47 protein-coding genes are annotated in these 50,738 nt (G+C 70.3%); 18 read left to right on the forward strand and 29 right to left on the reverse strand.

The features are described 5' to 3' along the window. Positions 1 to 160 precede the first annotated feature (160 nt). The 3 genes from ABT158_RS39025 (at position 161) to ABT158_RS39035 (ending at position 1,820) form a co-directional block, all read left to right on the forward strand. Entirely contained in the window at positions 161 to 313 is a 153-nt protein-coding gene (locus tag ABT158_RS39025) for a hypothetical protein (protein ID WP_352362377.1), read from the forward strand. A 176-nt stretch (positions 314 to 489) separates the two neighbouring features. Continuing rightward, the gene (locus ABT158_RS39030) at positions 490 to 1,092 is read left to right on the forward strand and encodes a hypothetical protein (protein ID WP_352362379.1); all 603 of its coding nucleotides are present in this window, start codon (positions 490 to 492) and stop codon (positions 1,090 to 1,092) included. A 521-nt stretch (positions 1,093 to 1,613) separates the two neighbouring features. Next, entirely contained in the window at positions 1,614 to 1,820 is a 207-nt protein-coding gene (locus ABT158_RS39035) for a hypothetical protein (RefSeq protein ID WP_502911605.1), read from the forward strand. Positions 1,821 to 1,850: 30 nt separating this feature from the next. Here ABT158_RS39035 and ABT158_RS39040 read toward each other — a convergent pair whose 3' ends face one another. Together ABT158_RS39040 and ABT158_RS39045 are read right to left on the reverse strand one after the other, a co-directional pair. Next, positions 1,851 to 3,173: an FtsX-like permease family protein gene (locus ABT158_RS39040; RefSeq protein ID WP_352362381.1), complete on the reverse strand. Its 1,323-nt coding sequence runs from the start codon at positions 3,171 to 3,173 to the stop codon at positions 1,851 to 1,853. Next, on the reverse strand, positions 3,170 to 3,913 hold the full coding sequence (locus ABT158_RS39045) for an ABC transporter ATP-binding protein (protein WP_352362383.1): 744 nt from the start codon (positions 3,911 to 3,913) through the stop codon (positions 3,170 to 3,172). Before ABT158_RS39045 ends, ABT158_RS39040 begins: the two co-directional genes overlap by 4 nt. A 135-nt stretch (positions 3,914 to 4,048) precedes the next feature. On the opposite strand from ABT158_RS39045, the gene ABT158_RS39050 reads away from it, so the two are divergent. After that, the gene (locus ABT158_RS39050; protein ID WP_352362385.1) at positions 4,049 to 4,900 is read left to right on the forward strand and encodes a TetR/AcrR family transcriptional regulator; all 852 of its coding nucleotides are present in this window, start codon (positions 4,049 to 4,051) and stop codon (positions 4,898 to 4,900) included. Positions 4,901 to 5,293: 393 nt separating this feature from the next. Here the strand turns inward: ABT158_RS39050 and ABT158_RS39055 are convergent, their stop codons facing one another. Both ABT158_RS39055 and ABT158_RS39060 read right to left on the reverse strand, forming a co-directional pair. Beyond that, positions 5,294 to 5,557, reverse strand: coding sequence for a hypothetical protein (locus ABT158_RS39055; RefSeq protein ID WP_352362387.1), 264 nt, complete (start codon positions 5,555 to 5,557; stop codon positions 5,294 to 5,296). A gap of 854 nt (positions 5,558 to 6,411) precedes the next feature. Then, entirely contained in the window at positions 6,412 to 8,340 is a 1,929-nt protein-coding gene (locus tag ABT158_RS39060) for a TerD family protein (protein ID WP_352362389.1), read from the reverse strand. Here ABT158_RS39060 and ABT158_RS39065 point away from each other — a divergent pair. Further along, positions 8,308 to 8,634 (forward strand): hypothetical protein, encoded by a 327-nt coding sequence (locus tag ABT158_RS39065; RefSeq protein WP_352362391.1) that lies wholly within the window; start codon positions 8,308 to 8,310, stop codon positions 8,632 to 8,634. The two genes, ABT158_RS39060 and ABT158_RS39065, sit on opposite strands and share 33 nt — an antisense overlap. Positions 8,635 to 8,904: 270 nt before the next feature. On the opposite strand, the gene ABT158_RS39070 is transcribed toward ABT158_RS39065, so the two are convergent. The 12 genes from ABT158_RS39070 to ABT158_RS39125 all read right to left on the reverse strand — a co-directional run bounded on the left by ABT158_RS39070 (position 8,905) and on the right by ABT158_RS39125 (position 19,844). Then, positions 8,905 to 9,555, reverse strand: a complete 651-nt coding sequence (locus tag ABT158_RS39070; RefSeq protein WP_352362393.1) for a response regulator — start codon at positions 9,553 to 9,555, stop codon at positions 8,905 to 8,907. Then, a complete protein-coding gene (locus ABT158_RS39075; RefSeq protein ID WP_352362395.1) occupies positions 9,552 to 10,817 on the reverse strand; it encodes a sensor histidine kinase in 1,266 nt (421 codons plus the stop codon). Before ABT158_RS39075 ends, ABT158_RS39070 begins: the two co-directional genes overlap by 4 nt. Positions 10,818 to 10,906: 89 nt before the next feature. After that, entirely contained in the window at positions 10,907 to 11,266 is a 360-nt protein-coding gene (locus ABT158_RS39080) for a hypothetical protein (RefSeq protein WP_352362397.1), read from the reverse strand. A gap of 701 nt (positions 11,267 to 11,967) precedes the next feature. Then, positions 11,968 to 12,189: a hypothetical protein gene (locus tag ABT158_RS39085; RefSeq protein ID WP_352362399.1), complete on the reverse strand. Its 222-nt coding sequence runs from the start codon at positions 12,187 to 12,189 to the stop codon at positions 11,968 to 11,970. A gap of 106 nt (positions 12,190 to 12,295) precedes the next feature. Next, positions 12,296 to 12,913: a maleylpyruvate isomerase family mycothiol-dependent enzyme gene (locus ABT158_RS39090; protein ID WP_352362401.1), complete on the reverse strand. Its 618-nt coding sequence runs from the start codon at positions 12,911 to 12,913 to the stop codon at positions 12,296 to 12,298. Positions 12,914 to 12,991: 78 nt separating this feature from the next. Then, complete coding sequence (locus ABT158_RS39095; RefSeq protein WP_352362403.1) at positions 12,992 to 13,942, reverse strand: RNA polymerase subunit sigma-70; 951 nt, start codon at positions 13,940 to 13,942, stop codon at positions 12,992 to 12,994. 300 nt (positions 13,943 to 14,242) lie between these two features. Then, entirely contained in the window at positions 14,243 to 14,884 is a 642-nt protein-coding gene (locus ABT158_RS39100; protein WP_352362405.1) for a fasciclin domain-containing protein, read from the reverse strand. A gap of 134 nt (positions 14,885 to 15,018) precedes the next feature. Next, positions 15,019 to 15,654: a fasciclin domain-containing protein gene (locus ABT158_RS39105; protein WP_352362407.1), complete on the reverse strand. Its 636-nt coding sequence runs from the start codon at positions 15,652 to 15,654 to the stop codon at positions 15,019 to 15,021. 40 nt (positions 15,655 to 15,694) lie between these two features. Then, positions 15,695 to 17,242, reverse strand: a complete 1,548-nt coding sequence (locus ABT158_RS39110; protein ID WP_352362409.1) for a molybdopterin-dependent oxidoreductase — start codon at positions 17,240 to 17,242, stop codon at positions 15,695 to 15,697. A 165-nt stretch (positions 17,243 to 17,407) separates the two neighbouring features. Further along, positions 17,408 to 18,187: an anti-sigma factor gene (locus tag ABT158_RS39115; protein WP_352362411.1), complete on the reverse strand. Its 780-nt coding sequence runs from the start codon at positions 18,185 to 18,187 to the stop codon at positions 17,408 to 17,410. Then, positions 18,184 to 18,780 (reverse strand): ECF RNA polymerase sigma factor SigK, encoded by a 597-nt coding sequence (gene sigK, locus ABT158_RS39120; RefSeq protein WP_352362413.1) that lies wholly within the window; start codon positions 18,778 to 18,780, stop codon positions 18,184 to 18,186. Before sigK ends, ABT158_RS39115 begins: the two co-directional genes overlap by 4 nt. A gap of 377 nt (positions 18,781 to 19,157) precedes the next feature. Beyond that, positions 19,158 to 19,844 carry a TetR/AcrR family transcriptional regulator gene (locus ABT158_RS39125; protein ID WP_352362415.1) on the reverse strand — a complete coding sequence of 229 codons (687 nt, stop codon included), beginning with the start codon at positions 19,842 to 19,844 and terminating at the stop codon, positions 19,158 to 19,160. An 87-nt stretch (positions 19,845 to 19,931) separates the two neighbouring features. Between ABT158_RS39125 and ABT158_RS39130 the strand changes: the two genes are divergently transcribed. Beyond that, entirely contained in the window at positions 19,932 to 21,389 is a 1,458-nt protein-coding gene (locus tag ABT158_RS39130; RefSeq protein ID WP_352362417.1) for an MFS transporter, read from the forward strand. A gap of 21 nt (positions 21,390 to 21,410) precedes the next feature. Next, positions 21,411 to 22,067: an SGNH/GDSL hydrolase family protein gene (locus tag ABT158_RS39135; RefSeq protein ID WP_352362419.1), complete on the forward strand. Its 657-nt coding sequence runs from the start codon at positions 21,411 to 21,413 to the stop codon at positions 22,065 to 22,067. A gap of 46 nt (positions 22,068 to 22,113) precedes the next feature. On the opposite strand, the gene ABT158_RS39140 is transcribed toward ABT158_RS39135, so the two are convergent. Beyond that, positions 22,114 to 22,959, reverse strand: a complete 846-nt coding sequence (locus ABT158_RS39140) for an NAD(P)H-binding protein (protein WP_352362421.1) — start codon at positions 22,957 to 22,959, stop codon at positions 22,114 to 22,116. A gap of 105 nt (positions 22,960 to 23,064) precedes the next feature. Here ABT158_RS39140 and ABT158_RS39145 point away from each other — a divergent pair, with 105 nt between their 5' ends. Continuing rightward, positions 23,065 to 24,072, forward strand: a complete 1,008-nt coding sequence (locus ABT158_RS39145; RefSeq protein ID WP_352362423.1) for a helix-turn-helix transcriptional regulator — start codon at positions 23,065 to 23,067, stop codon at positions 24,070 to 24,072. Between the two features lie 140 nt (positions 24,073 to 24,212). Here ABT158_RS39145 and ABT158_RS39150 read toward each other — a convergent pair whose 3' ends face one another. Further along, positions 24,213 to 24,776, reverse strand: coding sequence for a TetR family transcriptional regulator (locus ABT158_RS39150; RefSeq protein ID WP_352362425.1), 564 nt, complete (start codon positions 24,774 to 24,776; stop codon positions 24,213 to 24,215). A gap of 124 nt (positions 24,777 to 24,900) precedes the next feature. Here ABT158_RS39150 and ABT158_RS39155 point away from each other — a divergent pair, with 124 nt between their 5' ends. Then, positions 24,901 to 25,812, forward strand: coding sequence for an SDR family oxidoreductase (locus tag ABT158_RS39155; RefSeq protein ID WP_352362427.1), 912 nt, complete (start codon positions 24,901 to 24,903; stop codon positions 25,810 to 25,812). Positions 25,813 to 26,151: 339 nt separating this feature from the next. Continuing rightward, the gene (locus tag ABT158_RS39160; RefSeq protein ID WP_352362429.1) at positions 26,152 to 27,150 is read left to right on the forward strand and encodes an ArsR/SmtB family transcription factor; all 999 of its coding nucleotides are present in this window, start codon (positions 26,152 to 26,154) and stop codon (positions 27,148 to 27,150) included. A gap of 113 nt (positions 27,151 to 27,263) precedes the next feature. Here the strand turns inward: ABT158_RS39160 and ABT158_RS39165 are convergent, their stop codons facing one another. After that, entirely contained in the window at positions 27,264 to 31,121 is a 3,858-nt protein-coding gene (locus ABT158_RS39165) for a DNRLRE domain-containing protein (protein WP_352362431.1), read from the reverse strand. 550 nt (positions 31,122 to 31,671) lie between these two features. On the opposite strand from ABT158_RS39165, the gene ABT158_RS39170 reads away from it, so the two are divergent. Continuing rightward, positions 31,672 to 32,118 (forward strand): DMT family transporter, encoded by a 447-nt coding sequence (locus ABT158_RS39170; protein ID WP_352362433.1) that lies wholly within the window; start codon positions 31,672 to 31,674, stop codon positions 32,116 to 32,118. Positions 32,119 to 32,222: 104 nt separating this feature from the next. Next, positions 32,223 to 32,549, forward strand: coding sequence for a hypothetical protein (locus ABT158_RS39175; protein ID WP_352362435.1), 327 nt, complete (start codon positions 32,223 to 32,225; stop codon positions 32,547 to 32,549). Positions 32,550 to 33,202: 653 nt separating this feature from the next. Here ABT158_RS39175 and ABT158_RS39180 read toward each other — a convergent pair. The 6 genes from ABT158_RS39180 to ABT158_RS39205 are packed head-to-tail and all read right to left on the reverse strand — an operon-like array spanning position 33,203 to position 39,416. Further along, a complete protein-coding gene (locus ABT158_RS39180; protein ID WP_352362437.1) occupies positions 33,203 to 34,390 on the reverse strand; it encodes an SGNH/GDSL hydrolase family protein in 1,188 nt (395 codons plus the stop codon). 11 nt (positions 34,391 to 34,401) lie between these two features. Continuing rightward, positions 34,402 to 35,229, reverse strand: a complete 828-nt coding sequence (locus ABT158_RS39185; RefSeq protein ID WP_352362439.1) for an endonuclease/exonuclease/phosphatase family protein — start codon at positions 35,227 to 35,229, stop codon at positions 34,402 to 34,404. 23 nt (positions 35,230 to 35,252) lie between these two features. Next, positions 35,253 to 36,059 carry a carbohydrate ABC transporter permease gene (locus ABT158_RS39190; RefSeq protein ID WP_352362441.1) on the reverse strand — a complete coding sequence of 269 codons (807 nt, stop codon included), beginning with the start codon at positions 36,057 to 36,059 and terminating at the stop codon, positions 35,253 to 35,255. Next, the gene (locus ABT158_RS39195) at positions 36,056 to 36,916 is read right to left on the reverse strand and encodes a carbohydrate ABC transporter permease (RefSeq protein ID WP_352362443.1); all 861 of its coding nucleotides are present in this window, start codon (positions 36,914 to 36,916) and stop codon (positions 36,056 to 36,058) included. Before ABT158_RS39195 ends, ABT158_RS39190 begins: the two co-directional genes overlap by 4 nt. Positions 36,917 to 36,945: 29 nt before the next feature. Further along, complete coding sequence (locus tag ABT158_RS39200; protein WP_352362445.1) at positions 36,946 to 38,187, reverse strand: ABC transporter substrate-binding protein; 1,242 nt, start codon at positions 38,185 to 38,187, stop codon at positions 36,946 to 36,948. Beyond that, positions 38,184 to 39,416, reverse strand: a complete 1,233-nt coding sequence (locus tag ABT158_RS39205) for a Gfo/Idh/MocA family protein (RefSeq protein ID WP_352362447.1) — start codon at positions 39,414 to 39,416, stop codon at positions 38,184 to 38,186. The genes ABT158_RS39200 and ABT158_RS39205 overlap by 4 nt, the downstream gene beginning before the upstream one ends. 72 nt (positions 39,417 to 39,488) lie before the next feature. Between ABT158_RS39205 and ABT158_RS39210 the strand changes: the two genes are divergently transcribed. Genes ABT158_RS39210 through ABT158_RS39220 form a run of 3 tightly spaced genes read left to right on the forward strand, consistent with a single transcriptional unit; the run spans position 39,489 to position 42,170 of the window. Next, positions 39,489 to 40,592, forward strand: coding sequence for an ROK family transcriptional regulator (locus ABT158_RS39210; RefSeq protein WP_352362449.1), 1,104 nt, complete (start codon positions 39,489 to 39,491; stop codon positions 40,590 to 40,592). A 19-nt stretch (positions 40,593 to 40,611) separates the two neighbouring features. Next, complete coding sequence (locus ABT158_RS39215) at positions 40,612 to 41,541, forward strand: inorganic phosphate transporter (protein ID WP_352362451.1); 930 nt, start codon at positions 40,612 to 40,614, stop codon at positions 41,539 to 41,541. Further along, on the forward strand, positions 41,538 to 42,170 hold the full coding sequence (locus ABT158_RS39220) for a DUF47 domain-containing protein (protein WP_352362453.1): 633 nt from the start codon (positions 41,538 to 41,540) through the stop codon (positions 42,168 to 42,170). The genes ABT158_RS39215 and ABT158_RS39220 overlap by 4 nt, the downstream gene beginning before the upstream one ends. Before the next feature lie 235 nt (positions 42,171 to 42,405). Here ABT158_RS39220 and ABT158_RS39225 read toward each other — a convergent pair whose 3' ends face one another. Next, positions 42,406 to 42,597 (reverse strand): hypothetical protein, encoded by a 192-nt coding sequence (locus ABT158_RS39225; protein WP_352362455.1) that lies wholly within the window; start codon positions 42,595 to 42,597, stop codon positions 42,406 to 42,408. Positions 42,598 to 42,660: 63 nt separating this feature from the next. After that, on the reverse strand, positions 42,661 to 42,870 hold the full coding sequence (locus ABT158_RS39230; RefSeq protein ID WP_352362457.1) for a hypothetical protein: 210 nt from the start codon (positions 42,868 to 42,870) through the stop codon (positions 42,661 to 42,663). A 379-nt stretch (positions 42,871 to 43,249) separates the two neighbouring features. On the opposite strand from ABT158_RS39230, the gene ABT158_RS39235 reads away from it, so the two are divergent. Then, positions 43,250 to 45,085: a CocE/NonD family hydrolase gene (locus ABT158_RS39235; protein WP_352362459.1), complete on the forward strand. Its 1,836-nt coding sequence runs from the start codon at positions 43,250 to 43,252 to the stop codon at positions 45,083 to 45,085. Positions 45,086 to 45,394: 309 nt separating this feature from the next. After that, entirely contained in the window at positions 45,395 to 46,636 is a 1,242-nt protein-coding gene (locus ABT158_RS39240; protein ID WP_352362461.1) for a serine hydrolase domain-containing protein, read from the forward strand. Positions 46,637 to 46,866: 230 nt separating this feature from the next. Here the strand turns inward: ABT158_RS39240 and ABT158_RS39245 are convergent, their stop codons facing one another. Beyond that, on the reverse strand, positions 46,867 to 47,601 hold the full coding sequence (locus ABT158_RS39245) for a TetR/AcrR family transcriptional regulator (protein ID WP_352362463.1): 735 nt from the start codon (positions 47,599 to 47,601) through the stop codon (positions 46,867 to 46,869). 128 nt (positions 47,602 to 47,729) lie between these two features. On the opposite strand from ABT158_RS39245, the gene ABT158_RS39250 reads away from it, so the two are divergent. Next, a complete protein-coding gene (locus tag ABT158_RS39250; protein ID WP_352362465.1) occupies positions 47,730 to 48,293 on the forward strand; it encodes a dihydrofolate reductase family protein in 564 nt (187 codons plus the stop codon). 47 nt (positions 48,294 to 48,340) lie between these two features. Here ABT158_RS39250 and ABT158_RS39255 read toward each other — a convergent pair whose 3' ends face one another. Next, a complete protein-coding gene (locus tag ABT158_RS39255) occupies positions 48,341 to 50,422 on the reverse strand; it encodes a WD40 repeat domain-containing protein (protein WP_352362686.1) in 2,082 nt (693 codons plus the stop codon). Between the last annotated feature and the right edge of the window lie 316 nt (positions 50,423 to 50,738).

Below are 50,738 nucleotides of genomic sequence, written 5' to 3' on the forward strand. Positions count from 1 at the left end.
CGCTGAACGCCTTCGCCATCACCTTCGAAGGCCGCCTGACCCCGACCACTCGATAACTAATCAAGATCGAGATACACCGTTATCTAGACAGACCCCCAGCAACTAGACTCGCTGATTACGTCGGTGAAGGGCAGCAGCGTTGTCGGCCAGCGTGCCTCGAATGACGACGATCAAGCTGAACGCGGCCATCGCCGCGATTCTCGGGCTGGCATGGCCCATTGAGCACTCCAGCGGCAAGTTGGGATGTCGGGAGTGCGGCGTCGTGACACCACGCCTGAACCGCGCGCCGAAGGTGATCGTCTTAGGGGTATGAGATGGAGTTGGGTCGTCGCTCTGGTGTTGGTGCTCACGGCGTGTAGCGGCACAGGTGTTCAAAAGACCGGCGAGACCATACCGAGTCTGAAGCAGACTGGTCGGCCGGTCCCTGAGCCGGCCTCAGCCGGACCTGCGCGACACCCTGTCGCCGAATGGCTGCGTGTGGGTGGTTTGGTGGCCCCCGGCCTCGCCGCCGCCCGCCCTCCGATGCTGGTGGTCTACGCCGACGGGCTGGTCGTGGCCGGCGCCGCGCACGAGCTGCGCCTGCCGCCCGCCGAGGTCGGAGCCCTGGTCAAGGCGCTGGAGCGTGACCTTGCGGGGCAACCGGCCACCGCCACGCCCCGGCCGGGCACGCCGACGGTGTACGACGCGCCGGCCACGGTCCTCGGCGTCGACAGCGGTGCCGGGATGCGCGAGGTGTACGTCCCGTTCCTGGACCTCGCAACCGACGACTACGCCGCCGGGCTCGTCGAGGCCCGCGACCGCCTCAGCCGCCTGGCCGACCGCGCCACCGCACAGGGCCGGAACTACTCCACCGACCGCGTACGGCTGTCCGCCGACCAGGTCACGGCCCCTGCGACGACCGCCAGGCCCTTGCCGGAGGGCGTCCCCCTACCACCCGAGACGCAGGCGCACTCGGGGCGCAAGGACTACAAAGGCAACAAGGCGCACACGATCGCCCGGCTGATACCACGAGACGGATCCTGGCACGTCTATCGCACCTCAACCGGCGAGCACATCGCGCTCTCGTGGCGTTACCTGCTCCCTCACGAGTAAGACTCCGGCTACGGACGAGCAGGTGGGCCCGCGGAAGCCGTTCGGACGCGGCGCGCTGCTGCGGGAGTCGGGCCACCTCGACGAATCGCTCTCCCAAGCCCAGCCTGGCAAGGGTGATGGCAGGCCGCTGGAACCCCATGGGCACCTCACAGACCAGGCCTGACGGTTAACCGCTCGCGATCCCAAGGCCTGGATCTCTCTGCCAAACAGCGAAAACGCTTGGCTGGGGTGTCCAGCCAAGCGTCTCGCTATGCTTGTCGCCGCCAGTACTTGATCACTGTGTTGCGACGACCCCTGCAATTCGCCAACTACGCCACCCGAGGGCTCTCGGCGGTGCTGGTGATCGCATGCCGGAGGGGTATCCGGGGCCGGTTGGGACGGTCCTGGCCCCCCTTACCTCTGGATCAGCACCCGGGGCAGGTGCGCATGCCGATGATCGACATCGCGTACGCCACCAGGTTGTCGACCAGTTCGGCGGCGCCGCCTTCTTCGCCGCCCACGGCAGCACCCGCATCCATCGGGTGCTGACCGACAACGCCAGGAACTACCGCATCAGCCACGCCTTCCAGCAAGCCTGCGCCGATCTGGGAGCCTGCCAGAAGTTCACCAGGCCGCACCGCCCATGGACCAACGGCAAGGCCGAACGCCTCAACCGCACCCTGCTCAACCCGCGGCGGCCGGCCACCCTTCAGCCGACTGACACCAAGTCCATGACCAAATACACCTAACTCGGCACCCCACCGACCCGGTGCCGGCGATCAGGGGACGGACAGCGCCTCGACCGGCCTGACCCGCAGCGCCCCCGCGGCGGTGGGCACCGTGGCCGCCAGGACGAGCAACAGCGCGCCCCCGGCGATGGCCGCGTAGACCCAGCCGGGCCCGGCGGCCATCGGCGACCCGGTCTTGACCAGGCTGTAGGGCACGGTGGTCGCGGCGGCGGCGACCGTACCGAGCACAACGGCCAGGACCGCGGTCAGCACACCCTCGGCCACGACTGTTGCCATGACCTGGGCACGAGTGGCGGCCGACAGGCGCAGCAGCCCGAACTCGGGGCCCCTGCGGCGGGTCGCGGCGATCAGCGTGTTGACCACGACGATCGCCGTGAACGTAATGATCATGGCGACGACCAGGTAGTTCACCGGGGCGAGCCGGGCGCTGACGTCGGCGGCGCCCCGATGGAGGCTGTCCTCGGTGCTCTGCATGTAGAGCGTGCCGCCGGCAATGCCGACCATGAGGATCAGCGGCCCGGCGACGCTGCCGGTCTGCGGGGCGCGGGCGTGCAGGTTGCGGACGGCCAGCCGCCCGGACGCCCCGAGCCGGGCCCCGGCCAGCCGTCCCACCGGCCGGACGGCGACCGGGCTGAGCAGGGCCAGGCCGACCGCGACGGCGACGCCCGCCGGGCCCGCCGTGCTGGACAGCAGCGGGCCGTCCGCCATGAACAGGGTCGTCACCGACAGGCTCAGCCCCAGCGCCAGCAGCAGCCCTCCGGCCACCAGGCGGCCCCGGCCGAGCGCGCGGGCGGGCCCGGCGGCGGCCAGCGCCCGCACCGGCGGGATCGACGCGGCGCGCCTGCTGGAGATCAGCGCGGCGGCCAGCGCGGCGACCAGGGACGTGCCCGCCCCGAGCGCGGCGCTCGGCCACCCCGCGACCAGCTCGACGCCCGCTCCGACGAGCCCGGCGTCCGCCAGGCGGGCGAGCACGACCGTGCCGAGCCCGGCGCCCGGCAGCAGCCCGGCGGCGATCGCGGGGACGGCCACGACCAGCGTCTCCAGCACGACGTTCTGCCGGATCTGGCGCGGGGTGGCCGCGATGGAGCGCAGCAGGGCCAGCTCCCGCTCGCGGTGGCCGATGGTCAGCGACACGGTGGACACCACGCCGAAGGCGACGACGGCCAGCGTCCAGCCGCCCAGGATGGCCGGCAGCATGACGAGGAACCCGGGGTCGCGGCCGGTGGCCAGGCCGGTCTCCAGCAGAGTCGCGAACGCCGTGAGCAGCGCGGTCCCGGCCGCCATGACGGCGGCCGAGGCCAGGTAGGACGCCCGGTGGGCGCCGATCGTGCCGAGGGCCAGCCGCCACCTCATCGCGCACCCCCGGCGTGGGCGGGCGCGGACAGGCGGGCCATGCGGGCCGCGACCGTGGCGGCGTCGGGGCGCGGCAGGTGGTCCACGACGTGGCCGTCGGCGAAGAACACCACGACGTCGGCGTAGGAGGCGGCCACGGGGTCGTGGGTCACCATGACGATCGTCCGTCCGTCCTGGGCGGCGGCCTGGCGCAGGATGGCCAGCACCTCGTGGGCGGCCTGCGTGTCGAGGGCGCCGGTCGGTTCGTCGGCGAACACGACGGCGAGCTCGCCGAGCATCGCGCGGGCGATGGCCACCCGCTGCTGCTGGCCGCCGGACAGCTCGCCGGGCCGGTGCCCGGTGCGCTCGCCCAGGCCGAGCCGGGTGAGCAGGGCCCGCACCCGGCGCGCGTCCACGCGGCGGCCGGCGAACTCCAGGGGCAGGGTCACGTTCTGCGCGACCGTCAAGGTGGGCACCAAATTGAAGGACTGGAAGACGAAGCCCATCCGCTCGCGGCGCAACCGGGTCAGCGCGGCCTCGTCCAGGCCGTCCAGGCGGCGGCCGTCGAGGACGACCGAGCCGGAGTCGGGCCGGTCCAGGCCGGCCGCGCAATGGAGCAGGGTGCTCTTGCCCGAGCCCGAGGGGCCCATCACCGCGGCGAAGGTGCCGGTGGGAATCGCCAGGGAGACGTCGTCGAGGGCGGTGACGGCGGTGGCGCCCTCGCCGTGGCGTTTCGTCACATGGTGGAGTTCCAGAGCCATTTTCGTCACAGAATTTGTGTACGCTGCACGAGTCATAAATACACCGTACATCAATTGCATATGAGCACGACGTTGTGGGGGTGAGATATGATTTCGTCACGGAATTCAGCGGTGACGAAAAGGGGACGGGCTGCGGTGGCGTGCGAGGTGTGCGGGCGGGAGCTGCGGACGGCGGAGCGGGGGCGGCCCCGGCGCTACTGCTCGCGCGCCTGCCGCACGAGGGCCTACCGGGCGCGGCTCGCCGAGCCGCCCGCGCCCGAGGAGCCCGCGGCCCAGCCGGGGCGTCCGGCCGAGGCGGCGCTCGACCAGGGCCGGGTGGTCCGGGCCGCCGTCGCGCTCGCCGACCGGGAGGGGGTCGCCGCGCTGTCGATGCGGCGCGTCGCGACCGACCTGGGAGTGGGGGTGATGTCCCTCTACCGGTACGTCCCGAGCCGGGAGGAGCTCAACGACCTCATGGTCGACGCCGTCTTCGCCGCCCGTCCGCTGCCCGAGCCGGGGCCCGACGGCTGGCGGGCCAGGCTGGAGCTCTCGGCCCGGCAGGAGTGGGAGCTCTACCGGCGGCATCCGTGGATGTCCCACCTCGTCGCGGTCACCACCCGGCCGCCGGTGGCGCCCGCGCTGATGGCCTACACCGACTGGCGCATGCGCGCCCTCGACGGGCACGGGCTCGACTTCGCCACGCTCGTCCAGGTCGCCATCATGATCGGCACGTACGTGCAGAGCGCCGCCGTGCCGCTCGCCCACGAGGCGCAGGCCGCCCGTACCAGCAGGCACACGCGGCGGGAGTGGGCGCAGGCCCGCAAGGAGGCGTTCGCGCGCAGCATCGGGGCGGCGCGGCTGCCGATGGTCGCGGAATTCGGGGACGAGGCGTTCGAGGCGTCGGAACCGGAGAACATCTTCGAGTTCGGGCTCCACCGCATGCTCGACGGCATCGGGCTGCTGCTGCCGCCCGATCAGAGCCCGCCGGGGCCGATGGGCACCCAGTAGCGGCGCTTGCACTCGACGAGGTCGAGGAGCGGGCCGCCGTTGGCCTTCTACACCCCGCTCGATCTGCGGAAGATCAAGGTTCGCGTAGGCGCCCTTGCGATGGGGACGGCAGGCTTGGCAGACGAAGCCGTGCTGTGCATGACGATAGCCGAGGCTCAGCAGGGCGGCGCGGTCGCGGGGAGGGCGGCCAGGCGCCAGGCAGCCAGGCTGGGCTGCATCGCCAGGCGTGGGTCGGGCTGATGCGGCCGAGGCTGGCCAGGTGCTGGTGGCGAGGTACTGAACAGGTACTCGGCGCGGGGATGGGACGGGCGGCCGCGGTCAGGAGAAGACGACGCATGACGATCAGTCTCCCTTGCGAGGGTGGACAGGTCTGCCCGTCGCCGCCCGCCGCGTTCAGGGCGCCTCGACCCAGGCGGGCCGTGCCGGAGCCGGGTGGTGGTCGGCGTCCAGGCGGATCTCCTGGTCCAGGTCGATGGTCCAGCACCACAGTTCGCGCAGCCACAGCTCGTGCAGGTGTGCCTTGGCGGAGGCGGGGTTCATGAAGACGTATGCCACCCGATCGATCGGGCGGTCCGGACCGAGCAGCCCGCGGCCGCGGGTGAAGCAGGCGTCCCGCATCTCGCCCACCGGCACGTGCTCCAGCCAGCGTCTCGACACCAGCGTCCCCCTTCGGGCGGAAGGCGCACGCCCAGCCGTGCGGGGAGTGCCCGCCGCCGAAGGAGCGCGCCCGGTACGGCTCAGCGCGATGCCCCCACTCGCGGTGCACGCCGGCCGGAAGGGTGTGCCGGCGAGATTCGTCCCGATCTGGACGCCTTCGAGCTCATGCGCGGCGTGGGCAACCTGTGCATCGGGGCCGAGGCCGACCCCCGCTACGACGCCCGCCGCCTGCTCGGGCCCCCGCCGCGGGCCTGCGCTCGTGAGCCCGACCGGGAGGGAGGTTCTGTGGCTCGGCGACTCCATGTACCCCGCGGCATGGTCGTAGTTTTCGTGTCGTACGTCGCGACAACGCCATACGTTCCAGGTTGGCCGGTGTTGAGGACGGACATGGCCTCGTTGCCGGCACTGGTGACGAAATCGCCTGGTCTGTCGGCCCGGTTGGGGGCGTTGCGCTGGCTGTAGCTGATGCCGTCATGGCAGCAGGTGGGACGGAAGGCCGAGAAAGTCGCCGCTGGGCGCCTGCTCGGGCGCGGAACGGCATGGGCGCGGCCCGGCAGTTCCCCGTTACCGCGTGTCCAGGCCACGGGCGCGGCAACAGCCAGCGGGCTGACCCGACGTACTCCCGGCCACCCAGGACGGGGACGTTGGCACCGCGGAACTGCCGAGGGCGTCAGGAGCGTGAGGAAGGCCCGAAGGCTAGATCAGCCAGCTGGCCCCAGGGGGCCCACACTGGTCCCAGTGAGAAGGAAGCCCTCGGATGGCCTCACGCCTTGAGTTGCGAGGAAAGCGGAAAGGCTAGAGATCTTTTCGAAGTGAGAAGGAAGCCCTTCCATAGCCTCGCGATCATCACCCTATCAGCCGGGGATCAGCTCGTGCAGAGTCGCCGGTGTGTACACCCGGGCACCGGGCGGCAGATCGGCCGGTGCTTGCAGTCCGATGTAGGTGGTGTGGTCCCCCGTCTGGGGCTTGGCCCGCAGCAGGTCGACCAGGTGGCGTACGCGCAGGTGGTCGCGTTCCATGATGGAGCGCACCAGTAGCGCGGTGGTCACGCGGTTGCCCTCCACCTGGTTGAACCCCGGATGGCCCTTCAGGTAGAGATGCAGCCACTTCACCCGCCAGCCGCCGTCGTCACCACGCAGGAAGGCCAGCGGCAAGGCGACGCGGCCCGCGCCGCGCAGGTCGGACTTCATCCGTACCGTGCGCGGCTCGAACGGCAGGCCCTGCTGGTCGGCGGCCCTGGTCATGTAGCCGAAGAACGCCTCCGCGGCCTTGTCGAAGGCCTCGCCGGCGAAGATGTTGACCTGCGGGATGATGATCGGCTTGGTCGCCTGGGCGAGGCGGATGTCGATGAACTCGCTCGCGCCGCCGGGAGCCTGGGTGAGGTCGCCGGAGTATTGGGCGAAGTCGTTGCCGTGGTTCGTCCACGAGATGTGCTCGGGCGCGCCGTAGGAGGCGTCCAGCATCAACGCGGACAGGTCGTAGTCGGTACGCTGCTCGGCCTGCCGCCAGTAGACGAAGAAGCGCAGCAGTTCGCCGTCCACGCGCGTGAGCGAGCCGCGCGGCAGCATGCCGAGCCCAGGAGTGACGGCCTTGGCGGACAACGGCAGGGCGACGTCGAGCATCTCGGGGTCGACGATCAGCCGGCCGGGGGCGGGAAGCCGGCGGGTGATCTCCTCGTCCAGGATGGCCGCGGCCCGCATCACGACGTCGCCTGCCAGCGGTGGCCGCTGGTCGTCGGTCGCCCAGGCTCGGCCGTTCCGGTTGACGAACACGCGACCGGGCGCGGGGATGAGCCGGTTGGTCAAGTGCTCGCGCAGCGACAGCAGGACTCGCCCCGACGCGCTCGCCGCGGCCTTCTCGGCAGCTTCCAGCACGGGCTCCAGCACCGATCGCGGTGCGGTCGCCGCGGTGCCGGTGCGCAACAGGTGGTCCAGGCGGCGCAGCAGCGCGCCCGGCGCGTTCTGGAGCAGGTCGACGGCCTCGCCGGTACGTCCCTGCGCCAGGGCCGCCTCCACCCGGCTGCCGAGACTGCTCACCCGGCGTGCGCCCCGCGCGGCTTCGAAGACGTGCGCGGCGTGCGGGAACTGCGGATATTCGTGGGGGTGCAGCCGTTCGCCGAGCCGCTTCCACTGCTCCCGGTGGGAAGGCACGTCGCCGAGCTTGGCGGGGGAGGCGACCGCGTCCAGGGCCTGCAGGAGGGCACGGCGCTCGGCCCGGCGGAAGGAGCGGAACCTGGTCGGGGCGGCCAGCGTGACGTCGCCGCCGGAGGCGGCGCAGGCGAGCCTGAGCACGTCGGTGACCGTGTCGACGAGCAACGGACGGCCGCCTGCCAGGCGGGCCTCGTTGATGACGGCACGGTTCTCGCGCACCGGGATGGTGTCAGGTTCGGCGGCGCAGGAGGCGGCCAGGATGCGCAGCGCGGCCAGGTCCTCGGCCGGCAGCGGCACGGTCGAGCCGGCCAGCGACAGGTAGAGCTCGCGCGTCTCCGACTCAAGGCTGCCGCCAAGGTCCAGGACGGTCACCCGGTCGCCGGCCAGCGGGATCAGCTCGGCGTGCGCGACCAGCAGGTCGGCGTAGGTGTGCTGGTAGCGGCCGTAGCCGGGCAGCGCGAGCAGGTTCAGTGCCGACGGTCTCGACGAGCGCCGGAGCCGTTCCACGGCGGCGGGGTCGAGCATGGCCTCGCGCAGCAGGGCGGCCCAGAACTCCAGCGTGTCCGGCACGTTCTTGGGGAAGTCGAGGAAGTAGGCGTTGTGCTCGACGTGGTCGCCGACCAGCGTGCGCACGGCTGCCAGGATCCGGACGCCGAGATCGATGACGGTTTCACCGCGCAGGTTCGACAGGCGTTCCAGCAACGGCGCCGAGCAGGTGAAGCCGACGCTCAACAGCGCGACGTCGAGCTGACGCGCGGCGACCTGTCCCCACTGCTGTGGGGCCTGCCCAGTGTCGGTGCGAACGCTGCCGACGGGAACTCGCAGACGGCGGGAGATGACGAGCTTTTCCAGATCCTCCACATCGGCACCATAGTGGTGGTGCGTGCTGGTCCACCGCTGCTTTTCTCCCGCGGCGATCATGCGTGAAACCCGGCCGGGACAGGACGGCGGCGGGATGCTGCGTGAGCGGATCGGGACTACGGCAAGGCGATCGGTGAGCTCCGCGCCCAGGGCCGCGACGTCCCCGACGAACTGCTGTCGTTCATCGCCCCCGGCCACCGCGAGAACGTCAACTTCTTCGGGTTCATCACCGTCGACATCGAAGTCGCTCTTTCTCCGGCTCACGGCGGCGCCCGTCGGCCGTCCCAGGGCGGGACCCGCCGGTCGGGCTCGCCGGAGCGGGCCGGGCGGCGAGGGCTACGGGCGCTCGGGCGTCCCCAGCAGGCCGCGGTTGTACGCCTCCGCCACCGCGGACGCGCGGTCGTTGACGTCGAGTTTCGCGTAGATGTTGAGCAGGTGCGTCTTGACCGTGGCCTCGGTGATGAACAGCCGGGCGGCGGCCTTGCGGTTGCTGTGGCCGGCCGCGACCAGCCGTAGCACCTCCAGTTCACGCTGGCTCAACGGCCCGGTCGAAGGGGCCGGGGTGCGGAGCCGGCTCACCAGGCGGGCGGCCACCGACGGCGAGAGCGCGACCTCGCCGCGCGCGGCCGAGCGTACGGCACGGACGAGTTCCTCGCGCGGCGCGTCCTTGAGCAGGTAACCGGTGGCGCCCGCCTCGATCGCGGGCAGCACGTGGCTGTCGGTGTCGTACGTCGTCAGCACCAGCACCCGGGCCGGCACGCCGCGCCTGGCCAGCTCGCCGATCGCGGTGACGCCGTCCATGCCCGCCATCCGCAGGTCCATCAGGATCACGTCCGGTGCGAGGGCCTCGGCCAGCCGGACGGCCTCGGCTCCGTCCGACGCCTCGCCCACCACGACGAAGTCGGGATCGCGGGCGAACATGCTGCTCAGCCCGTCACGCACGACGGGGTGGTCGTCGACCACGAGCAGCTTGATGGCGTCACTCATGTGCCTGCCTCCGGCATGTCGGCGGGCAGGCAGGCCGAGATCCCGGTCCCGCCGCCCACCTCTGATTCGATTCGCAACGCGCCCGACAACGCCTCGATCCGCTGCCGCATCGCCACCAGCCCGAAGCCTCCGTCGTGACCGGCGCGCACGTCCGGGTCGAAGCCGGGGCCGTCGTCGCGGACGTCGAGCACCACCTGCCGGTCCGTGTAGGAGAGGGTGAGGCCGACGCGGGTGGCGGTGGACGCGTGCTTGAAGACGTTGGCCAGCGCCTCCTGGGCGACCCGTAACAGGGCGACCTCGGCCTGCGGGGGCATCGTCCGGGTCTCGCCGGTGACGGCGACCTGGACCGGAAGGCTGTGGTGTGCCGACCACTTGGCCGCGACCTCGGTGACGGCGTCGGCCAGACGGCCGGACTCCAGGGGTTCGGGGCGCAGCTCGTCCACCGAGCGCCGCGCCTCGGTGAGGCTCTCCCTGGCCAGCGCGGTCGCCGCCGCGTGGTGTCGCCGCCACGCGGCGGGGTCGTCGGCCGCCTGCTCGGCCGCCTGCAACTGCGTGACGATGCCGGTCAGGCCCTGGGCCAGGACGTCGTGGATCTCCCGCGCCATCCGGGCCCGCTCGTCCAGGACGCCGGTCTCGTGAGCCTGGTCGACCAGCCGTTCCTGGAGTGCCGCGTTCTCGGCCAGGGCCGCGGCCAGCCGGGCATTGGCCTCCCTGCTCTCGCGCAGCGCCGTCTCCCGTGCCGCGTAGTAGCGTGCGCCGACCTCGCTGAGCCAGGCCAGCAGGCACATCGGCACGACGTTGACGGCCAGGACCCCCAGATACTCCAGCAGGCCCATCCAGGTGCCGAAGTCCAGGCCGGCCGACTGCGCCGTGCCCGCCACCACCGCGACGCCCGCGATGAAGTACAGCTCACGCGGCCAGCCGATGATCCGGAAGGCGTAGAAGTACAGCGCGGGCGTGTAGACGCCGAACCACGGATCGCGTACGACCATGACCAGCCCGAACAGGATCAGGCCCGCGATGAACACGCTCATCACGCCGACTCGCCCGCGCCACTGCGGGTGCAGCGTGAAGAGCACGAGCTTCCACACCGCGGCTGCCGCGCAGAGCGCGAGGTCGAGGGCGAGCGAGCCCGGCTGGTCGTGCTTGACGACGATCGTCAGGGCGGCCATGACGGCCAGCAGCACGTAAGGGACCACGGTGATCATGGGGAGGAGCCGTCGCTCCCAGCCCGCCGGCGCGGCCATCCGCCAATTGTCCATCACTCACCTGCTCCCAGAACAATCTAGCCGCCGCCGTCGAGGCTCCCGCACCGCTGGAAGCGCCGTCCGGCGCCCTCGGGTCGACGCGCTCAGCGCCGGTCCGCCGGCCGCCGGTTGAGCTGGACGACCACGGGCAGCAGGAGCAGGCCGCAGACTCCCTGCTCCAGCTTGAACCACAGCGGGAACAGACCGGGCAACGCGATGATCACCACGATCGCGACCAGCATGATCGAGGTGACGATCCGCAGCCGCAGCAGCATCTTCCGCTCGCCCCTGGCCGCCCGTACCGCGAACAACCAGGTGACCAGCGAAGCGACGGCGACGAGCGTGCCGCGGATCCACACCGAGTCGGGGACCATCGCCGCGTCGTTCCGGAACACGACCATCGTGACCAGCGTCAGCACGCTGACCAGGACGTACCCTCTGACCAGCCACACCACATTGCGCATCTCGACCATCTCCGTCCTTGGTGCTCACCGACGTGATCCAGCGTCGCAACGGAGGCGCCCCGCGCGGATCGCCCGATCCGCCGGGTGGGCGGTGGATTCGGGTGACCGTCCATGTGGTGGAGCCGATCAACCGATCGGTGGAGCACGCCCTGGCTGAGCGGGGACGACCGTCCCGGACGCGAGGACGGTGAGCGCTCAGAGGAGACCGCACGCGCGGCAACCCACACCAGGGTGTTTTCCGACGTATGTGCCTCCCGCAGCTACCGTGGAGGAGGCGAAGAGGCCGAGGTCTGACGCCCCGACGCCGGGTGATCTTGAAGTTCGGCGTGGCGGAATCGGTGGACAGGGCCGACCGCGCGCAGAAGGCCGATCCGGTGCGTGTCGTCCAAGAAGGACATCAGGTGAAACGGCAGCAGGCCCCTGCGCGGGTGAAGAACGACTGCCACCAGAAACGCGCCCCATGGAGCAGGACCAGAACCGCGGGGACGGCGAATTCCCCGAGACCACGTACAGCAGAAGTGTCGTATCGAGACGCCCCTCCGGTAAGTGGGCGATCAGCTCTGCAGATGCTCCTTCGGAGCGGCCCCACATGCCTCCAGGCGTCACCGCGGAGACACCGGCTTCAAGCCGCTTCCCTGTCTCTGGTCCACTCGCTCGCGAAAGTGCATCGTCGTGCGTGGTCAGGTGGTCCTGGGGCGCTGTCAGGGCCTCGAAGGGTCCACGCCCTTGACGTGTGACCAGCACATGCGGAGGAGTTCCGCGAGAGTTCCGGCGTCGCATCTGGCGAGTTCGACCCGGACGCCGATCGGCGTGCCGTTCCGCTCGATCAGTTCGACGGATACGGGGTCCCGCGAAGCGACTGTCCTGGCAGCCTCCCCCTGCAGGGCGAACGTGACGTGGGTGTCTCCCTCGATGCCGATCACGTTCCTGCCGTCGATCCGGATCGTGGGTCGCCTGAAGTGAGTCCCCTCGGTCGTGCCCGGCAGGCTGAGCGCCAGGCTGCGCAGGTCATGTACGGTACTCACCCGATCACTCTCCCGTCAGCGAGGTGGACCCGGGCCGCGGCAGCGGCCGTCGGCCGGTGATGGTCAGCAGGATGTCTTCGACGGGCATGTGGACGGGCTCACCCGCTCCCAGGCGGATGTCGGCGTCGGTACCCCGCAACTGCAGGCCCGCCAGATCCACGCCGAAGTAGGACAAGCTCCGTTCGTTCGCGGCCGCCAGCACCAGAGCCACCCGCTCGGCCGGCGGCGACGGCAGCCCCAGCGGCACGGTCATGTCAAGGCCATGAATGGTGTCGTGACTCAGTGCCCCGGCAAGCCCGCCCCCGGGTGGCTGCCAGGCGTTGGTGATGTTGGCGCGCAGACATGCCAGGAGTTCGGCATTCGACATTCGGGTGGCGTCCTTGCGAGCGGCGCGGTCGGCGTACCGGTCGAAGGAGAACCGTGCCGCAGCCAATCCGGCCACCAGCCGGGGCAGGCTCGTGCGGAACGGCGCCGTGAGGTGAGCGACGACCTCCCGGACACGCCACCCCGAGCACAGGGACGGGCTGTCCCAGCCCTGGTCAGGGAGTGCGGCGAGCAGATCGGCCAGTCGTTCTCTCTCGGCGTGGACGTGCTGCTTCAGTTCTGCGTCGGTCGATGACATGAATGCGGCCTTCGGGTCGTGGTGGACGTGTCACCCCTTGTACGACGGGAGGCCGCTGGACTCATCGGTTCCCCGGGATCAGAATTCGAGCCGTTCAGGCAGCCCGAACTCGGTGAATCGGTCGCCGTAGCCCAGAAACGTGACGATCTCGCTGATGCGCCCGTCCCGGAGTTCGAGCACCAGGAGCGCGAAGGGCAGGAACAGCCCATTCCCGTCCGGCCGGTACTGACCCAGCGTCCAGCACCCGTTGGCCGACCCGCCGTGGACAAGACGGTCCTCGGCACAGACGCCCGCCGCCGACATCGCCGCAGCCAGCTGGGCCCGCCCGTCCAGCCACCAGGAGAAGGGCGGCATCCCCGATCGGGCATCGTGGGCCAGCACAGCGACCAGCTCGCGGACGTCGTGCGCCTGGAACGCCTTGACGTAACGCAGCAGGAGATCCTGCTGAAGCACGTCGTCCAGCTTCGGCGTTTCAGCCGGACGCGGCCGGTGCTTCTCCAGCGTGGCCCGCGCTCGCTGCAGTGCGCTGTTCGCCGCCATCACCGAGGTCTGCATGACCTCGGCGGCCTCGGCGGCGGTGAACCCGAGAACGTCCCGCAGCACCAGCACGACACGCTGGCGGGGCGGCAGCCATTGCAGCGCGGAGACGAACGCCAGGCGCAGCGTGTCATGCCGGATCGCGAGCGACGCCGGGTCGGCGGTCCCCAGCAATCGAGAGTCCGCCAGCGGCTCCACCCACCGTGCGGCCGGCAGGGGGACCCCGAGGTCAGCGGTGCTGCTCGACGCAGGGCCCATGTCCCACGGCAACGCCCGTCGCTTCGCACCGCGCAGCATGTCAAGGCAGACATTCGTCGCGATCTTATGCACCCACGTCGAGAACGCCGCTCGATCCGGATCGAAGCCGCCGATGCCCCGCAACGCGCGCACCATCGTCTCCTGCACAGCGTCGTCGACCTCGCCCGAGGAGCCGAGCACGCGATAGCAGTATCCGGTCAACGGACCCCGCAACGATTCCAGTGTGGTCTTCAAAGATTCAGATTCATCATTTACGGCCACCCACCCATGATGACCCACGTCCGCCTCTGGAACGGGCAACGCAGTGACAGGGGGCGGATCAAGTGCGCGAGAAGGGGACGGTCATGCCCCTGACCAGGGCGATCACACAGCCCCGACCTGGCGTGCCGGTCGGCCACGATGGGTGTGCCCCAGAGCCGACGAATGGTCCGACGCGATGTGCCGGGCCATTCGTCGTGGTGGCAGGTCGATGGTGTTTCAGGTGGTGGCGGGCTGGAGGAGTTCGATCTCGATGGCCGGCGCACCGAGGACTTCCTATTTCTTGGGCATGAGGACGGTGTCGATGATGTAGACGGTGGCGTTGCGGGTGTGCACGTTGCCGCACACCACGTCGGCGTCGCCGATCTTGTAGTCCTCACCGGATCCCGTCGTGGTGACCTTGCCGCCCTGCAGCGTGGTGAAGGAGCCGCTCTCCATGTCGCCGGGGGTCTTGCGGCCGGGGACGACGTGGTAGGTGAGGATGTCGGTCAGGGCCTTCTTGTCGGCCAGCACCTTGTCCAGCGTCTTCTTGTCGATCTTGGCGAAGGCGTCGTCGGTCGGGGCGAAGACGGTGATGCCGTCGGCGGAGTTGAGCGTGTCGGCCAGGCCGGCCTTCTGCACCGCGGTGACCAGGGTGGACAGGACCGGGTTGTGGGAGGCGGCGGTGGCGACCGGGTCGTCGGCCATGCCGGTGAAGCTGCCTTCGCCGGAGGTGGGAACGGCGGAGCAGGCGGTGCCGAACGGCGCATCGGCGGCGGGCTCGGTGGCCGAGTCGGTGGACGTCGGGGCGCTGCCGGCTGTGGCCGGGGCGGCGCTGCTGGTGGAGGGGGCCGCGCCGGTGTCGGCGCCGCAGGCGGTCAGGGATACGGCCAGGGCCAGCAGGGGCGCAGCGGCGGTCAGGCGCTTGTTCGTGATCATGTGGCTGGGTTCCTTACCGAGGTGAGGCGGTGACGGTGAGAGAAGAGGGGGAGAGCCGGCAGATGGCCGTGATCATGCTCTGTGCGGGACGGGTAGGGCCTCGGGCCCGCCGGTGCAGCGGGCCCGCTGCACGGCTACCTGGTGGGCATGAGGACGGTGTCGATGATGTAGACGGTGGCGTTGCGGGTGGCCACGTCGCCGCAGACGACCCGGGCGTTGTTGACCGCGTAGGTGGTCCCGGAGCCGCGGGTGGCGACCGTGCTGCCCTGCAGGGTGGTGAAGCGGCCGCGCCGCAGGTCGTCCGGGGTCTTGCGGCCGGCGACGACGTGGTAGGTGAGGATGGACGTCAGCATCTTCTTGTCGGCCAGGACCTTGGCCAGGGTCTGCTTGGGGATTTTGGCGAACGCCTGATTGGTGGGGGCGAAGACGGTGATGCCGTCGGCTCCGTTGAGGGTGTCGACGAGGCCGGCCTTCTTCACCGCGGCGACGAGGGTGGACAGGGCGGGGTTGTGGGAGGCGGCGGTGGCGACGGGATCGGCGGCCATGCCGGTGAAGCTGCCCTTGCCGGTGCGGGGCACGGCCGAGCAGGCGGGCCCGAAGGGGCGCCGGGCGGTCATCGGCTGCGCGGCGGCGGATGTCACGCTGCTGGCAGCGGTGTCGGCGTGCCGGGTGGAGGCCAGCGCGGCCGGGCCGGTACCGGTCAGTGCGACGGCCATTGCGCCGGCCATGGCCAGGATCGGCAGTCCGGCGGCGGCATGACGGATGTTCATGATGCTCCTGTGGTTGGTGAATGGATGTGTTGAGGGGAGTTCAGGTGACGGTCACCAGGACCGTGTGCCAGCCGGTGGCGCCGTCCGGGATCGGCGGCATGCGTTCGGCGGGCTGGGTGTGGCCGCCTGCGTCGGTGGCGCGGATCTGCAGGCGGTGCTGGCCAGGGGTGGCCTGCCAGGTCGTGTGCCATTGCCGCCAGGTGTCGGGCCCGGCGGAGGCGGCCAGGTCGGCCGGGCGCCAGGGGCCGTCGTCGACGCGCACCTCGACGGCGGCGACGCCGCGGTGCTGCGCCCACGCGGTGCCGGCGACGGTGACCGGACCGGCGGGTACCTCGCCGAAGGGCTTGGGCACCTCGATGCGGGAGGCGGTCTTGATCGGCGCGCGTTCGGCCCAGCCGCGCCGGGTCCAGTACGCGCGTTCATCGGCGAAGCGGGTGAGTTTGAGGTCGGTGACCCATTTGGTGGCCGAGACGTAGCCGTACAGGCCGGGCACGATCATCCGGGCAGGGAAGCCGTGCGCGGGTGGCAGCGGGACGCCATTCATCGCGATCGCCAGGAGCGCGTCGCGGCCGTCCAGCACCGACTCCAGGGCGGTGGAGGCGGTCCAGCCGTCTGCGGAGCGGGACAGGACCTGGTCGGCCCCGGCCTGGATGCCGGCCTCGCGCAGCAGCGCGGCCAGGTCGACGCCGAGCCAGCGGGCGTTTCCGGCGTACGGGCCGCCGACCTCGTTGGACACGCACGTCAGGGTGATGTCGCGCTCGGTCAGCGGCCGGGCCAGCACCTCGGCGAAGGACAGTTCGACCGGGCGGTCGACCAGGCCGTGGACGCGCAGCGTCCATTCCTGGTGCGGCACGCGCGGCACGATCAGCGCGGTGTCGACCCGGTAGAAGGCGTCGTTGGAGGTGGTGAACGGACCGAGCCCCGGCACTCTCAACCCCACGCCCGGGGGGAGCGGCCGGGCCGGATCGGCAGGAGGCGGCAGCACCAAGCCGCGGCCATCAGCGGACGCCTGCCGTGCCGAAGTGATCGCCCGACCGGCGCCGCCGCTCAGCACAGCCGCCCCGAGCACGACGGCGCCGCGAGTGAGCACCGCCCGCCGGTCGGCTGCCGGCGGCTGGACGGGATGGCCGTAGCGCGCCAGGCCGCCGAGCGTGACGCGGCCATCACGCCTGCGCAGCGGCTGACGCCGGCAGGTGTAGAGCAGGGCGAACGTGCTGCCCGCCGACCCCACCGCGGCGGGCCGCACGTCGATCGGGCCTGCCCCGGGCCGGGACAGCGCCGCGGCTCCGGCAAGCGCCGCGAGCCCTGCCAGGGCCGCGATGGCCAGGCGCGGTCGCCGGGGCGCGGCCGTTCCGACGGCCGCCGACGCGGCCGCGATCACGGCCGCCAGTGTCAGGAGCAGGACCGGCTTGTCGGCGGTGCCGAAGGTGCGGATGGCGAAGTCCTTCAGCCACGCCGGGCTCAGGTCGATGACCGCCGACCCCACCGCGAGCAGCGGACCGGCCTGCGGCCTACCGGCCAGCGCGGCGGTCAGCTCCGCCAGCCCCAGCGCCAGCGCCGCGGCCAGCATGCCCAAGACTCCTGACACGCCGGCCCCCGGCATCCGGCCCGCCGGCGCAGAGGCTGGTGCCGTGGTCGGCGCGGGGGCCACCATGTGGTCGGCTGGTTTCTCGGCAGTCACAGCAGGGCTTCGGAATCACTGCCGAACCGGATGGGTGCCGTTTTCCCGGGCTGCGGGCGCCGGGCGGGAAGGTCAGGCGGCGGGCATGTCCACCAGCAGCAACGGCGTGCTGGTCGGCTGCCGTGACCCGCCGGCCGGCTCCACCGTCACCCCGACCTGGCCCGCATCGGCGCTGATGGCGGCGAGGACCGGCATCGTGCCGCCGGAGCCGCTGGAGGCCAGCAGCCCGGCCGAGGTGATCCGTCCCGGGGCGAGCTGCCAGAGCTGGTAGACGCGGCCCGCGGGCGGGTCGCCCAGCCCTGCCGCCCAGAACACCAGCGCGCCCTGCGAGCGCGACAGCACCACCGTGCCCCGCCCGCCTCGCCCCGCCCCAGCAGTCGGCGGGCCGGCTGGAGCGGTGACCGTGCGAGCGTCATCCGCGCCGAGCACCGCGGCGATCCGCTGCTCGGCCCGCCGCGCCTGCGCCAGTTCCTGACGCGCCTGCAGCGTGCTCACGCCGAGCCCGGCCACCACGGCCAGCGCCGCGGCGACGCTCACCGCCGCCAGCCACGGCCGCCACGCGACCCGCCACACCCGCCGGGAAGGCGCTGCAGGCGACAGCGCCGGAGGCAGCTGACGCACCTGCTCGATCTCGGCCAGCACCCGCGCCCGGAGGCCGGAAGGCGGCTCGGCCGCCACCGCCACGCCGAGACGAGCGGCCGTCTCGGCGAACCCGATGATCTCCTGCGCACATTCGGCGCACCCGGCCAGATGCCGCTCGAAACGGCGCAGCTCGGCCTCGTCATCGATGGCGTCCAGCGCATAGGCACCCGCCAGGGTGTGTGGGTCGAACCCGTCCTCTGCCGCTTTCATCGCTCCACTCCCAGGCAGTCGCGCAGCCGGATCAGCCCATCGCGCATCCGTGTCTTGACGGTCGGCAGCGGCGCCTTGACCAGTTCGGCGACCTCCCGGTAGGAGTAGCCGCCGTAGTAGGCGAAGGTGACCGACTCGCGCTGCAGCTCGGTGAGATTGTCCAGGCAGCGGCGCAACCGCTCGCCCTCCAGCCGGCCCACCACCAGCTCGGCCACCTCGTCGAAACAGCGGTGCGGCTCCAGCCGCGCGGCCCGCTCCTCCCGGTCGGTGCCGGCCTGCGCCGCGCGCACCCGGTCGACCGCCCGCCGGTGCGCGATGGTCAGCACCCACGCCATCACCGACCCCCTGGCCGGCTCGTAGCGGGCGGCGCTGCGCCACACCTCCACCATGACCTCTTGGGCCACCTCCTCGCTGTGCGCGCGATCTCGCAGCACCCGCAGCACCAGCCCGTACACTCGCGGCGCCAGCACGTCATACAGCCGCTCGAACGCCTCGCGATCACCTCTGCCGACCGCCTGCAGCACCTCCTCCAGTTCGGGCGGACCACCGCCCGGACGGTCCTGGCCCACCGGTGACCGGTCACGCGCTCCCATACAGCCCCTCCTGCTCCGACCGGCACAGCACCGGCCACCCAGGCTTCGGAGCCGCCCCCGCACCGGATGGGTCACCACGGCATCGCCCTGAAGTCCCTCACCGGGGAACTGCAAGGCACCCACGACCCGCCCGGCGTGGTGCTCACCGTGCTGGCGGCGAAGGCCCCGAATCCGCTCGCAGGAACGGCACGGCCATCGGCGGCGCCACCGTCACCAACCCCGCCATGCTGTCCAAGGCCCTGCACCCGCCCGAGGCGCTGCGCACTCCCACCTCCCGGGCCCAACGACCACACCGTGCCACGAATGTGGCTGCCGCTCTGAGGTCAGGGGCCACTGTTCGTGAGAACTGACCGCATGCTTCCGGCCGCCGGGTGCGGTCAGTTCTCACCAACAACATCAGTAGCGGATGGCCGCCGGGCGGTGCGCCGCGAATCGCGCGATGCCGACGCGAGCAAACCCTCGATCACCTGCCGCGCCATCGCTACCCGGTCGTCGTCGCCGAGGCGCACGGCCAGGTTGACGGCGTTGAGCAGGGCGCTCACCTGGAAGGCGGCCGACTCGGGATCGATGTCGGCAATCTCACCATGTGCGACGGCGTGCCGGAACTGCGTCGCCAGCGTCGTGTGCCAGGCACGCTGTTGCCGTTGCAGTACATCCCGGACAGGCCCGGGGCGGCTGTCGAATTCCGGCAGGTTCGCGCCCCAGAAGCAGCCGCCGGGGAACAGCGGCTGCACGGCGTAGTCGATCCACCGGTCGACCAGGGCGCGGATGCGCGCGACACCGGCGGGGGAGCGCAGGGCGGGCCGGATGACCGCGTCGACGAAGGCCTCGCCGGCCGCTTCCGCGGTGGCGAGCTGGAGCGCCTCCTTGGTCCGGAACAGGGTCTGGATGCCTGCCTTGCTGATGCCGAGATCCTCGGCCAGACGCCCGAAGCTGACCCCGTCGAGCCCGTCCAGCGAGGCGATGTCGACCGCTCGCCGGGTAACGGCGCGCCGTGACTGCGCGCCGCGCAGCAAACGCCGGTCGGTGGTTTCCTCAGCTGCTTGCCGCCCAGATGTCACCATACAGTCGATCGTATGTCGTCTGTACGCCTCCGATAATCCCTGGCCCTCCCCTGCGTGGTTGAGATAAACATACGGCCGGACGTATGCTTGCGGCTCGCCGCGCCGAGATCGGCCGGCACGGGCAAGAAGGGGTGCTTGATGCATGACGTAACCAGGGCGCAGACGCCACGGCTGCCGCGGGATCATTCGACCGCGATCGTGTGGGTGCTCTGCGCGGCCGCGTTCATGGCGATGCTCGACGTGTTCGTGGTGAACGTCGCGTTCACCAGGATCGGGGAGTCGTACCGGGGTTCCTCGCTGGCGGACCTCAGCTGGGTCCTCAATGGGTACGCGATCGTCTATGCGGCGCTGTTGATTCCGGCCGGGCGTTTTTCGGATCGATTCGGGCGCAAGGCCGGATTCCTGGGCGGGCTCGGCATGTTCACGCTGGCCAGCCTGGCCTGTGCGGTGGCGCCGTCGTTGTGGGCGCTGGTGGCATTCCGGGTGGTGCAGGCCATCGGCGCCGCCGCCCTCACCCCGGCGAGCCTGGGGCTGTTGATCACGGTGCTGCCGCAGGCGAGGGTGCCGGGCGCGGTGAAGATCTGGGCGACCACGAGCTCCTTCTCCGCCGCCTTCGGTCCCGTGGTCGGCGGCGCGCTGGTCGAGGCGTCGTGGCGCTGGATCTTCCTGATCAATCTGCCGGTCGGGGTGGTGGCCGGAATCTCGGCCCTGCGCCTGGTTCCGGATCTGGGGAAGCGCGTGCGGGCGCGGGCACCCGACCTGTTCGGGGTGGCGCTGCTGGTCGTGGTGATCGGGGCGCTGTCGCTGGGGCTGGTGAAGAGCGGCGAATGGTCGTGGACGGGCGGGGCGACCCTCTCCGTCCTCGCCGTCGCGGTGGTGGGCCTGGTCGTGTTCGTGGTGCGGATGGTTCGGCATCCGGATCCGGTGGTGTCGCCCGCCCTGTTCCGGGTGCCTGCGTTCGTGTGGGCCAACACCACCGTGCTGGCCTTCTGCACCGCCTTCGGCGCGTGGTTCCTCAGTATCGCCATGTGGCTGGAGAACGCGGCCCACTTCACCACCGTCGAGACCGGGCTCGCCATCGTGCCGGGACCGATCATGGTGCCGATCTTCGCCGCCGTCAGCCAACGACTGATCGAGCGGATGCCGGTCGGGGTCGTCGTGGGCGCGGGCAATCTGCTGTTCGCCGGCGGGGTGGCGCTGGTGCTGGCCACCGCTGCAACGCCCGTCCACTACGCCACCGAGGTCCTGCCCGGCTGGATGATCTCCGGCGTCGGAATCGGCCTCGCCCTGCCCAGCATGATCGCCTCCGCGGCCGTCGATCTGCCGCCGGAGCAGTCCGCCACCGGCAGCGCGGTGGTGAACACCGCCCGCCAGCTCGGCTACGTGCTGGGCGTGGCCGTTCTGGTCGCCCTCGTCGGGTCGCTGAGTGTCGCCTCCGATCGGTTGCTGACGGCCTTCCAGCACGGCTGGTGGTTCATCGCCATCGTGGCCGCCGTCAGTGCGGCGACGGCACTCGGCATCACGCCTCGCGCGGGCAGGTCGTGACTGAAGATGCAGACTCCAGCATTGACCGAAGAGTCCGATCCGCTCTGTCTGCCCACGGCAACTGCCGCAGCCTTGCTTGCCGACGCCCCGTGGCGACGGTTCGGCGTGATCGGTGACAGTCTGTCGGCCGGTATCGGCGATCCCACCCCGGGATACGCGAACCAGGGCTGGGCCGATCGGGTGGCGAACGTGCTCAAGCTGGTGCACCCGGACCTGCAGTACCTCAACACCTCAGAGTCCGGGGTCACCACGGCCCGTACGGTGACACACCAGCTCGACCGCATGCTCGACTTCGGCCCGGACCTCATGCATCTTCCGTGCGGCCCGAACGACATCTTGCGGCGTCACCCCGACTTCGGCGAGATCGAAAACACCATGCGGCGCATGTACGATCTCGCGGCCGGAACTCGCGCACAGCTGACGACCTTCACCCTAGGACGGGCCTTCATCGTTCCGGCCTTTGCGGACTGGCACGAACGAATGGTGACCATGAACGGCATAACCCGCCGCCTGGCCGCCGAATACGACGCCGTCGTCATTGACATGTGGAATCATCCGGTCAACGACCGGGACAATCTTCTGAGCGCGGACCGCATTCACTTCTCGACGTCGGGCCAGGCGGTGATGGCAACGGAGGTCGTTCAACACCTGGCGCGCGTTCTCAAGACGGACGAGTGACAGCCGGCCCAGGGCAGACAGCAGCCATCGCGTCTGCCCGATCCCGTCAGGCGGGCTCGAAGTCGGCTCGGTGATCGGCGGCCCACTCCGCCAGCGTGCGGCCCGGCCGTCCCGTCACCACGGTGACGGGACGCGGGACATCGGGGACGGTGAGGGTGTCGTGCCAGTAGTCGAGCAGCATCTTCATCACCGGCTCGGGGATGAACTGCGCGGTCTCGGCGCGGAACTCCGCAGGCGTGATCTCCACCAGCGGGACCTCCCGCTCCAGGGCTTCGCCGATGATCGCCACCTGCTCGGAGCGGGTCAGGGCTTGCGGGCCGGTGAGCGGGATCGCCGCACCCAGATGATCGTCGGAGAGCAGGGTCTCGGCGGCGGCCTCGGCGACGTCGTCCTCGTGGATCGGGGCCTGCGCCGATGCCAGGTACGGCGCCCGGATCGGCGCGCCGGAGCGGATCTGCCAGGCCCAGGAGAGCAGGTTGTTGGCGAAGGTGCCGGGTCGCAGGATCGTCCAGGCGTCGGTGCGGCCGGTCACGGCGGCCTCGACCGCGCTGTGGTGGAGCTGACTGGCCGAGCCGTGGTCGCGCTGGAACTCCTTCGCGGCGGCCAGGGAGGACAACACGGTGAAGCGGTGGACGCCGTGCGCGACGGCCGCGGTGACGAACGCCTCGACGCCCTCGGCGGGGAAGAGGAAGGCGCGATCGACACCGTCGAACACCTGCGACCCGAGCGTGGTGGCGGCGGCCAGGTCGCCGGCGACGACCTCGACCCCGGCCGGCAAATCCGCGTCATCGGGCTTGCGGGTCAGCGCCCGTACGGCGGCGCCGCGGGCGAGCAGGGTCGCGACGAGGCGACGGCCGACGGCGCCGGTCGCTCCGGTGACAAGGATGGTCACGAGGCTTCTCCTCAGGGAAAGCGGTGCCGGTCTGTCCGGCTCGGACTCCAACTTAAAGAGGGTTTAGGGCAATTTCTGTCCGCATTTCTCCTACACTGGCGGATCATGTCGGAACAGAGCACGACCGAGCGGGCACTGCGCCTGCTGGAGCTGCTGCAGGCCCGCCGGTCCTGGAGCGGCGGCGAGCTCGCCGACCGCCTCGGCGTCGACGGCCGCACCCTCCGGCGAGATGTGGAACGGTTGCGCGGCCTCGGCTATCACATCGAGGCACGCCGCGGCCCCGAGGGCGGTTACCGGCTGTCCACGGGCAGCGACCTGCCGCCGCTGGTGTTCACCCCGGACGAGGCGCTCGCCGTGGCCGCCGCGCTCGCCTCGTCGGCTGCCAACGGGGCTGCCGGCGGGGGCGAGGTCGCGCTCACCGCCCTGGCCAAGATGGAGCAGGTGATGCCCCAGGCGGTGCGCCGGCGGGTGCGGGCGCTGCGCTCCTCACTCGCCCTCGGCGACACACCGAACGCGACGGCCGGCGCGTACCCGGCTCCGATGAACGCCGACGTGCTGGCCGTCCTGGCGCTGGCGTGCCGGGACGCGGAGCGGGTCCGGCTGCGGGTGATGCACACCGAGGGCGACGACACCGGACGGGAGTCCTCACGCCACGTCGAGCCCGCCGCCCTGGTGCCTCGGGAGACCCGCTGGTTCCTGGTGTGCCGGGATCTCGATCGTGGGTGGCGGGTGTTGCGCGTCGATCGGATCACGCGAGCATCGGCGACGGGCGTGCGCTTCGAACCGCGAGAGGTCCCCGGAGGCGATCCCGTCGCGTTCGTCACCAGCCGGCTCGGCGCTCCGCCTCGTGAACACACGGCGACGATCCTGATCCACGCCCCGATCGAACAGGTACAGGCGTACATGGGCGGCTTCGCCGCGGACTTCTCCCCGGCGACAACCGTCACCGGTCAGGCGGCGACCCACTGGCGCATCGCCGACGTGCGGCTCGAGGTCCTCGCCGGCGGCCTGCTCTGGGTGCGATGGCCCTTCGAGGTGATCGACTCTCCCGGGCTCGCCGCCCTGCTGCGGGATCGAGCCGCGGCCTTCGCCTTCGCCGCCGACCCGCGCTGAAGCGGCCCCACCCGACCTCGAAGATCGCGACTGGGAGCTGTGCCGGCGGCGACCTGGCACAAAGGCGCGATCGGCGAGCGCCGCGGGCGCGCTTCAGGTGTTGGCCGGCGCCTTGGGAGAGGGTGCCGGTGGCCGGCCGGTCAGGGGGTACGGCAGAGGGCGCGCAGGTCGCTGAAGGCTTGCAGGAGGTGCGCGTCCAGGCTCTGCGAGGGGTCGTCGATCCAGGCCTGGGCCGCTTGGTGGAAGGTGGCCCACCCGATCTGAGCGGCCAGGCGGGCCGACCGGTCGGCGACACCGCGCTGCCGCAGCGCTCCGGCCACGGCTTCGGCGATCGACGCGGCCTTGGCCAGGTCCCGCTCGCGCAGTGCCGGCGTCGCCGCGATGACCTCCAGGCGTGGTTCGGCGAAGGGGCGGTTGTCCTCCAGGAGGTGCTCGACCTTGCGGAAGGCGTGGAGCAGCAGGTCGAGCGGCTGGAGATCGCCGGGTGCCTCCGCCACCGCCTGCACCAGGGACGCGCGCAGGTCGGCTTCGCCGTCGAAGAGCACCTCGCGTTTGTCGGGGAAGTGCCGGAAGAACGTGCGTTCGTTGAGGCCGGCCCGGGCGGCGATCTCGGCCGTGGTGGTCCGGTCGAACCCGCGTTCCCGGTACAGCTCCAGAGCCGCCTGCTGCAGGCGGCGGCGCGCTTCTGCTCCGCTGCGTGGCACGCTCCGCAGGATACCGCATATGTCAGTGACTGACGCTACTTGACGCCAGTTACTGGCGCTACCTAAAGTCAGCGACTGGCGCTACGTAGTGCCAGTAACTGGCGTTAAGTGAGAGGGTCGTCTCATGCATGTCTTCGTCACCGGCGGTTCCGGCCAGACCGGCCCCGCCGTCGTCACCGAACTCATCGCGGCCGGTCACACCGTCACCGCTCTGGCGCGCTCGGACGCCGCGGCCGCCCGGCTGGCGTCGCTCGGGGCCACCCCCCACCGCGGCTCCCTGGACGACCTCGACAGCCTGCGCAGCGGCGCCGAGGCCGCCGACGGCGTCCTGCACATGGCCTACGGCGGCGACTTCTCCGATCTCGACGACATGATGAGGCGCGACCGGACGGCGATCGAGACGCTCGGCCGGCCGCTGGAACACTCGGGCAAGCCGCTCGTCGTCACCTCGGGCACCCTGGTCATGCCCGCCGGCCGGGAGAGCACCGAGCAGGACGAGCCCGACGCCACCGGGATCGCCGCCTTCCGCATCGCCGGGGAGCGCGCGTGCCTGGACTTCGCCACCAGGGAAGTACGCGCCGCCGTGGTACGCCTGGCTCCCACCGTCCACGGTCCCGAAGACCATGGTTTCATCCCCATGCTCATCGCCACCGCGCGGAAGACCGGCGTGTCCGCCTACGTGGGAGACGGCACCAACCGGTGGCCCGCGGTGCACCGGCTCGACGCGGCGGTCCTGTTCCGCCTGGCGCTGGAGCAGGCGCCCGCGGGTAGCGTGCTGCACGGGGTGGCCGAAAGCGGCGTCACCTTGCGGAGCATCGCCGAGGTGATCGCCCGGGGCCTGGGGGTGCCTGCGGTCTCGCTGACGCCCGCCGAGGCCGCCACGCACTTCGTCAGCCCGTTCATGGCCGTCGCGTACGGGTTCGACGGGCCTGTCTCCAGTTTCCGCACGCAGCAGCTGCTCGGCTGGTCACCCGTACACCCGACCCTGCTCGAAGACCTGGAGCACGGCGACTACCTGAGGTCCCCGCAGCACTGAGGAAATCGCTGTGCGGATGCCATCAAGGCGGACGGTGTCGCGGGACATGTGCTCCAGCGGCCCGTACGTGATCTGAAGGTCCTCGTAGGCGTAGTGACCGCCACCTTCCCAGGGCTCCGCGAACATCAGTCAGGGCGGCGTGACGTGAACAACTCCGCGCCCCTCGCATGCGCCGTCCCAGGGGGCGGGCCGGCGGCGGTACCTGCGACGCCGCTCCTGCTGACCGCGCCGAACTCGTACGCCACTTTCGTGGCCGTAACCGCACCGGGCCACGGTCTTGTGAGCGTTCACGTCAAGCATGAAAATGCGAAAGGGGAAAATACGTCGAGCGGGGGACCCATGACGCTACGTATTTATTTTACCGGCGAGGATTTGGCGCGTACTCGAATCGCCGGCGAATGTGATGCGATGTGGGAGGTGATGCTCAGCCTCTACAGATTGCGCCGCCGGGAACGGACCGTAGTCTTTGACAAGTGGAAACAGGACATCGTGGCGAAGGTACCCGCCGCGACTCGCCTGCTGACAACTCTGGCGCCGGAACGCGGTTACGCCGTCGACTTCCTGACCCCGCGCACGGAGGAGGGCACGTTGGCGGCCGGGCTCGAGGCCTTGCGCCGTACGACTCGGAAACGCCTGCGCTCGGACCTGTGGGAGTTGTCCATGAGACATCCGGCCACGCGGCTGCCTGGGTGGGTGAACGGCCTGGCAACGGGCGACCAGCAGGCGATCGGCGCTGTCGCCTCGGCGGTCGAGGCCTACTTCGGGGCATGTCTGTCACCGTATTGGCCGCGCATTCAGTCCCAGGTCGCCCGGGAACGTGCGCGGCGATCGACCATGTTGTCCCAGGGCGGATGGGGGGCGGTGTTCTCCACTCTGCACCCGTCGGCCCGGTGGAGCTTCCCGACGCTCGAACTGTCCTATCCCGCCGATCATGACATCCACCTGAACGGCCGGGGCTTGCTGCTGCAGCCCTCGTGCTTCTGCCGGCAGACGCCGATCACGCTGCGCGATCCGGACCTCCCGCCGGTGCTGGTCTATCCCATCGAGCACGATGCCGGCTGGGCACATGACGAGGCCAACGGTGGCCACCCGGCACTGAGGAGACTCCTCGGCCTGACCCGGACGCACGTCCTCGAGACCATCGCCGACGGCGACTGCACCACGAGCGAACTCGCTCGGCGGCTCGGCATCCCAGGCTCGACCGCCAGCCGCCAGGCCACAGCCCTGCGCGAGGCAGGACTGGTGCGCAGCCAGCGCCTGGGACAGGCGGTCATCCACACCGTCACCGACCTCGGCACCGCACTTCTGGAAGGCCGCCGACCGGCGCTGATGGCCTGAAACCGGCCCCACGGCTCAGCCCGGAAGGGCAGCGATGATGTCTTGACGGAGGGGGCGGGTCGAAGACGGCCCGGCCCCCTCTGACATGTGCGGTGGCCGCCGGGGCGGCCTTGTCACTTCACGACTTTGGCCACGTAGACATGCGCCAGTCTCGGAAGGGCGTCGCTCAGGCTCCGGTAACGGTCCCTGGGGCCATGTTGCGCGTAGAAGACGCCCGCGCGTTGCGAGACCCAGCTGACCACTGCCAGGTGGTCGAGCCATCCTGACACGTTCTTCTGATCAAAGAAGATCACGTCTCCGGGCTGGACGTCCCACCAGCTGTACCGCCAGGCGAGGCGATGCCGTTTGGTCTGGAAGTGGTTGTAGAAATGGTTCACGCTCATCCAGCTGTACGAGCGGAACGCGGCGCCGGTGCGACGGTGCTCGAACCAGTTGTTGTCGCTGGTACGCGAAGCCCAGCCCTTCTCCGGCGCCTTGCCTCCCTTGTTCACGGCGTAGGAAGTGAAGTTGGTGCAGTTGTTGCTCTTGATGGCGTAGGGCCATGAGTAGACGTTGTCCACCGCCCAGCTGGCGATTCCCGATTGTTTGACGCTCCGTGTGGAGACGTGGCCCGATCCGGCGGACAGGTCCGGCCATCCTTGTGCGTCCAGGGGAAGCGCGGCGGGGGCATCGGCCGGGGCCGCCGTCGACTCTCCCGTGATCGCGGCGTTGAGTTCGCCGTCGCCCGAGGTGGGAGAGGCATCCATCGCCGCCCCGTCGAGGTTCTGCGCGATCGCCGCCACCGAGGTCGACTGCCGCTTGAACACGAAGTCCCGCACGGCGAGGTCGTCGTTGGTCTTCGCCTCTTCCGACGTCGTCCCGACGCCGTCGGCGGTGGTCGTGGTGGTCTTGACCGTGGCCCGGACGGTGACGGAGTCGGCGGCGGTCTGGGAGACCAGGACGTCCGACAGTGTCACGGCCGAGTTCCGCTGGGCCACCTCGTGACTCGCGGCCTCGTCGGCCCACTGCCGCAGGGGGCCGGACTGGGTGTCGAGCACGGAGGCGAAACGCGTGCCCTGAGTGCTCTGGCTGATGACCACCGCCGACGAGCTGATCAGCCCCTCGCGCATCTTGTTCTGTGAGGCCAGGTACTGCTTCACCGCATCGAGATAGCTCGCCGGCCCACCGGCGACGGCTTGGGGAGTCACGGCGGCCGGCGCCGTCCAGTCGCTGGTGCCGTACGGTGTCTGGGCCCGGACCCGGACGGTGTAGGCCGACCCGTTGGTCAGCCCGGACACGACGAGGGCGTGGTCGGCGCTGCCGGCGCTCTTGAGCACCTGGTTGTCGCCGGTGAGCACGTCAATATCGTAGTGCACGGTTGCGCTGCTGCCCCCGTCGGCGGGCTCGTCCCAGGTGACGAGAGCGCCTGCGTCACCCGCGCGGACGCGGATGCTCCGGGGGACGGCCGGCGGCCCGGGCGGCAGGTAGGAGATCACCAGTTGGGGGGCGGCGAACGTCGCCGGGACGCTGTCGTCGGCCCCCAGCAGCGCCAGCCCGTGGTTGCCGGCCGGCTCGGCCGACCAGTCGGCGAGCAACGCCGCCAGGTCCAGGTCGGCCGTTCCCACAGGGGCATCGGCGTTGCCTTCCGTACCGATCGCGGCCGTGACGTCGGACGAGACCGGGGTCGCCGGCAGGGCGGTGTCGAGGGCATAGGCGGAAACGGTTCCCGAGCAGACGCCGGTACAGGCGGGAGCGCCCAGTTTAAGATCCGCCGAGAGGATGCGCGCCCCTGCCGGGATCGTGCTCAGGTCTGGCGAGACGACCGTGAGGTCGCGCTCTGCGCCGGTACCGCCGATCTTGACCGTGGGGGAGGGCAGCAGCGGGCAGGCGGAGCCTTGACAGGCGTCCGCGGCGGCCTTCGCCGTCGAGAGGGTCAGCTTGTCGGTGCCGAGGGTGACGGTCTGTCCTTGTGGGGTGGACTGCGGCGCCGGAACCGTGAACGAGACGGGTGCGGTCTTGTCCGTGCACGCGGTGCCGACGCAGCCGCGCATCCGCCACGTGTAGGTCTGGCCCTGCTGGACCATGCCGTCAGGGAGTCTCAGGGAGACGCGCCCGCCTTCGGTGACATCGCCGCTGCCCAGCGGGGTGGGGCCGACAGCGTTCCCCGAGCCGTCGGTGAGGAAGAACTCCGCCGTAGCCGCGTTGCCGGAGGGACGGCTCACCACGCCGGAAAGGATGGGATTGGCGGGTTCGTCCAGCGCGGCGCTTTGTGCCGTCGGCAGATCAGCGGCGTCTGTGGTCAGCAGGACAGGCTCGGCGGCGGTCGCGTCGACTCCGTCGCTGGCCGTCACGGAAAGTTCGTAGCGTGTCGCGTTGGTCAGATATCCGGGCGGAATGGTCCACTGAGCTGCTGTTCCTGAGGGCACGCCGGAGACCGCCTGCGTACGGGTCGGCTGTGAGCAAGTGGCGCCGAACGGCGTGCAGGCGAGGGTGAAGGTGTAGGTCAGGCTGCTGCCCTCGGAGTCGGCGGCCTTGGCGCTGATCGTGGGGGTGAGGCTGGAGGTCGTCATCCCGTCCGTGGAGGAGGCGGCATCAGGGGTGACCGATGTCTGCGGGGCGGTGGGGCGGCTGTTGTAGGTGACGGTCAGCGCCGGATCCGTCGGGCCCTGGCTGCCGGAGGTGTAGTTGGCGGAGTGGTACCGGCGCCAGGTGGTGGAGTCGGACTGGTCGGCGCCGCGGACCTGGACGCCGTGGTTGGCCGAGCCGTCCGCCCATGCCTGCACGATGGCGTCGATGTCCCAGTGCGTGAACGCGGCAGGGCACCCGCTGTCATGGCCGTAGGCGCTGGTGACCGTCTTGGCTCCCGTGGTGGTGGTGGCCGGCTCCGATCCGTAGCTGACCGTGTCAGGGTCCCACCCGCCGGTGATGCGGCGGACCTGCACGCCCGAGCCCGCCGTGGAGCACGTCGATGACCAGTAGGTCCACAACCTCAGGTCGGTGTCCAGGATGTGCTTCCCGCGCAGGCCGGCGATCCCGTTGAACAGGAGGTACGAACGGGCGACGGTGCTGCCGCCGTCGAAGGTGCCCGCCTTCAACTCCGTGGAGCCGCGCTGGGAGTCCGGGAAATTGGTAGCCACCCAGGTGTCGGTGCTCACCGTCAGAGTGCTCGTCGGGTCGATCGTCACCGGGTACCGCAGCTGGGGATCGTTGAGGAACTCGGGGTCCGGCCGCAGCGTGAGCACCGCTCCGCCCGCCTCCGAGCGGATCGACGTCGCGACCTCCGCCTGACGGGCCGACTCACCGGAGGCAGGGTCCTGGGAGGAGTCCCACATGTGCGGGGCCGGCGCCGAGATGACGGTGTTGCCAAGGCTGTCCACGAGGCGAAGGCCGTGATCGGCGTCCTTCCGCAACGTGAGGCCCTTCGTCCTGATCGGCAGAGTGATCGTCAGAGGGCCGGAGGGCGGTCGGTGCAGCACCAGCGAGTGCGTGAAGCCCTGCGGCAGCGACGTGACGATCAGATCCTCGCCCGGCGCCACCTCCGTGTATGTGGCCGTGTTCCCCCGCACCGTCGGTCTTGGGAGCGCGCGGTTCCAGCCGACCGAGAACGAGCGGCTGCCGTTGTCCATGGAGGCGAACGGCTCGGTTCCTCCGTTGGACACCCTCAGATCCACCTGCGCCGCCCTGGGCTGGAATCTTCCGTTGGTGGCGGCCAGGGACGCGTCGATGGCGGTCCACGTCTCGTTGCGCTTCATGCGGATCGGGGCGGTATGTGCTTCCGTGGTCAGGCTGCCGTCCGGGTTCGCCCACGTCGTCGAGTACTCGGTGCGGGCGTCAGCCACCTCTGCGGGGGCCTTCTGAGCGCGAGCTGCCCGCTGCGCCGATGAGAGGGAGGACTGTGGGGGCACGGCCAAGGGTGGTGCAGACGGATCGGGCGTGGCCTGCGCCCAGGACACCGCGCCGCTGAGGGTCAGGCTCGCCATCAGACTGAGCACGACAGCGATCCGAAGCGTCGGCCAGGCGGGCGCTCCTCGGGTTCTGGTGCGGCGTTCACCTGTGCGCCATAAGTGCGGATCAGAGGTCACAGAATCCTCCAGGAAGAAGCGAATGGACATGGGTCACCGCAAGATCGCATCCCGTCCAGGGCAGGCCTGCGTCCCGTCAGCGATCGACCCCAGATCGGTCTTTCCTCACGAACGGTGATGAGGGCTGGGTCAATCTTCGTTCAGTCCGGTGTTCGCCCATAAGCATTTCCATATGGGTGCAAATGCGCTGGCAGCGAGACTGCCGGCACTGCATCGACAGGTCTTCAGGTCGCTCGCCGCGCGGCAACCGACCACCCTCCGGCCTCACTTGAGTACGAGCAGGGCAGGCGGCGGGGCGAGCGGCCCCGCCGCCTTGCGGGTGCCGATCAATCATCCCTTCGTCGGATCCGGTCTAAGCAGCCCACAGTGCGGATGGACGGACCACCGGCGTCTTCCCGATCCCTGACCGCTGCCGCGCGCAGGTCCTCGCCGTGGCCCGCGACCTGCTGAACGAGGACTCATGAACAAGTGGCTGCCGCTGGTGGCGGCCATCGTGCTGGAGGTGACCGCCACCTTGTCGCTGCGCGCCGTCCTGAACCACCCCGCCTGGTTCGCCCTGGCCGCCGTCGGCTACGTGGGCGTGTTCCTGGCCCTGAGCATGGCCCTGAGCATGGGCCTGCGCGGGCCTGGGCATCGGCGTCGCCTACGGCATCTGGGCCTCCTGTTCGGCGAACCTCTCACCAAAGTCATGGGAGCCGGGATCGGCCTCATCACCGCCGGCGTCCTGCTCATCAAACTCGGCGCCGCCCACCAGCCAGGACTGCCTGAGTCTCCCGCTGTTTTCCACCAACCGATTGACTGGACGCATGAAGCCCTCGGCGAATTGAGCACGCACATTCCCGACCGGGAATATGAGGTGAGACTTCCGCGGACCTCGCCGTGCAGCGTCGGGGCCGGAGGAGCGTAGCTTCAGACCGGATGACAGCGACAGTCCGGCCATGGCCGCCCCTCTGGTTGGCTCGATTTCCAATGACTCGTCATCATCAAGATTCACCTCGCAAGGAAATAAGCATGGACGAACTTCTCCGCGACCTTCCTCATCCTTTCCCGGAAGATCGATTCCCTGTCGGTCTAGGCGCCGTCGTGCAACGAACCGTGGCCGGCGGCGAACTCCCCGCCCTCGTCGTGATCCACGATATGGACAACGATTGGCTCGTCGGCGACGGCGTCAACGATCCGAATTCCTACGAGGCCTCTGGCCTTTATCATCTGCGGCATATCGTCGATGCGGATCCGACGCTTGAGGAGACAGCGACTCTGCCACTCGGCCACATCGCCTGGAGAGGTAGCCGTGACGAACCTTGGACAGTGGAGGAATTCCAGTACCCGGAGAACTAGCACTCCAGCCACAGTCATCGATCTTGCAAATGTCGTCGCCGGCAGTGGTTCATCGAACGTGGGCTTGGGAGCGTCCAGGGTGGCCAGCGCAGCAGGTCAGAACCCGCACCACCAGCACCGCCCAGGGGCCCAGTCCCAGGGAACTGCGAGGGCCGGCGCCTGATCATGGTCTGTCAACGCTGAGATATGTGAACCCGGCCGAGCGCATTCCGGCCGGGTTGCCGCGTGCCTGCGTCGCCGGCACGACCGTGGTCCTGGAGCGTCGTGCCGATCGACAGGGTCCTGGAGGTGGGGGTCGCGAGCGCCCCCGAGGGTGCCGTGCTGTGGCCGAACGACGTCGATCCCCGGTAGGTCGTCCAGCATGACGCGGCCAAGGCCCTGGTCGGCAAGCCCAGGGCGCGTGTCGGCACGCCGCGTATATGGCCGCCGGCCTGCTCAGCCCCGGGCTTCACCTGCTGTCCGTCCAGGCGCGCGGCTGGCCGCGCGAGCGCTGGGAGCGATGGGTCCTCCGGACCCAGGCACGCTCAACTCTGCGCGAACCGAGGGCCGCCGGACCGGACGGCACGCGGGGTGCGCGTCCCGCCCGGCCGTGTTCAGCTCGGCCGTGATGAGCCCGGCCGCGTCCTGTCCGGCCGTGTTGAGCCCGGCCGTGTTCAGTGCAGCAGGTTGAGGTCCACGGCGTCGGCCATGGCCGCGAAGCCCGCGGCGTTGGGGTGGATGTGGTCGCCGCGGTCGTAGGCGGGCAGGTAGCGCAGCGGGTCCGCGGGGTCGGCCAGCGCGCTCGCGAAGTCCACGACCCCGTCGAACGCGCCGCCGGTGGTGATCCAGGTGTTGACGGCCTGGCGTTCGGCCTCCAACGCCTCGTCGTACCCGGCGCTGCCCTTCAGTGGCGGGAGCGTCCCGCCGATGATCCGCGCGCCCGCCGCGTGCACCCGGTCGGCGATCTGGCGGTAGGCGGTGACGAGCCGGTCGGCGGTGGCGCGGTTGCGCAGGTCGTTCGTGCCTTCGAGGAGCAGCACGTACCTCAGGCCGTCGCGGGTGAGCACGTCGTGCTCCAGCCGGTTCAGCACGCTCAGGCCGTCCTGTGCGGTGTCGGCCAGCACGCGGTTGCCGCCGATGCCCACGTTGACGACGGCGGGGTCGCGTCCGGGGGCGGCGGCGAGCCGGGCCGCCAGCTGGTCCGGCCAGCGCTCGAAGCCGTCGACGGCCGTGCCGGAGCCGTCGGTGATGGAGTCGCCGAGCGCGACCAGCGTCTCGCGGGTGGGCCCGTGGGTGACGGCGACCGCGTTGAGGAAGATCCAGCTTCTCACCGTGGTGGTGAACGAGCCGCCGTCCTCGTCGGCGGTGTGGTCGCCGGTCGTGAGGTAGTTGGTCTGCACGGCGGACCGGTGCCAGGTGGCCGGCCCGGTGGCGTCCGGGAGGTAGATGCTGACGGCCACGTCCTGGCCGCTCCTGACCTTCAGCTCCACCGGGTCGCTGGAGACGTCCTGACCGGCGGGGACGGTCACCGAGGGCGCGCCGCCGAAGGTGAGCCGCCTCAGTGTGCCCGCGGCCAGCGCCGGGCCGGAGCTGCGCAGTGCCACGGTGGCGCCGCCGAAGGTCACCGGCCGGTCGCCGTGGAGGTTGGAGAGCCGGACGCGCACCTGGTCGCCGTCGCCGCGCATCCGCACGACCATGCGGATGCTCTGGTTCTCGTACGCGGGCGGCGCCGCGGCGGCGGCCGAGGAGTGCAGGGAGGTGGCCCAGGCGTCGGCCCAGTGCCCGGCGGCCCGCGCGGGAAGCGCGATCGGCGTGGTCAGCGCGACGCCGAGCAACGCGGTGAGCAGGCGCCGGGGGGTCATGGAGGCGTCCTTCACGGGAGCAGCAGGTCTGTGACGAGCGGCAGGTGGTCCGAGGCGTCGGTGCTCACCAGCCAGGCCGAGCGCACGTCGGAGCCCTTGGGCACGAAGACGTAGTCGAAGCGCCACGTGTTCGCCGCCGACAGGCCGGGGCCCACGCCGACCCGTGCCCACACGTCGTCGTACCGGTCGGTGAAGGTCTTGATGCCGGGGAAGGTCGGCACGGCGTTGGTGTCGCCGAGCAGGATGACCGGCTGGGCCGACTGGGCGAGCCGGGCCGTGATGGCGTCGGCCTGCTCCTGCCACTCGGCGTCGCTGGTGTGCTGCATGTGCGAGTTGCCCAGCCGTACCTGCTTGCCCTGGATGTTGACGACGACCTCCAGCAGGCCGCGCGGCTCGCTGCCGGTGTACTGCGGGAGGCGGGTGTTGCTCGATTCGAGGATCGGCCAGCGGGACAGGAACGCGGTGCCGTACTGCCTGCGCGGCCGGCCCGGCTCCAGCGGGTCCAGGTCGTAGTTGGCGCCGTACGCCTGGTGCATGCCGAGCATCCCGGCCAGCTCGCCGGCGGTGTCGAGCCACTCGCTGCGCGCGCGGAAGTGCTTGTCGACCTCTTGGAGGCCGATGACGTCCGGGTCGATGGCCTCGATCATCTCGGCGGTGTGCCGGAGGTCGAAGACGTTGTCGGGGCCGGCGCCGTAGTGGATGTTGAAGGAGGCGACGCGGATGACTCCGCGCCGGATCCTGCGCTTCTCCACGGTCGCGGAGGCGGGCATCGCGGCCAGTCCGACGCCGGCCGCCGCCACGGCGCCGGCGCCGAGCAGACCTCTCCTGCTGATGCTCATGATGGGGGGTTCCTTTCCGGGGGTTACTTGAGCGCGCCGGACGTGAGCCCGGCGACGATCCTCTTCTGGAAGACCAGGACGAGGATCACGAGGGGGATCGTGACGACGACCCCCGCGGCCATCTGGGTGCCGAACGGGGTGTCGAAGTCGGAGGCTCCGCCGAACTGGGCCACCCGCACGGTGGCGGTCTGCATGTCCGCCTTGCTGATCATGGTCAGCGCGATCATGAACTCGTTCCAGGTGGCGAAGAAGGCGAGGATGGCCGTGGTGAACACGCCCGGCGCGGCGATCGGCAGGATCACCCGCCGGAACGCGCCCCAGCGGGTGCAGCCGTCGATCGTGGCGGCCTGCTCCAGTTCGTGCGGCATCTGGCGGAAGAACGCGGTGAGCGTCCAGACGGCCAGCGGCAACGCGAACGACATGCTCGGCACGATCATCGCGTGGTAGGTGTTGATCCAGCCCAGCTCGGTGAAGAGCTTGAGCAGCGGCACGATCAGCAGCGCGCCGGGGAACATCGAGGTACCCATGATCAGGCCGAGCACGAGGTTCTTGCCGCGGAAGGTGAGCCGGGCCAGCGCGTAGGCGCAGCAGATGCCGAGGACCAGCGTCAGCGCGGTGGTGCCGGCCGACACGATCAGGCTGTTGAGCAGCGCCCGGCCGAAGTCGCTGTGCCCGGAGAACACCGCGGCGTAGTTCTCCAGCGACGGCGGCGACGGCCAGGGGGTGGTGGAGAAGATGTCGCCGGTGCGCCGCAGGCTGGAGACGACCATCCAGTAGAACGGCGCCAGGCAGTACACCACGACGAGCCCGGCGCCCAAGGCCCTCTTCATGCCGTCCTCTTCCTTGATCGTGCGTCGGCGAGCAGGTCGGCGCCGAGCAGGCGGACGAAGACGAACACCGCCACGGCCACGTACGAGATCAGCACGATCCCGTAGGCGGCGGCCGACCCGTACCTGAGCTGGGTGGCCTCGTCCCAGACCAGGGCCGACAGGGTCTCCACGGAGAGCTTGCCCCGGCCGATCATCACGAACGGCAGGTCGAACATGGCCAGCGCGTCGAGGATGCGGAACAGGACCGCCACCACCAGCGCGGGCCTGACCAGCGGCAACGTGATGCGCCAGAACGTCTGCCAGGCCGAGGCGCCGTCCACCTTCGCGGCCTCGTAGACCATCGTGGGGATGATCTGCAGCCCGGCGAGCACCAGCAGCCCGACGAACGGCGCGGTCTTCCACGTGTCGGCGACGATGACGGCGAGCTTGGCCTGGACGCCTTCGGTGGTCCACAGGATCTTCTCGCCGATGACGGCGTTGGCCACGCCGTCGGCCTGGAACACCCACCGCCACATCAGGCCGGAGATGGCGGTCGGCACCGCCCAGGGGATGAGGATGCTGGCCCGCACCAGGCCGCGGCCGCGCAGGACGTTGTGCATGACCAGCGCCATCGCGACGCCGAGCACGGTCTCCAGCGTGACGGTGACGACGGTGAAGACCGTGGTGTTGGCCAGGGCGTTGAGGAAGCGCTCGCCGACCAGCTCGGCGTAGTGCGCCAGGCCGACGAACCGTTCGCCCTCGACGACGAAACCGTCGGCGTCCAAACCCTCGCCCCGGACGTACATCGACTCCCGCGCGGCCGCGACCAGCGGGTACAGGACCACCAGGGCGAGGGCGAGCAGTGTCGGGGAGATCATCAGTGCGGTGAACCACCGCGAGCCGCGCCTCATTGCTTGAGCAGCCCCGACAGTTGCTGCTGCAGCCCGGACAGCGCCTGGTCGACGGCCACCTCGCCGGACAGCGCCGGGTATACGGCGTTCTGGATCGCCGCGGTCACGTCACCGTACTTGACGGCGACCGGCCGGGGCTTGGCCGCGACGATGCCGTCCTTCAGGGAGGGCAGGTACGGGTACTGCTTGACGAGCTCCGGGTCGTCGTAGAGCGCCGCGCGGGCGACGGGTGTGCTGTTGACCGTGGCCCAGGTCTTCATCTGCTCGGGCGAGGTGAGGAAGGCCAGGAAGTCCTTGGCGGTCTCCTTGTGCTTGGAGAACGCGGAGATCGCCAGGTTCGCCCCGCCGAGGGTGCCGCTGCCCGGCCCGTCGAGGCCGGGGATGGGGGCGACCCCGATCTTGCCCGCCACGGGGCTGTCGGCGGCGTTGGCGGTGCCGTACAGCGAGGCCCAGCTGCGGGCGAAGAGCACCTTGCCGCTCTGCAGGGCGTTCTTGACCTCGTCCTCCTTGAAGGTGATGCCCTCCTTGGGGATCATGCCGCTTTTGAGCCCGTCCACGAGGAAGGCCAGTCCCGCCTTGGCGGCGTCGGTGTCCAGGTGCGGCACGCCGGACTCGTCGGCCACGGTGCCGCCCGCGGACTGCACGGCCTCGGAGAAGGAGACGGTCAGGCCCTCGTACTTGTCGAGCAGGCCCGCGTAGCAGGACATCTCCTTGTGTCCGGGCAGCACCTCGTCGCAGGTCTCCTTCATCCCGGCCCAGGTCGTGGGGGCCTCGTCGACCAGGTCGCTGCGGTAGTAGAGCAGGCCGGTCCCGGTGAGCCAGGGCATCGCGTACAGGGTGCCCCGGTAGGTGGCGGTCTGCAGGGTGGGGGCGAGGAACTCCTCGGCCTTGAACGTGCCGGCGGCGATGGGGTCCACCCAGCGGTTGGCGGCGAACTCCGCCGTCCAGACGGCGTCCAGCATGATGACGTCCATGGCGTCGGACTTGGTCTGCGCGTTGTTGATCAGGCGCTGCCGCTGGCTGTCGGCGTCCTTGGGCTGGATGTCCAGGGTCACCTGCTGGTCGGGGTGGGCCGCGTTCCAGGCGTCGATGACCTTTCTGGTCGCGGCCTCGTGGCTCTGGGTGTCGACGATGGTGATCGGGCCGCGTCCGTCGGCGGGCGATTCCTCCTCGTCGGCGCCGCACGCGGTGGTCGTGGCGAGTGTCAGCGCGCAGGCGAGCAAGAGGGTCTTCTTCATCGTGGTTCCTTCAGGGTGACGACGGTTCCGGTGAGGCGGGCTTCCTCGGCCGCCCACGCGATCTCGTGGCTGTGCAGGCTCTCCCGGGGGTCCGAGAGGATGGGGGAGGGGTCGTTGCGGGTGAGGGCGTCCAGGAACGCCGTGACCAGGCCCTGGTCGCCGCCGCTGTGCCCGTCGGCGGGCGGGTTGGTGTCGATGACCTCGACGGCCCCGGTCACGAAGTCGGTGACGGTGAGCCGGGCGCCGTCCCCTTCGAGGGAGCCGCGGGTGCCGAAGATGCGGGTCTGGCGCGGGGCCTTGGGGGAGAAGGCGGTCATGGTGAACGACGCGGTCGCCCCGCCGTCGAAGTCGAGGTTGACCACCTGGTGGTCGACCACGTCGTTGTCGCAGGCGTACACGCACCTGCCGTAGGGGCCCTCGCGCAGCGCGCGCAGCACGCCCGCCTCGGTGGTGTCCTCACTCAGCACGGCCAGCGGCCAGCGGTCCTGGCTGCCCACGAAGGGCAGGTAGATGCGCTTCGCGTCGTACGGGCAGGTGTCCGCGACGGCGCAGTCCAGGCAGCGTTCCGCCGCGCCCGCCGGCTGGTTGCCGGCCGTGAAGTGCTTCAACCCTCCGAACGACGACACCCGCGTCACCCGGCGGCCCATCACGTACGTCAGCCAGTCAAGATCGTGGCACGATTTGGCCAGCAGCATGAACGTGGCCTGATCGGTGCGGCGCCAGTTGCCGCGCACATAGGAGTGGGCATGATGCCACCAGCCGACGGGCTCCAGGTGCTCGATGTTCACGATCTCGCCGAGCCGCCCGCTGTCGAGCACGGCCTTCACCCCGCGGGTGTAGGACGTGTAGCGCATCACGTGGCAGACGGCGAACAACACGCCCGCCCGTTCGGCGGCCGCGACGATCCTCCGGCAGTCCCCCAGCCGGATCGCCATCGGCTTCTCCAGCAGGATGTGGTAGCCGAGCTCGGCGAAGCGCACCGCCGGTTCCACGTGGTTGGCGTCCAGCGTCGCGATCACCACCGCGTCCGCGAGCCGCGGCTGCTCGGCGAGCTCCCGCCAGTCGCCGAAGCCGACGGCGTCCGGGTGCTCGGCGAGCAGTGCTTCCCGGCGCCGTGGATCAGGCTCGGCCACGGCGGCGAGCCTGGCACGGCCGTCCGCCGTCGCGTATCGCGTGTATCTCGTCCCTCGGTCGCCCGCACCGACCAAGGCCAGCCCAACCTGTCGCATGTTCCCAACTCCAATTATGAGAAGACGCGACGTAAAGCTAGAGTTTGCCCAGTCCTACCGTCAAGGGGCCTTATGAGAACTCTCGGTGTTACTAACGACACCGCACTGCTGCGCCGCCTCAACACGCGCGCCACCCTGCACGCCCTGCGCCAGGGCGGGCCGCAGACGCTGACCCAGCTCGCACGTGCCGCCGGTCTGTCGCGGCAGACCGCTGAGGTGGCGCTGTCCGACCTGACCGAGCGGGGGCTCGCGGAGGAGGCCGCGCCCACCGAGGGCAGGGCCGGGCGGCCCGCCCGCCGCTTCAGGTTCAGGTCCGAGGCCGGTCACGTCGTCGGCCTGGACGTGGGGCCGCGGCGCATTCTCGCCATGCTGGCCGACCTCAACGGCGACGTGATCGAGGAACGACGGCTCGACGCCGACGAGCACATGCCCGCCGCCGAACGCCTCGCGCTGGCCGAGCGGGCCGCCACCGCGTGCGTGGAGGCGGCGAGGCTGGCCCGCGGGGGCGTGTGGGCGGCCACGGTGGGCACCTCGGGCGTCGTGGACCGGTCCGGCCGGGTGTCGGTCTCGCACCTCATCCCCGGCTGGACCGGGCTCGACCTCGCCGGCCAGGTCGGACGATGGTTCGGCTGCCCGGGGTTCGCGGCCAACGACGCCAATCTCGCGGCCGTCGCCGAGCACTGGCGGGGCAGCGCGCGGCACGTCGAGGACCTGGTCTACGTGTTGTCCGGATACCGGGCCGGGCACGGCCTGCTGCTCGACGGCCGGTTGCGCACCGGCCGCACCGGCAGCGCCGGCGAGCTGGGCAGACTGCCGCTGACCGGCTGGGAGGACTCCTCCGTCGTGCTCGCCAAGGCGGGACGGGACGCCGAGGAGATCTTCCGGGCGGCGCGGGCGGGCGACGAGCAGGCGCTCGCGGTGGTGGACCGGCTCGCGCACGGGCTCGCGCGCGGCGCGTCCGCGCTCGTGCTCGTGGTGGACCCCGAGCTGGTCGTCGTGGGCGGCGGGTTCTCGCGCGCGGGCGAGTTGCTGCTCGGACGCATGCGGGCGCATCTGGCCCAGATGTGCCTGAACCCTCCCGAGGTCGCGCTGTCCACGTTCGGCGAGGAGAGCATCGCACTCGGCGCGGTCCGGATGGCGCTCGACCACGTCGAGCGGGAACGGCTGGGGCTGTGACCGGACCAGGCGGCTCGCCGTGCCCTTAGAAGTCCTGCTCGCGGCCGTCTTCGCCGTGGTCACGGGCGTCAACGACGGCGGCGCCCTGCTGGCCCCCGGCCACAAGCTGCCCACGGTACGGCCACGGACCGGCATCGCCGTGCTCGTCGCGATGAACGCGCTGGTCCCCCTGCTGACCCAGGAGGTGGCGCAGACGTTCACCCGGCGCCTGGCCACGCCGCAGGGCCCGCACGCCCGGCACGTCCTGGCGGTCGCGGTGATCGCGGCGCTGGTCGTCGTCCTCACCCTCGGTCATCTCGGCAAGCCCACCAGCCTCACCCTGGCCGTCGTCGGCGGGCTCACCGGGGCCGGGATCGGCTGGGGCATGCCTGTGGCGGCCGGGCCGGTGGCGCTCGTGCTGGCGGTGGGGCTGGCCGCGCCGTTCGCCGGGGCGCTGGCGGCGCCGCTGGTGGCGCGGCTGCTGGGCGCCTTGACCGCGAGCCGGGGGCTGGCACGCTGGCACTGGGCCGGGTTCGCCGTCCAGAGCCTCGCCTACGCCGCCAACGACGGCCAGAAGATGACGGCCGTCTTCATCCTCGCGCTGGGCGTCCCGGACGCGCCGCTTCCCGTCACGCTGACGGCCGCGGCCCTGTTCGGCGTCGGAGCCCTGTACGGCCTGCCGAAGGCGGGCCGCACGCTGAGCATCGAGATCACCTCCGTCCGCCCCCTGTACGGCGTGGCCGCCCAGGCCGGCTCCGGACTCACCGTGATCGGCTGCGCCGCGGCCGGGATGCCGGTGAGCATGACCCAGGCGGTCGCGGGCGGGCTGATCGGGTCGGCGATGGCGGAGGGCGGCGGCAGGGTGCGCTGGCACGCGGCCGTCAAGATCGTGCTGGCCTGGCTGCTGACGTTGCCGACGAGCGCCCTGCTCGCGGGGCTGGCGTCTTTCGGGCTGGGGATGGTCGTATGAGGCGGCTGAGCCGGTTCCGCGACCTGCTGGCCGGGCGCATGGACACCGCGCTGACGGAGGCCCTGGCCGGACAGCTCCAGGCGACCAGGCAGGGCGCCCGGCTCGCGCTGGCCATGGTGGCGGGCGAGGTCGATTCCGCCGGGGCGCACGAGCGGATGCGGGCGATCGAGCACCTCGGCGACACCCAGCGGGCCCGGCTGGTGGGGGAGCTGGAGTCCGTCCTGATCACCCCGATCGACCGGGAGGACCTGTTCCGGCTCTCGCGCGCCATCGACGACGTGCTCGACGCGCTGCGCGACTTCGTCAGAGGCGCCCACCTGTACCGGCTGCCCGGCCGAACCGGCTTCACCCCGCTGCTCGACCAGGTGCTCGCGGGCATCGAGGCGTTGGACGAAGCGGTCCGCGCTTTGGCATCGAAACCGTCGGCAGCCGTCGGGGACGCACTGGCGGCCAAGAAGGCGGGCGGGGCGGTGCGCAGGATGTACCAGTACGAGATCGCCCGGATCTTCACCGGCGAGCTGACGGCGGACAAGATGAAGGAACGGGAGCTCGCCCGCCGCCTGGAGCTCGCCGGCACGGCCATCGCCGCCGCGGCCGACGCGGCGGCCGAGGGCGCGATGAAGCGCTGAACACCGCGCCCGCCTGACGGTACCGCCTATGGGTTTCTGGAAGGCGTCGGGGACGGCGGGCGCCGGGCCGTCCGGCAGGGGCCGGGGCTCGCGGTCGAAGAAGGCGCCCACCTACGCCGTGGTGATCTCGCCCGACCGCCCAGGACGGGAAGGTCGACGAAGGTGAGGTGGCCGGAGTCGTGCCTTGATGCTCGCCACCCACCGATCACCCGCGTCAACAACCCTGCGGGCCCAATCAGCCGGCGGCGCCGTTCCCGCCGTGCTCGATCAGGTACTGCTCTTCCAGATCCGCCGCGACATCACCTTCGGCCTCGGTAAGACCGATGGACCAGGGGATCGGACATGGCGGACGATGATCAGGATCAGGGCACAGCAGGCGTTGCACCCCTTCCTCAATGTCCCGTGCCTGCTCCGGGGTCGCGTACATCTCTACGCGCAGCTCCCACCGCACTCGATCTCGGTCCACGAACTTCCATTCTCTCGCGCACAGTCACAAAGGTCTCGACGTGAGGATGACGCTCTTCGACCCGCACAACAATCCAGTTTTCCGACTCGACGTCAGGATGATCGCGATCTCGCCATCAACAACCAGGTGCGTTTTGCCGGCCCCGACGCCATCGGCTACGCCACCCTCATCGCCACCGCCCAGCTCAACGCCCCAGGCCGAAACCCTGAGTTTGGGGACGTCCACCACCAGCACGGTCCCGGCTCGCCTCGCACAGCTATTCGGTGTTGCTATGTACCGGTAGTCAGTGTTACTTTCTACCGGTACATAGCAACACTAGGTAGCGAGGGGCGGGGGGCCGTTCCATGGGCAGGCAGGTGACGGAGATGCTGAAGGGAACGTGCGAGGGCGTCGTCCTGGCGGTCCTTTCGGCCGATCCGCCGTACAGGTGATGACTGCACACTCGCCGCCATTTCAGCGTGCTGCGCGAGCCGCCGCCGCCGGAGCTCCGCGCTGACGCGCGGAACCACACCATGCCGCCATGGATTGGCGACCATCCATCCCCGAAGGGAAGCACATGTCCAACGCGCAACGGCGAGGCTTCCTCGCCGCAGTCACACTCGCGATCCCGCTCGTGGTCGCCGCCGCCCCCGCTGCTTCCGCGAAGGCGGCGCCGAAGATCGAAGTCTCCGGCGGAGTGACGCAGCCCGTCTTCTCCTATCAGGACGCCATCCGTGAGCACGTCCGGGTGAAGTCGACGGTGGACAGTGACAACGACGGCAAGAAGGATCTGATCCGGGTGGACATCATCCGGCCGAAGGAGTCCGGCTCCGGGCTCAAAGTCCCGGTGATCATGCACGAGAGCCCGACCTTCGACGAACCGGGCGCCGGCTACGAGAATGACCACAAGAAATACGACGCCAGCGGGAACGCGACGAAGTTCCCGCTGTATTACGACAACTACTTCGTGCCGCGCGGGTACGCGTTCGTCTCCGTCGACATGGTCGGCACCAGGTTGTCCGACGGCTGCCCGACCTCCTACGGCGCCCCTGACGTGCTGGGCGGCAAGGCTGTCATCGACTGGCTGAACGGACGGGCGACCGCCTACGACGACAAGGGCGAACCGGTCGAAGCCACCTGGACCACGGGACGCACCGGCATGATCGGACACTCCTACGAGGGAGCGCTCGGCGTCGGGGTTGCCGGGACCGGCGTGCAGGGACTGGAGACGATCGTGCCGCTCGCGAGCTACACCAACGGCTACGAAGCAAGCCGCATGAACGGCACCATCTCCTGGTTCAAGGGCGTTCAGGAGTTCATGGCCAAGCGCTTCGACACCGATCCGGACGAAAAGTGCGCGGCTGAGCACCAGCGCCTGCAAGAGGGCGAGGACGACGCCACCGGCAACTACAACGCCTTCTGGGACGAACGCAACTACCGGACCGGGCCGATCTCGCAGGCACGCAACATCCACGCCAGCGTCTTCGCCGTTTACGGCATGCAGGACCGGGCCGTGGTGGGCAGCCAGTTCGCCCAGTGGTGGGCCATGTTGCCCAGAACCGTGCAGCGCAAGGCATGGGTGACGCAGTACGGCCACCTCGACCCGTTCTGGGCCCGCCGCGAGGAGTGGCTCAAGACCCTCAACAAGTGGTTCGACCACGAACTCATGGGCATCTCCAACGACATCATGCGCGAGCCACGCGTCGACCTGCAGCTCGGCCCGAACCGGTGGATCAGTCAGGCCGACTGGCCGGCGCAGGGGCGGATGACGACTCTGCGGCCGCAGCAGAACGGCTCGCTGGGCCACAAGCCCTCGACCGGCTCCGGCACTTTTCTCGACACCGCCCAGACCGAGATCGCCATGGCCGACAACCCCGCCACCGCCAACCCCGACCGGCTCGCCTTTCTGACTCCGCCCCTGAAGACGTCGATGCGGCTGTCGGGGACGCCGTCGGTGAGCCTGAAGGTCAAGCTTGACAAGCCCACGGCCAACCTGGGCGTGCTGCTCGTCGACTACGGCACCGACACCCGCATCAACTACCGCGAACGCACCGCCACATCCGCAGAGGGCCTCAAGTTCCTCGACGGCACAGACTGCGTCGGCCAAGGCACGGCCGACGACGACGGCTGCTACCACAAGGTCGGCGACAACACGGCGACCACCGCCTTCCACGTGGTCACCCGCGGACTCATGGACGCGTGGAACCACAAGTCACTCAGCCGCCAGACGCCGCTGACGCCGGGCAAGTCGTACCAGATCACCTGGAAGACGCTGCCGCTGGACTACGAGTTCAAGGCCGGACATCGACTGGGCCTGATCCTGACCGGAACCAACGATGACTTCAACATCGACGAGACCGGCCACGGCAACGCAGACGACGCGGAACCCGGCACCGGAGCCAAGGTCACCATCGACCTGGCCGGCACCTCGATCGCGCTACCGGTGGTCACCGGCACGTCCGTGAAGTAAGAGCAGGATGGGGTGCCGTCAACCGACGTGTGAGAGACCGCCACACGTGGCCTGACCTCGGGGGCCTGGTCGAACAGGTTGCGGCGAACGGGACGCCGATCCGCCAGATCGTCCGGCATGACCCGGTGAAGTTCGTCGAGAAGTTTGTCCGCGCCTACTCCGCTGGTGAGCTACGTCCCCGCGCGTGCGCGCAAGCAACTGACCGACGCCATCGCGCGCGTCGCCGTCTGAGACCGCCAGACTCCCGACTCTCGTGCGCGCCGCGCCGAGACGGGCCTTGCAAGATCAAACATTGTGTAGAGGAGATTCATGATGGGACACAGCAACAGCGGCTTCTCCAAGACCGGGCTGGACAGACTGCGCGAGGTGCTGGCGCGGCATGTCGAGTCCGGGAAGATCCCCGGGCTGGTCGCCCTGGTCAGCCGGGGCGAGGAGACCCACGTTGAGACGATCGGGACGATGCGCCATGACGGTGGCGCGCCGATGCGCCGCGACACCATCTTCCGGATGGCCTCCACGACCAAGCCGGTCGGGGCGGCGGCGGCGATGGTGCTGGTGGACGAGTGCCGGCTGCGGCTGGACGACCCGGTGGATCCGTGGCTGCCCGAGCTCGCCGACCGGCAGGTGCTGACGCGGCCCGACGGACCGCTGGACGACACAGTGCCGGCGCGGCGGCCGATCAGCGTGCGGGACCTGCTCACCTCCACCAACGGGCTCGGCATGGACATGACCGCGCCGGGCACCCCGATCATGGGAGCGCTCTTCGAGCGGGGTGTCTACGGCCAGGAGGGCGGATGGCTGCTGCCCGCGCCGGACCCGGATGAGTGGATGCGCCGCCTCGGCACGTTGCCGCTGATCTGCCAGCCCGGCGAGCGGTGGATCTACAACATCAGCAACGACGTGCTCGGCGTGCTGGTGGCCAGGGTCACCGGGCAGTCGTTCGAGGAGTTCCTGCGCGAGCGCATCTTCGATCCGCTGGGCATGAAGGACACCGGCTTCCACGTGCCCGCCGACGAGATCGACCGGCTGCCGCCGCTGTACGCCCCCGACTGGCAGACCGGAGAGTTCCGCGTGGAGGACCCGGCCGAAGGGGGGCACCACAGCACGCCTCCGGCGTTCCAGTCCGGCGGCGGCGGGCTCGACTCCACCGCCGACGACTACCACGCCTTCTTCCGGATGCTACTCAACGGCGGCTTGCACAACGGCGAACGGATCCTGTCCCGGCCCGCGGTCGAGCTGATGACCACCAACCAACTTCCGCCCGAGCAACTGGCCGCCCGAGTCGCCTGGGGCCGCGAGTCCGTCCATCGGGGGTACGGCCTGGGGCAGCACGGCGGCTGGGGCTTCGGCATGGCGGTGCGCACCTACCGGGGCGACTACGCGCCCGTCGGCCAGTTCGGCTGGGACGGCGGCAGCGGCACCACCGTCTACGCCGACCCGCACAATGGGCTCGTCGGCATTCTGCTCACCCAGACCGGCATGTCCACCCCGGATTCGGCGCGGGCCATCCACGACTTCTGGACCACGCTCTACCAGGCCATCGACGACTGACAGCCCGTCCTGCCTGGTCGAGCCGGCGTAGCGCTCCCGCCGCGCCCAGAGGCGGCCGGCGGAGATCTGAGCCAAGCTGAAGAGCCGGCGCATCAGGCGGGCGACCGTGCAGCGCGCCACCGCCACGCCCTGACGGTTGAGCGCTCATCGCGCCGCTCACGAGCCGAGTCTCCTGTTCGGTCGAACTCTGCCGGGGACGTCCGAACAGCTGCCCGGCCGATGGTCGCCGTTTACGGAGGATCTGGGGGCGAAGCGCCGTTGTCGTGGGTGCGTTGAGTGATGGTGCGTTCGAGACCGTCGAGGAGGGCGAGGAGGCCGAACTCCCGGGTGGTGGTGGTCGAGGGGACGGCCACGGCGGTGGCCAGCAGCGGGAAACGGCCGGCGTTGAGGAGTAGCAGGTCGCGCATGATGGGGGCGGCGCTGCCGTCCGTCCAGGTCTGAGTGCCTTGGGTGGCGGCCGGGTGGGTGGCGCGGATGTGGTGGGACACCATCATGACCGCGTCGAGCCGTTCGCGTTCGGTCAGGGGGGTGTCGGTGAGGGCGCTGAGGGCTCTTTCGGACCATGCGGTCTCACGTGGTCCCATGACGCGGTCGCCCACGGTGATCGACGGCAGCCAGGGGTGGCGCCGCCAGGCGGCGGACAGTCCGCGGGCGTACTCCTCCAGCTTGGCCCGCCAGCCGGCCGCCCCGCTCAGGTCGGGGGGTGTGCCGACCGCCGCCTCGATCATGATGGCCATCAGCTCCGTCTTGCCGTTGACGTAGCGGTACAGGGCCATCTTGGTGAGGCCGAGCTCGGCGGCGACCCGGTGCATGGACACCGCCTCCAGGCCCTCCGTGTCGGCGACCTTGACGGCGGTGTCGGCCAGCCGGGCGAGGTCGAAGGCGGGCCTGGGGCCTCTGGTGGGCGGCTTCCGCAGGCCCCACAACAGCTCGGCCAGTGCTCTTGGATCCTCGTTGGCCGACATGTCGCCTCCCGCTTGCCATCCGCCAAAACTGTATCTAGCGTACACAGTGTCCTGAGGACACAGTTAGGCTCCGAACCAGGGAGCGGAGGTGGCCGAGGAGCCACGCCGTTGGAGACAAGGAGTGGGCCATGTCCAAGTCAGTGCTCGACATGTCGATGTCCCTCGACGGATACATCGCCGACCCCCACGACTTTCTCGGCGGCGACGACGGCGAGCGGCTGCACAAGTGGGCTGACTCCGACCAGCATCCCGGGCCGGTCAAGCAGTTCCAGGACGAATGGAACGGGGCTGGTGCGATCCTCGCGGGACGGCGGACCGCCGAGCTCATGGACCACTGGGGCGGCTCTCACGGCGGTCTGCCGATCTTCGTCCCCAGTCACCGGCCGCCCGGCCCGGCCGCCCGGTGGGGCTATCCGCTGGTGACCTACGTGAACGACGGGATCGCAAGTGCGATGGCGCAGGCGAAGGCCGCCGCCGGGGACCGGGACGTCCAGATTCGTGGCGGTGCGTACACGGTGCAGCAGGCCCTCCAGGCCGGGGTGCTGGATGAAGTGCAGATCCATCACATCCCCGTGCTCCTGGGCGCAGGACGCCGGTTGTTCGACGTCCTGACGTCGGAGATCGAGTTGGAGATCATTCAGGTGATCGACACCCCAGAGGCCACCCACATCCGCTACCGCGTCCGCCGCTGAGCCCCTGCAAGATCCCGATGCGCCCCCCGTGTCGGCGCCACGGTGGCTCAAGGGCAGATGGTTCTGTACGGCTCGTTCGGCGGCAGATACAGCTGCCACTCGCGCCGAGTGAGTGAACGCCCCGCCACGTCACAGACCGCCCGTACGAGGTCATGAGGAACATGTAGTTCCCACAACTGCGCCTCATTGTCGAGGCCAACCGCCAGCCTTGTCCCCTTGGGGTCGAAGGCAAGCCCGAAGGCACTGTCGTGACGGATGTTGAACTCTTGCACGAGCCCCCGAGTCTGACGATCCCACAGGCGGACGGCCGTTCCCCAGCCCGCTGACGCCAGCGTGGAGCCGTCCGGGCTGAAGGCGAGCGCGAACACCCCGTTGCTGTGGGCGTTGAGCTCTCCCAGCGACCGTCTGGTCACCGCATCCCACAAGCGAACGGTGCCCCGGGTGTCGCCGGTGGCCAGGACTGTCCCGGCGGGATTGAACGCCACCGCGTGGACGCTGTCGACGTGGCCGGGGAGCTCGCCCAGCTGACGGAGCGTCGCCGGGTTCCACAGCGTGACGGCCTCGCTCTGGCCGCCGACGGCCAAGATCGAGCCGTCCGAGCTGAAGGCGAGGGCATAGGCCGAATTGCTCGAAGATCCTGGCGCCTTGACGGCACCGATCAGCCGGCGAGTTCGGATGTTCCACAGCTGTATCGAGGCACCGGCACTGACCGCGAGCGTCGAGCCGTCCGGGCTGAAGGCGAGCACGCCGATCCCGCTGCCGCCGCCGGGGAAGGAGTCCCTGGGCCGCCAGGTGGCCGTGTCCCATAGCTGCGCCGCCGACGTGCCGACCGCCAGCACGGAGTCGTCCGGGCTGAAGTCCAGTGCCCCGACGGCCTCAGCCTTGTCGCCAAGGACGCCGGTCTCGGCGCCGGTGGCGGGATCCCATAGTTGAGCCCCTCCGCGCAGGCTGCTGCCGGTGGCCAGGAGCGTGCCGTCGCGACCGAAGTCGAGGGCGCTGACCGAGCCGTTGGCGATGTTGATCGTCCGGGCCGGCCGCCAGGTGGAAGCAGCCCACAGCCGGACGATTCCGTTGTCGCTTCCGGTGGCCAGCAGCCCGGACGGACTGAAGGACAATGCCCTGACTCCGTCGGTGTGTCCGCGAAGCGCTCCGATCTCCTTTCTGGTGCCCGGATCCCACAGCCTCACAAGCTCGTCGTCTGAGCTTCCGATGGCCAGCATGGACCCGTCCGGGCTGAACGCCATCGCGCGGAGCCTCTCGATGGGTGTGGTGAAGCTTCCGCTCCGTTGCCGTTTCGTCAGGTTCCACAGCTGAACGCTGTTGAGGTCGTCGCCGGTGGCCAGCGTGGAGCCGTCCGATGTGAAGGTCATCGCGGTGATGCGCGTCTTGTGCCCCGCGAATCGCGCGAGTTGTCGCCAGGTGGCCGGGTCCCAAAGGCGGACTGTGCCGTCCTCTTCGCCTACCGCCAGGGCGCGGCCGTCCGGGCTGAAGGCCAGGATCTGTGCATGGCGACCGACGCGCGGCGGGTCGGGGAGTCGTCGCCGCGTTGTCGGGTTCCACAGTTGGACGGACTTCTTGCTGATGACCGCCAGCACCGAGCCGTCGGGGGAGAACGCCAGCGCCGTGGGTCCATCGGTGGAGACGTCCAGCGTGCCTATGGGGAGCAACGTCCGAGGGTCCCACAGCCGGACCGCGGAATCGGAGAAGTCGCCTGTCGCCAGGACCGAACCATCCGGGCTGAACGCCGCCAGGTCCACACCGACGCTGTGCGCTCTGACCTTGCCCAGCGGCCGTCTCCGTACGGGATCCCACAACCGGATGACGCCTTTGTCGTCGCCGGTGGCGAGCATGGTTCCGGCGCGGTTGAACGTGGTGACGTCAATCCCGCCCGTGTGCCCCTCAAGTACGCCTTGGGTGGAGGTGGCCAAGGCGGCCAGCATGCCGTACCGCGACTGGGGGGTGGGTGCGAACGCCGAGGCAGTGGCGGCCAGGAGCCCGGCGACGACGGGGTCGCTGTCCTTGAGCCGATCCCCTTGGGCGGTCAGCAGCCGGGAGATCGCTTCCTTCTGCCTGGCATCCGACAATGCCTGTCGGTTGACAGCGATCACAGCGGCGATCGCCGACACCACGGTCAAGATCGCCAGTGTGGCGACGGCCGCCCGTCCAAGGCGCCGGCGCCGGGCGGCGAGCCTCACGTCGTGGGCCCCGGCCTGGTCGCACGCCGTCATGAACGCCTCGACCAGCTCCGTCGTCGGCGAATACCTGTCGGGGTCGGCCTTCTGGCGATCTACCGCGCTCCGAGCCGACGCCAGGACCTGACCGCGATAGAGATGAGAAGGATCACCGGAGTCGGGGGGGGGGCGCGCGGGGGGGGGAGGGGGATGGAGGAGGAAGAGTTGACAAACAAGAAAGGAGGACCGAACCCCCCCCAGGGGGGCGGGGCGC

This window comes from Nonomuraea sp. NPDC001636 (genome assembly GCF_040298265.1).
GTDB lineage: Bacteria > Actinomycetota > Actinomycetes > Streptosporangiales > Streptosporangiaceae > Nonomuraea.

Excerpts from the sequence above, each read along its gene's own strand:
- ABT158_RS39025 (WP_352362377.1), top strand. The coding sequence starts at position 161 with ATGACGACGATCAAGCTGAACGCGGCCATCGCCGCGATTCTCGGGCTG.
- ABT158_RS39040 (WP_352362381.1), bottom strand. The coding sequence starts at position 3,173 with ATGAGGTGGCGGCTGGCCCTCGGCACGATCGGCGCCCACCGGGCGTCC.
- ABT158_RS39045 (WP_352362383.1), bottom strand. The coding sequence starts at position 3,913 with ATGGCTCTGGAACTCCACCATGTGACGAAACGCCACGGCGAGGGCGCC.
- ABT158_RS39070 (WP_352362393.1), bottom strand. The coding sequence starts at position 9,555 with ATGAGTGACGCCATCAAGCTGCTCGTGGTCGACGACCACCCCGTCGTG.
- ABT158_RS39075 (WP_352362395.1), bottom strand. The coding sequence starts at position 10,817 with ATGGACAATTGGCGGATGGCCGCGCCGGCGGGCTGGGAGCGACGGCTC.
- ABT158_RS39080 (WP_352362397.1), bottom strand. The coding sequence starts at position 11,266 with ATGCGCAATGTGGTGTGGCTGGTCAGAGGGTACGTCCTGGTCAGCGTG.
- ABT158_RS39090 (WP_352362401.1), bottom strand. The coding sequence starts at position 12,913 with ATGTCATCGACCGACGCAGAACTGAAGCAGCACGTCCACGCCGAGAGA.
- ABT158_RS39100 (WP_352362405.1), bottom strand. The coding sequence starts at position 14,884 with ATGATCACGAACAAGCGCCTGACCGCCGCTGCGCCCCTGCTGGCCCTG.
- ABT158_RS39105 (WP_352362407.1), bottom strand. The coding sequence starts at position 15,654 with ATGAACATCCGTCATGCCGCCGCCGGACTGCCGATCCTGGCCATGGCC.
- ABT158_RS39115 (WP_352362411.1), bottom strand. The coding sequence starts at position 18,187 with ATGAAAGCGGCAGAGGACGGGTTCGACCCACACACCCTGGCGGGTGCC.
- sigK (WP_352362413.1), bottom strand. The coding sequence starts at position 18,780 with ATGGGAGCGCGTGACCGGTCACCGGTGGGCCAGGACCGTCCGGGCGGT.
- ABT158_RS39125 (WP_352362415.1), bottom strand. The coding sequence starts at position 19,844 with ATGGTGACATCTGGGCGGCAAGCAGCTGAGGAAACCACCGACCGGCGT.
- ABT158_RS39145 (WP_352362423.1), top strand. The coding sequence starts at position 23,065 with ATGTCGGAACAGAGCACGACCGAGCGGGCACTGCGCCTGCTGGAGCTG.
- ABT158_RS39155 (WP_352362427.1), top strand. The coding sequence starts at position 24,901 with ATGCATGTCTTCGTCACCGGCGGTTCCGGCCAGACCGGCCCCGCCGTC.
- ABT158_RS39160 (WP_352362429.1), top strand. The coding sequence starts at position 26,152 with ATGACGCTACGTATTTATTTTACCGGCGAGGATTTGGCGCGTACTCGA.
- ABT158_RS39170 (WP_352362433.1), top strand. The coding sequence starts at position 31,672 with ATGAACAAGTGGCTGCCGCTGGTGGCGGCCATCGTGCTGGAGGTGACC.
- ABT158_RS39175 (WP_352362435.1), top strand. The coding sequence starts at position 32,223 with ATGGACGAACTTCTCCGCGACCTTCCTCATCCTTTCCCGGAAGATCGA.
- ABT158_RS39180 (WP_352362437.1), bottom strand. The coding sequence starts at position 34,390 with ATGACCCCCCGGCGCCTGCTCACCGCGTTGCTCGGCGTCGCGCTGACC.
- ABT158_RS39185 (WP_352362439.1), bottom strand. The coding sequence starts at position 35,229 with ATGAGCATCAGCAGGAGAGGTCTGCTCGGCGCCGGCGCCGTGGCGGCG.
- ABT158_RS39190 (WP_352362441.1), bottom strand. The coding sequence starts at position 36,059 with ATGAAGAGGGCCTTGGGCGCCGGGCTCGTCGTGGTGTACTGCCTGGCG.
- ABT158_RS39195 (WP_352362443.1), bottom strand. The coding sequence starts at position 36,916 with ATGATCTCCCCGACACTGCTCGCCCTCGCCCTGGTGGTCCTGTACCCG.
- ABT158_RS39200 (WP_352362445.1), bottom strand. The coding sequence starts at position 38,187 with ATGAAGAAGACCCTCTTGCTCGCCTGCGCGCTGACACTCGCCACGACC.
- ABT158_RS39205 (WP_352362447.1), bottom strand. The coding sequence starts at position 39,416 with ATGCGACAGGTTGGGCTGGCCTTGGTCGGTGCGGGCGACCGAGGGACG.
- ABT158_RS39210 (WP_352362449.1), top strand. The coding sequence starts at position 39,489 with ATGAGAACTCTCGGTGTTACTAACGACACCGCACTGCTGCGCCGCCTC.
- ABT158_RS39220 (WP_352362453.1), top strand. The coding sequence starts at position 41,538 with ATGAGGCGGCTGAGCCGGTTCCGCGACCTGCTGGCCGGGCGCATGGAC.
- ABT158_RS39225 (WP_352362455.1), bottom strand. The coding sequence starts at position 42,597 with ATGTACGCGACCCCGGAGCAGGCACGGGACATTGAGGAAGGGGTGCAA.
- ABT158_RS39240 (WP_352362461.1), top strand. The coding sequence starts at position 45,395 with ATGATGGGACACAGCAACAGCGGCTTCTCCAAGACCGGGCTGGACAGA.
- ABT158_RS39245 (WP_352362463.1), bottom strand. The coding sequence starts at position 47,601 with ATGTCGGCCAACGAGGATCCAAGAGCACTGGCCGAGCTGTTGTGGGGC.
- ABT158_RS39250 (WP_352362465.1), top strand. The coding sequence starts at position 47,730 with ATGTCCAAGTCAGTGCTCGACATGTCGATGTCCCTCGACGGATACATC.